Here is a 54,397-nt window from a genome sequence, read left to right as displayed (position 1 = left end):
CCGCCTGACTCGGCGGCGGCGCTGTCGCAGGCGTCGTTCTACGGCATCGGCGTCGCTGTTCACCGGGACGGACGGCCTGAGGTGGTGTTAGCGCCAGAGTCGGTGGCCGACCGTCAGCCGACGCCGGCCTGGTGGTGGTTCACAGAGGTTGTGCATCGAGCTGCTGGGCTGTCAGGGTCCTGATCGCGGACTGGTCACCGGTCGCCGCCTGGTGCCGTGGTGCGCTCACCCACCGGCCAGGCTGGCAGCGTCGCCCACTGCATGAGGGGCTTTTGTGCCGGCAGCGGGTCGATCAACTGCAGTCTCGTGGCGATCATCGCGTGTTCTGCGACGGAGCTTGTGCAGACGTTTTTCCAGTACGCGCCGCGGTCTCGCATGGTGGGTTGGTCGAGCAGGTCGCCGGCCATCCGGGACCACACGGCCACGGCGTGTGCCATCGCCTCGTTCTGGTGCTCCCGGCGCAGGAAACGGGTCAGCCGCTGCCCGTTACAGATTGGGCAGTCGCAGCGGGGCCCGCGGCCTGTTGCCGCACGCCGGCCTGAAGGTGCAGGTCAGCGCGTTGTGTCCTGGTGGAAACCGCGAAATCCCCTAGTGACACGCCTGCCTGTGGATAACTTCGCTGAGCTGCGGACCTTTGTCTTGGTTCCTAGTCGGTGTACGGTCGTGCCTCGTGTACGTGAAGGCGTCGACACGTAAGACCCGTGATGGGCAGACGATCCGCTACCTGCAGCTGGCCCACAACGAGTGGGATCCGGTGGCGAAGGCGTCCAAGACGCGGGTGCTGTACTCGTTCGGCCGCGAGGACCAACTCGACGTCGCCGGGGTCCGCCGCCTGGTCGATGCGCTGTCACGGCTGCTGGACCCGGCCGAAGCCCTGGCCGCGGCCGCACCGGCGGGGTTGTCGTTCGTCGAGTCACGGCCGCTGGGCGGGGCGTGGCTGCTCGACGGCCTGTGGCGGTGGCTGCGCATCGACAAGATCCTGCAGCCGCTGGTGGGTTCCGCCCGCCGCGAGGTCGACGTGGAACGGGTGCTGTTCGCGCTGGTCGCGAACCGGGCCCTGGCGCCGTCGTCGAAGCTGGCCGCGTCCGAGTGGGTCTGCCAGGACGTGCACCTGCCCGGCCTGCCGCACGTCACCGACGATGCCTGCTACCGGGCGATGGACCAGCTCATCGAGGTCGAGCCCGCCTTGACCCGGGCCGTCTACGATCAGATCGCCGACCTGCTCAACCTGGAAGTCGACCTGCTGTTTTTCGACACGACCAGCACCTACTTCGAACTCGACGAGGCCGACGAGCCGCTGTGGCGCGACGACAAGGGCACCGTTGTCGATGCCGACGATCCGACAGCGGTCAAGCAGGCCGGGTTTCGCACTCACGGCAAGAGCAAAGACTCCCGCGACGACCTACCCCAGGTCGTGGTCGGCATGGCCGTCACCCGCACCGGCATCCCGGTGCGGGTGTGGTGCTGGCCGGGCAACACCAGCGATTCGGCGCTGATCCGCCAGGTCAAGACCGACATGCGGGAGTGGAGCCTCGCCCGCATCGTCTGGGTCGCCGACCGCGGCTTCGCCTCCGCGGAGAACAGAAGGTTCCTGCAGCTGGGCGCGGGCGGCTACATCCTCGGTGAGAAGCTGCGCGCCGGCACCGCCGAGGCCGAGGCCGCCCTGGCCCGGCAGGGCCGCTACGCCACCGTCGCCGACAACCTGCAGGTCAAGGAAGTCAACATCGGCGCCGATGACCGGTTCGTGATCTGCTTCAACCCCGAAGCCGCCGAGCGTGACACCGCCGTGCGTGAACGGCTGATCGCCCAGCTCACCGCCAAGATCGACGGTTCGGACACGCTGAGCGCCACGAAACGCGCCGAGCTACGCGGGGTGATCTCCACCAAGCCCGGCCTCAACCGCTACCTGCGCGTCACCCCCGGCGGCCTGCCGCGCATCGATCAAGCGGCGGTCAAGGCCGAACAGCGGCTGGACGGCAAGTACCTGCTGCGCTGCTCCGACCCGAAACTGTCCGCCGAGGACATCGCGCTGGGCTACAAGCAACTCCTCGAGGTCGAACGCGGCTGGCGCGACATGAAGACCACCCTGGACCTGCGGCCGGTGTTCCACCGCCGCGAGGACCGCATCCGCGCCCACATCCTGCTCTGCTGGCTCGCGCTGCTACTCATCCGCGTCGCCGAGACCACCACCGGCCACACCTGGACCAAGATCCGCGCAGACGTCGAGCGGCTGCACGTCGGCGTGTTCACCGGCGCCGCCGGCACCTTCTGCCAGCGCACCGAGCTGTCCCAGCCCCAGAAGGCCCTGTTCGCCAAGCTGAAGATCACCGAACCTCCCCGCGTCATCCACGCGACACCCGCACCCGCCTGACCAGCACGAACACCACGGCCTAGTGACACGCCTTGTCACCGGGCCAACCCGTGTTTGCCCAGCTCAAGCACTGCAGGTCAAGGACAGGATGGATGGCTCAGGATGAATGAGAAGTGACAGCCTCCTCCTCGAGAAGAGCCGGCCGGCACTCACCACAGCCGGCCAGGAAAGCGTTTGGTGACCTCCTGGAGGTACCAGCCATTGCCGTCCGGGTCGTTGAACGAGGCGAACGAGAAATAACTCGCTCGGTCCGGAGCCAGCCCAGGGACCCGTCCCTGAGCGTTCGCATGCGGCATTCCACCGCCGGCGTCGTGGAACACCTCGCTCACCTCGACGCCGCGGCCAACCAGCTCGGCCCGGGCCGCCTCGATGTCGTTCACCACCAGGCACAGGCCCTGGAAGGAGCCGGGCGCGGCCGAGGTGAGGCTGCGGCCCAACATGATCGAGCACTCCGACCTGGGCGGTGTCAGCTGCGCCACCCGGGCATCCCCCTCGCCGATGTCGATGTCCTCCCGCCAACCCAGCGCCTTGTAGAAGTTCTTGGCCCGTTCCACGTCGGCGACCGGCAGCACGATGAACTCAAGCTTCATGTCCACGACTTCGGCTCCTCTCCCTGCGACGGCATGCGAATTCCTTCGGTTCGTGCGCCCCTGGCTCTCCCCCTGCGCTCATCCTCGACCAACCGTCGCCCAAAGAACGCGAAAAAGTACAAACCGCGCAAGTTTCTTGGATGTGATAGCGCCGATGGAGCCTGCGGCTCGGCGAACAACCTGGCAGCGATCAGGGATGCTCCACGTCCGAACCGTTGATCAGGGCGGCCTTCCCCGCGAGGCGTCCAGTCATGAGCGTGCTCCTTCCGTCCGTTCCGTACCGGCCGGCACGGGGTGTCGCGGCTGGCCCGCGGCGTCGCGCCGTCGGGCGGCCTCGGTGAGCCGGCCGGCGGCATTGATCAGCCCGATGTGCGAGAAGGCCTGCGGGAAGTTGCCGAGCTGCTCCCCGGTGAGCGGGTCGATCTGCTCGGCGAAGAGCCCCAGGTCGTTGACCCGGGCGGCGAGCCGCCTGAACATGTGGTGGGCCCGGTCCACCTCACCGGCCAGCGCCAGGCAGCTGACCAGCCAGAACGAGCAGATGACGAAGCCGGCCGGGTCGCCGTCCCAGCGGCGCAGCAGCCCTTCGTGGGACAGTTCGCGCTCGATCACGCGCACTGTGGAGCGCATCCGCGGGTCGTCGGCCGGCAGGAAGCCGACCAGCGGCATGAGCAGCACCGAGGCATCCAGGTTGTCGGATCCGAAGGCCCCGGTGTACGCGCCGAGCCGCTCGTGCCAGCCCCGGGACAGTACGGCCTCGCGGATCTCGTCCCGGGCGGCGGCCCAGCGGGCCACGTCGGTCTGGTCGCCGAGCCGCGGGCCGAAGCGGACGGCCCGGTCCAGCGCCGTCCAGCACTGCACCTTGGACGAGACGTAGTGCCGTTCGGCGTCGCGGGCCTCCCACATGCCGGAGTCCGGCCGCTGCCAGTTGCGCACGGCCTGGTCGGCGAGGTCCCGCAGCAGTTGGCGCACGTCGGGCATCATCGGGTCGAGGTAGTGGCGCATCAGCCAGGCCGCGTCGAGGATCTCGCCGAGCACGTCGGACTGCCGCTGCCTCCAGGCGTCGTTGCCGACGAAGACCGGCCGGCTGTCGGCGTACCCGGAGAGGTGGTCGAGGGGGTGCTCGGTGAGGTCCCGCTCCCCCTGCACCCCGTACATGATGGGCACCGGTTCGTCACCGATGCGCCCCATGGCCCGAGCCACCCAGGTGAACTGCCGGTTGGCCTCGTCGGGGCAGGCGGCCCGCCAGAGGGCCTGGAGGGTGAGGCTGAAGTCGCGCACCCAGACGTAGCGGTAGTCGTAGTTGCGGTTCCCACCCGGTTCCTCGGGCAGCGAGGTGGTGGCCGCCGCGACGATCGCGCTGCTGGGTCGGTAGGTCATTCCCTGGAGGATGAGGGCGCTGTGCCGCACCTCGTCGCGGAACAGGCCGCGGTACTGGTCCGCGTGCAGGTCGGCCCAGGAGCGCCAGCCGGCGACGGCGTCGGCCACCACCCGGTCGGCGTCGGGCAACGCGGGCGGGTCGGCATCGTAGGTCGGCGCGTGGCCGAGGGTGAAGCGGTAGGTTTGGCCGGCCCGGACGGTGAAGGTCGCGGTGGCGTCACCGTGCCCGCACTCCAGCGGGACGTCGGCGCGCAGGCTCAGCTGGCAGCCGCCGGCGGTCGCGTGGACGACGCCGTCGTGCCCCGTCAGGTAGGCGGTGACCCGCCCGTACTCGAATCGTGGCCGGTAGTTCACGCGCACCGGCACCTCGCCGGAGAGCCCCTGGACCACGCGGCCCAGCACCTGTGGTGAGCGCAGGCCGATGTCGTGGCCTCGTGCGCCGGGCTCCAGCGCGAGGGCGTCGGTCACCGCCACGCTGCCCTGCCGGGTGGTGAAGGTGGTACGCAGCACGAGCGTGTGGTCCAGGTAGGACCGTTCGGAGGTGAAGTGGTCCTCCGGCTGGATCGACCAGTGCCCGGCGTCGTCGTCGAGCAACCGCCCGAAGACGGAGGGCCCGTCGAAGCGTAGTGGGCACCACCAGTTTACCGATCCGGCCCGGTCCACCAGGACCGCGGTGCGACCGTCCGCGAGGAAACCGTGGTCACCGATCGGTCCGCTGTCCACGCGGGTGTCTACCCGGCCGGACGGGGTGGCATTCCGCAGCCGGCTCCTGGCTCTCGGCCGCGCCGCCGGTAATGCTCGTCCTGTGGCTGCCTGGCGGTGACCCAGCGTTGTCTGGCTTGCGGTGTCTCCTTCGGTGACGGCGCCACGCCTCCGCCACGATCAGAGCACGAACAGCGCGATGGCCCACGATAGTGAGAAGCCCCAGCCTTCGGCTCTTTTCGCTGTCGTGGGCCATCTCAGGTCAGACCCGTCCAGGTGGGCCAGGATGGATGGGACGGGACAGTCAGGTGCCGACGTAGGCCGCGAGGTGTTCACCGGTGAGGGTGGAGCGGGCGGCGACGAGGTCGGCGGGTGTGCCCTCGAAGACGATTCGGCCGCCGTCGTGGCCGGCGCCGGGGCCGAGGTCGATGATCCAGTCGGCGTGCGCCATGACCGCCTGGTGGTGCTCGATGACGATGACCGATTTGCCGGCGTCGACGAGCCGGTCGAGCAGGCCGAGCAGCTGCTCGACGTCGGCGAGGTGGAGGCCGGTGGTCGGCTCGTCGAGGACGTAGATGCCGCCCTTCTCCCCCAGGTGGGTGGCGAGCTTGAGCCGCTGCCGCTCGCCGCCGGAGAGGGTGGTGAGCGGCTGGCCCAGGCTGAGGTAGCCCAGCCCGACGTCCGCCAGGCGGGTGAGGATCTTGTGAGCCGCCGGCGTCTTCGCGTCGCCGTCGCCGAAGAACTCCTCGGCCTCGGTGACGGACATCGCGAGCACCTCGCTGATGTCCTTGCCGCCGAAGGTGTACTCGAGCACCGCGGCCTGGAAGCGCTTCCCTTCGCACTCCTCGCAGGTGGTGGCGACACCGGCCATCATCGCGAGGTCGGTGTAGATGACGCCGGCGCCGTTGCAGGTGGGACAGGCGCCCTCGGAGTTGGCGCTGAACAGCGCCGGCTTCACGCCGTTGGCCTTCGCGAACGCCTTGCGGATGGGGTCGAGCAGTCCGGTGTACGTCGCCGGGTTGCTGCGCCGTGAGCCCCTGATCGCTGCCTGGTCGACGGAGACCACTTGGTCCCGGCCCGACACCGAGCCGTGGATCAGCGAGCTCTTTCCCGACCCGGCCACGCCGGTCACCACGACGAGCACGCCGAGCGGGATGTCGACGTCGACGTCGCGCAGGTTGTGGGTACTGGCGCGGCGTACCTCGAGCGCTCCTGACGGGGTGCGCACCGACGGCTTCAGGGAGGCCCGGTCGTCGAGGTGCCGCCCGGTGAGCGTGCCGCTGCCCCGGAGCCCGTCGACGGTGCCCTCGAACACCACCTCGCCGCCGGCGGTGCCGGCACCGGGGCCGAGGTCGACGACGTGGTCGGCGATCGCGATCGCCTCCGGCTTGTGCTCCACGACCAGCACGGTGTTGCCCTTGTCGCGCAGTTGCAGCAGCAGGTCGTTCATCCGCTGGATGTCGTGCGGGTGCAGCCCGATCGTCGGCTCGTCGAACACGTAGGTGACGTCGGTGAGAGACGACCCGAGGTGGCTGATCATCTTGGTGCGCTGTGCCTCTCCCCCGGACAGGGTGCCCGTCGGGCGGTCGAGTGAGAGGTACCCCAACCCGATTTCCGCGAACGAGTCGAGGAGGTGTTGCAGCCCGGTGAGCAGCGGGGCCACCGACGGCTCGTCGAGTCCCCGGACCCAGTCGGCCAGGTCGCTGATCTGCATCGCGCAGACGTCGGCGATGCTCTTGCCCTTGATCTTCGACGACCGGGCCTCCGGGCTGAGTCGGGTGCCGTCGCACTCGGGACAGGTCGTGAACGTCACCGCCCGCTGCACGAAGGCGCGGAGGTGGGGCTGCAGCGCCTCGACGTCCTTGGCCAGCATCGACTTCTGGATCTTCGGAATCAGCCCCTCGTACGTCAGGTTGATCCCATCGACCTTGATCTTGGTCGGCTCCTTGTAGAGCAGGTCGTGCAGTTCCCTCTTGGTGTACTTGCCGATCGGCTTGTCGGGGTCGAAGAAGCCGCAGCCGCGGAAGATGCGGCCGTACCAGCCGTCCATGCTGTAGCCGGGGATCGCGAGCGCGCCCTCGTTGAGCGACAAGCTGTCGTCGTACAGCGCGGACAGGTCGAAGTCGGTGACCGAGCCCATGCCCTCGCAGCGCGGACACATGCCGCCGAGACGCGTGAACGTCGCCTTCTCGGTCTTCGTCTTGCCGGCGCCGCGCTCGACGGTGATGGCACCGCTCGCGCGGACGGAGGGAACGTTGAACGAGTACGCGTTCGGCGAGCCGATGTGGGGCTGTCCGAGCCGGCTGAAGAGGATGCGCAGCATGGCGTTGGCGTCGGTGGCGGTGCCGACGGTGGAACGGGGGTTCGAGCCCATCCGCTCCTGGTCGACGATGATCGCCGTGGTCAGCCCTTCCAGCAGGTCGACTTCCGGCCGCGCCAGTGTCGGCATGAAGCCCTGCACGAAGGCGCTGTAGGTTTCGTTGATCAGCCGCTGCGACTCCGCGGCGATCGTGCCGAACACCAGCGAGCTCTTGCCCGAGCCGGAGACGCCGGTGAACACCGTCAGCCGGCGTTTGGGCAGTTCGACGGTGACGTCCTTGAGGTTGTTCACCCGTGCGCCGCGCACCCGGATCAGATCGTGCCTGTCGGCAGCGGGGAGCGCGGGCGGCTGCGTGTCCGTCCGCGTGGCCATGCTCATCGTGTCTCCATCTGTGAGGCGGGGCCGCCCTCGCGGTCTCCGTCGGCGTCGCCTGGCTGTCTCGCTACGGGTCAGGAGCAGGGCGAGTCGGAAGCCACCTGGACCAGCCAGGTGCCGTCACGCATGAGCGTGCGGCCGGCGATCTCGTTGGCCTCGCGCCACACCTGCACCCGCACGGGCCGCAGCACCAGGAAAACGTATCCCGGGCTGGGGCGCGGATCCCAGTCGGCCTGCGCGGCGTAGGCCGCACCCAGCGCATCGTCGGCGGCGACGTCGACCGCCTTCTCAAGGACGGCGTCGATCATCACTACGTCGCGGGTCGGTCCGACGGCGAGGCGGGCCTCGCCGGACGCGGTCAGGTTGCGGGCGGTGACCGAGGACCCCTCGATCGCGATCACCACCCGCTCGTCCACCCAGGCCAGCGACACGGGCACAAGGTACGGCGCGCCTGCGGCCGACGCGGTGGCGACCCAGACGTCGATCGCCGGGGTCGCCAGCATCGCCAGCGTGTCGGCCTTGCGGGTCTCGCGGTCGCGGACCTTGGCGTTCACCACGGCTCAGCGCAGCTCGTTGATGCGGATCAGGTTGCCCGTGGGATCGCGGAAGGCGCAGTCGCGAACGCCGTACGGCTGCTCGGTCGGCTCCTGGACGACGTCGGCGCCGCTGGCCTGCAGCCGGTGGAAGACGCCGTCGAGGTCCTTGGTGGCCAGGGTGATGGCGGTGTAGCTGCCCTTGGCGATCAGCTCGAGGATGGTGCGGCGCTCGTCGTCGGTGATGCCGGGGTCGGCGGCCGGCGGGTGCAGGACGATGGACGTGCCCGGCTGATTGGGGGGACCGACCGTGATCCACCGCATCCCGTCGTATCCGACATCGTTGCGGATCTCGAAGCCGAGGGTGTCGCGATAGAAGGTCAGGGCGGCGTCCGGGTCGGTGTGCGGGAGGAAGGCGTAGTGAATGGTGATGTCCATGGCGGTCAGGCTAGTTGCGGCTTCCTGACCTGCGCTTCTCGATTCCTGATCGGTCTGGTGACCTGTTTCGCCAGGCACGGCGGCATCTCCGCCGTCGCGGGAGCTGTCCGGGCCCGATAGGTGCTCGGCGGCACACCGACCAGCTCGGTGAAGCGGGTGCTGAAGGTGCCCAGCGACGCGCAGCCGACCGCGAAACAGACGTCGGTGACGCTGAGGTCGCCACGACGCAGCAGCGCCATGGCGCGCTCGATGCGCCGGGTCATCAGATAGGCGTACGGCGACTCACCGTAGGCGAGCCGGAACTGGCGGCTGAGGTGCCCGGCCGACATGTTCACGCCGCGGGCGAGCGCCTCGACGTCCAGCGGCCGCGCGTACTCCCGGTCGATCCGGTCGCGGACGCGGCGCAGCCGCGCGAGGTCGCGCAGGTGCTGGGCCGCGGCGGGACTGCTGGTCACCTGCCTGATCGTGCCACGTCGCACCGGAGGTTGCCCAGCGCCGCCGGCGGGCACCGGTCCGGTCGGACGGATCCACCAATCCTTGTCGTGGTGGTCCCGGTTCAGGGGGTGGCCGGTGTGGGTGCGCCCGGCCGGTGGGCGGGTTGGAACAGTTCGATGAGGTTGCCGGCGGGGTCGGTGAGCAGGATCTGGCGTCCGCCGGGGCCGGTGACCACGTCGCTGCGGAACGACACTCCCGTGCTGCGGAGTCGGTTGATCTCGGCATCCAGGTCGTCGACGACCAGATGGATGCGGTTACGCCCGGCGGTGGTGGCGTCGTCGGGGGTGGCGCGGGCGCCGGAGCTGGCTGGCCCGGACAGCAGCAGCCGCAGCGGGCCGCGCACCACATCGGCGAAGGCGGGCGCGGCGCTGGTGCTCAGGGTGAAGCCGAGATGGTTGGTGTAGAAGTCGACGGCCGTCTGGACGTCGTCAACGAGGTAGCGGACACTGGCGTACTTCTCGGGTGCTGTCACGGTGGAATCTCCTTCAAGGACGGCTGGCCGTGAGAACGGGCAGCAGGTGCCTGATGCGGGTGTCGATGTCGGCCGCGGTGTGCTGGAAGGCGCGGTAGTCGGCCTCGCCGGCCGCGGCGGGGTCGGGGACGCTCCAGTGCATTCGCCGGGGATGGTCCGGGAAGTCGGGGCAGGCCTCGCGGGCCTTGTCGCACAAGCTGATCACGTAGTCGAACCGTCGGCCGGTCACCGTGTCCACGTGCCGGGGGTGCTGGTCGGTGATGTCGATGCCGAACTCGTCGCGCAGCACCCGTACGGCGTGGGGATGAAGGTGAGGCTTGGGCCGGTTGCCGGCACTGGCCACGTCGACCTGGCCGCCGGTGTGGTGGCGTAGCAGCGCCGCGCCGATTGGTGAGCGGGCGCTGTTGCCGGTGCACACGAACAGCACGCCGACGCGGGGCGAGCGTCGCGGGTCCACCGGGTGTTCGCGCAGTGCGGGCTCCCGGCGCAGCGCCGGGTGCAGTGCGGCGCCGGCATCGGCCAGCGCAGCGGCGCAGTGCTCCAGATCCAGGTGGTAGTAGCTGTCGCGGCCGTCGAAGCTGCTGCGCGTGGCGGTGACCAGTCCGCCGTCACGCAGCAGCCGCAGATGGTAGGAGACCAGGCTCTGCGGCTCCCCCACCAGCGTCACCAGTTCCCGGACCCGGTAGTCGCTGTCGGCGAGTGCGGTCAGCAGCCGCCACCGCAGCGGATGGGCGGCCAAGCGCACGAACGCCGGGGGAACCTGAGTCGTTGACGCCACGATCAGCAGGATATATCAAATGGGTTTGATGGAATAGTGGTGCGGCGTCCATTGGGTGCCGGGGTCACGCACGCCAAGGTTGATGGTTTCCTCGACCTGAGCGTGCGTGACGGGGCCGAGACCGCAACTCGCCGGCCCAGGGCGTACCCCGCAGCGGCTCGTGCGGTTACCCGCGGGTTGCCGGTTGGCGGCCGAGGAAGGCGATGAGGCGGTCGTTCGGGGTCGCGCCGGCCGGGACGGACACGGGCGGGCCGAACCGCGGAGCGCGCGTGTCGTCGCTGATCAGGGACCGGGACAGGGCGAGGAGTTCGCCGGCGTGGCCGGCCCGGATCTGGCGGTCCACGCCGCAGGTGGTGCTGATGTCCCAGCCGTGTGCCGCGAACTCGATCGCGGCGCCGTGCGCGGCGCTGGTCGCCCATCGGACGTGCTCGGCGGCCGCCGGGCCGAGCGTGTCGCGCTGCACCGCCGATTTCAGCGCGTCGCGCAGGTGGTGGGTCCGGTCGCGCGCGACGGCCACGGCGTCGGCGTCCGGTCGTGGTGTCGCGGTGAGGGTCATGGTGCCGGTGGTGATGACGTTGGCGAGGGCGTCGGCGGAGCCGGCGAGGTGCAGCAGCAACGTCCGCAGGTCCCAGCCGGGGCAGGGCGTCGGCAGGTCGAGGTCGGCGGCGGTGATGCCGGCCATGGCGTCGAGCGCGTAGCTGGCGGACTGGTCGAACAGTGCGACGCCGTCGGCGAGGCGGGTGGTGGTGGATCCCGTCATGACTGTTCCTTCGGGTAGCGGTGGCGTGCGCGGTTGAGGGCTGGGGACGACCCGCACCGTTGGCCGGGTCAGCTTCGAGATGAGGCCGCGCCCCACTGGCTGGCGGTCGACTGGGGCATCTCCCAGGGTGCGTGCGGGAGGACCTCGCCGGTCTCGAGCAGCGACTTGAGGTTCGCGAGGACGGCGGGCCAGCCCTGTGAGATGCCGTTGAGCATCGCCGGGTCGGTGAGGTTCTCGTGGGTGACGGTGAGGCGGACGATGTCGTGGTGCGGTTCGACGAGGAACGTGACGACCGACGGTCCGTCCGCTGCTTCTTCACCGGGAGCCTCGAAGGTGATGACGAGGCGGGTCGGGGGCTCGGTGTGGAGCACTCGTCCGACGACGTCGGGGCCTGATCCGTCGAGGCGTTGGTGTTCCCAGGTCGAGTCGGGCTGCCAGTCGGAGACGTTGGCGTGTCCCCAGTAGCGCGCGGTCAGGTCGGCGTCGGTCAGGGCCTGCCACACCTGTTCGGCGCTGGCGCGGATGTAGGTGACGTAGACGTAGCTCGGGGCGGACGCGGTCGTGTTGATCATGGCTTGCTCCTCTGCCTGGTTCTTGATGGCACTGATCGCGTGCAGGCGGGGCTTGTCGAACCCGGAGATCCAGCGCTGCTCGATCTCGTGGATCGGCGCCGGGTTGAGGTAGTGGAGGCGTTCCCGGCCGCGCCGCACGACGGTGACGAGGTTGGCCTGCTGGAGGAGGTCGAGGTGCTGGGTGGCCGACTGGCGCGCCATCTCGAGGTGTTCGCAGAGTTGTCGCAGGGTCTGGCCGTTCTGTTGCCGTAGCCGGTCGAGCAGGAGTCGCCGGGTGGGGTCGGCCAGTGCCTTGAAGACGGCGTCCATCCCGCTGGCGTCTGCGCTCACCCGACGATTATGCAGGTAGCTACCTGCATAAGTCAACGAGATGCCGCGACGCCGATTTGCGGTGGCGGAATGTCTTGCCCGTCCCGCTTCGGGTGCCGGGAGTGGGCGTCGGTGCACCGAGGGTGATTGCGCCCGTCCACTGTGGTGGGCATCATCGATCTCACGGCGTCAGTGGGGAGGACGCGTGGGCACACGGATCGCGGGGTTCCTCCGTCGGCGTCTGCGCTGGCGTGGCCGCCGGTTGGCCGGGTTCCTGGGCCTGCTGGCATTGTCGGCGGCGCTGCTGACCTGGGGCCGCGGGGTGACCGGGTACAACCAGGAGCTGCTGCTCAACATCGGCGCGAGCATCGTGATCGTGGCGTTCTCGTACGCGATCGTGGATCCGTTGTTCGAGGAGTTGCGCCGGTCACGGGTGGAGGAGCATCCGCGCTTCGACGACGAGGAGTTCAGCGCGCACGTGGCGGGCGCCGCCTCGCTGGTCTCGATCATGGACACGGGCAGTCACCTGCTCGAGGGCTCCGGACGGGACCGGTTCCTGCGGGCCCTGCGCACCGCGCTGGGCAACGGCGTGCTGGTGCGGGTGCTGCTGCTGGATCCGGACTCGGCGGCGGCGTCGCAGCGGGCCGAGGAGATCCGACCGGTGAACGTCCGCGAGGTGATCGTGGACAACCTGCGCCGGCTCAACGAGTTCGCCGAGTCCCTCGACGCCGAGACCCGGGGGCGGTTCCAGGTGCGGATCTACGACGCGTCGCCGACGGCGCACATGTTCCGGTGGGACGACAAGGCGTTGATCTCCTTCTTCCCCATCGGGGTGCGGGCGTCGGCGGCACCGCACCTGGAGGTCTTCATGGGCAGCCCGCTCGGCGAGTTCGTGGAGAGCCGCTTCGACGAGCTGTGACGGCATCCGAGCACCCGGCGGTTGGCCGAGTACGTCTGCCTGCCGATGGCGTTGCGGTACGACGGTGTGGTGCTGCGGTCCTGCGAGGTGCACTACGTGGCGTTGGTCGACGGGTGGTGCATCGACGGCTCGCCGATCGTCGACCAGTTGACCGATCACGGCACGGGGCCGCTGGAGGTGCAGTTGTCCCGGCCGTTGGCCGTGGACGGCTGGGCGGGTACCCGGTTCCGGTTGGCGCGGGTCGACGGGGACGCGCAGCGGGCGCGGGTGTTCGCGTTGTTCGACGCGAAGTACGGGCCCCGCCGCCTGGCCGGTCCGGGCCGGGCGCGGCTGGCGTTGCGGCTGATCCCCTGGCGGGACGTCGGCGGGGACGGTACGGCGCTGGCGGGTTCCGGCGAGGTGAGCCCGGGGGCTTCCGTGGCGTGACGGCGCCGCCGGGTTGACCGCTCGGCTCAGGAATTCGACCGCCGGGCGCGGGAGGGGTTTCGGCGCGGCCTGCGGCAGGGGCATGAATCGGGAACGGTTCTCGCCATCTTCCGGAGAGGAAGCAGCATGCTTTCCGCACTCGATCGTCGGCACACCGTCGCGCCGCCCGGGTACAGCCGTTGGCTGATTCCGCCGGCGGCGCTCGCGATTCATCTCTGCATCGGGCAGGTCTACGCGACCAGCGTGTACAAGAACTCCCTCATCGCGCACTTCGACACCAGCCAGACGGCGATCGGGGTGATCTTCAGTATCGCCATCGTGATGCTGGGGTTGTCCGCGGCGGTGGCGGGAACCTGGGTCGAGGCGAACGGGCCGCGTAAGGCGATGTTCGTCTCGGCGTGCTTCTGGGCGGCCGGCTTCGCGGTGGGCGCGCTGGGCATCGCGACGCGGCAGTTGTGGCTGCTGTACCTGGGGTACGGGCTGCTCGGCGGCATCGGTCTGGGGATCGGGTACATCTCCCCCGTCTCCACGTTGATCAAGTGGTTCCCGGACCGGCCGGGGCTGGCCACCGGGTTGGCGATCATGGGGTTCGGTGGTGGGGCCATGGTGGCCTCTCCCCTGTCCCGGCAGCTGCTGTCGTTCTACGACCCGGGCTACGACCCGTCCAACGCCGGTTCGACCGCGTCGGGCGGCGCGCTGGTGTGGTTGTTCGTGACGTTGGGCGTCGGCTACTTCCTGATCATGATGTTCGGGGTGTTCAACGTGCGGGTGCCGGCGGCGGACTGGCGGCCGGCCGGCTTCGACCCGGCCCGGGTGGCGGCGAAGCCGCTGGTGACCACGGCGAACGTGTCGGCGGCGAACGCGGTCAAGACGCGGTCGTTCTGGCTGCTGTGGGTGGTGCTGTTCTGCAACGTGACCGCCGGGATCGGGATCCTGGAGCAGGCCAGCCCGATGATCCAGGACTTCTTCCGCGACAACGGCACGTCGGCGGTGTCGGTGGCGGCGGCGGGCGGCTTCGTGGGGCTGCTGTCGCTGTTCAACATGGCCGGCCGGTTCGTCTGGTCGTCGACCTCGGACGTGATCGGCCGCAAGCCCATCTACCTGGTCTATCTCGGCGTCGGCATGGTGCTGTACGCGCTGCTGGCGCTGGTCGGGCAGACGGCCACGGCGCTGTTCGTGCTGCTGGCGTGCGTGATCCTGTCGTTCTACGGCGGCGGGTTCGCCACCGTGCCGGCGTACCTGCGGGACCTGTTCGGCACGTTCCAGGTGGGGGCGATCCACGGCCGGCTGTTGACGGCGTGGTCGGCGGCGGGGATCGCCGGCCCGCTGATCGTCAACGGCTTTCTGGACGCCCAGGGCAAGCCCGGCACGTTGACGGCGGCGGCGTACCGGCCGGCGCTGTTCACGATGATCGGGTTGCTGGCGGTGGGGTTCCTCGCGAACCTGCTAATCCGGCCGGTGCCCGAGCGGTTCCAGGAGCCGCCGGCGGACGGTGGCGGGGATGAGGGTACGGAGCCGGTGACGGCGGAGAGGAGCGGCACGCGATGAACGAGGCAGGCCCCCGCGGGCAGCAGGCCCGGTTGTGGATCTCGTGGTTGGTGGTGTCGGTGCTGCTGGGTTACGGGGTGGTGCAGACGCTGATCACCGCCGCGAAGTTGTTCACCCACTAGCAATGGACGGAGACGGCCCGGGGCGAGGCGCCCCGGGCCGTCGTCGTCACAGGCCGCCGGCGACCCGCAGCACCGCGCCGGTGGTGTAGGAGGCGTCGGGGCCCAGCAGGAAGGCGATCGTGCCGGCGACCTCATCCGGTTCGCCGGCGCGGCCCAGCGGGATGCGACCGGCGGCGCTGTCGGGGCGGTCGGGTACGCCGGACAGGGCGTGGATGTCGGTGCGGACGATGCCGGGGGCGACGGCGTTGACCCGGATGCCGCGCGGGGCGAGTTCCTTGGCCAGGCCCACGGTGAGGGTGTCGGTGGCCGCCTTGACCGCGGCGTAGTGGATGTACTCGCCGGGGCTGCCCAGGGTGGCCGCGGCGGAGGAGACGTTGACGATGGCGCCGCCGCGGGTCATCCGGCGGGCGGCTTCCTGGGCGCACAGGACGTACCCGATGAGGTTGACGTCGACGACCTGGCGCAGGTCGTCGAGGCACAACTCGGTGAACGGGCCGATCGGGCTGGTGACGCCGGCGTTGTTGACCAGGCCGGTGAGCTCGCCCAGGTCGGCCGCGGCGTCGAAGAGCCGCCGTACCTGATCGGGGTCGGTCGTGTCGGCCGCAACGGCGAGGCCGCGGGCGCCGGCGGCGTGGACGTCGTCGAGCACCGCCCGGGCGGCGGCGTGGTCACGGCGGTAGCCGATGGCGATGTGGTGACCGGCCGCGGCGAGGCGGCGGGCGGTGGCGGCGCCGATGCCGCGTCCGCCGCCGGTGACGATGGTGACGCAAGTCAATGGACCGCTCCCCTGCCGTGGTGGTGCCGGTGACGTTACCGTGGCCGGCACGGCCGGCGGTGGAGAGGACGATCACACGTGACACGCGCACTGGTGCTCGGTGGTGGCGGGGTGACCGGGGTGGCCTGGGAGTTGGGGCTGCTGGCCGGGTTGGCGGCTCGGGGGGTGGAGCTGGCCGGGGCGGACCTGGTGGTGGGCACGTCGGCGGGGTCGGTGGTGGGTGCGCAGGTGTGCTCCGGGGTGCCGGTGGAGCAGTTGTACGCGGCGCAGCTGCGACCGGCGACCGGTGAGGTGGCGGCCCGGTTCGGGATGGGCGCGGTGGCGCGGCTGTTGTGGGCCGGGGGGCGGACCCGCGACGAGGTGCGGTCGCGGGCGCTGATCGGGGCGATGGCCCTGGCCGCGCGGACGCCGTCGGAGGCGTCGCGGCGGGCGGTGATCGAGGGGCGGCTGCCGTCGTCGCGGTGGCCGACGCGGCGGCTGCTGGTCACGGCGGTGGACGCCGCCTCGGGCGAGTTCGTGGCGTTCGACGCCGCCAGCGGGGTGTCCCTGGTGGACGCGGTGGGAGCCAGTTGCGCGGTGCCGGGGGTGTGGCCGCCGGTGACGATCGGCGACCGCCGGTACGTCGACGGTGGGGTGCGCTCGGCGGTGAACGCGGACCTGGCCGCCGGCGCGGAGGCGGTGGTGGTGCTGGCCCCGGTGTCGTCGGCGTTCGGGCCGATGCCGCGGCTGTCGGCCCAGCTGGCGGCGTTGCGCCGGGGTGCGCGGGTGGCGGTGGTGGCGCCGGACGCGGCGGCGCGGCGGGCGATCGGGCGCAACGTGCTCGATCCGGCGCGGCGGGCCGGTGCGGCGCGGGCCGGTCGGGCGCAGGCGGCCGCGGTGGCCGACGAGGTGGCGGCGGTGTGGGGATGATCGCCTAGGCTCCGCGCGTCGGGTCGATCAGCGGAGGTGCGCGGTGGGTGTGGGTGTCGGGGATCTGGTGGACGATTTCGCGTTGCCGGACGAGACGGGGAGGGTCCGGCGGCTGTCGGAGCTGCTGGCGGCGGGGCCGGTGGTGCTGTTCTTCTATCCGGCGGCGATGACGCGCGGCTGCACGGCGGAGAGCTGCCACTTCCGCGATCTGGCGGCGGAGTTCGCGGCGGTGGGTGCCCAGCGGGTGGGGATCAGCCGCGATCCGGTCGAGAAGCAGGCGGAGTTCTCCCGGCGGCACGGGTTCGACTATCCGCTGCTGTCGGACGCCGACGGGGCGGTGGCGCAGGCGTTCGGGGTGCGGCGGCGGCTGCCGTTGGGGGCGTTGAGCATGCGGCGGATGACGTTCGTGATCGGCCAGGACCGGCGGGTGCTGGCGGTGGTGCACAGCGAGTTGAGCATGAACGAGCACGCCGACGCGGCGTTGCGCGCGTTGGGGGCCTGATCGTCGCGGTGTCGCAGCCGGCTGATATCAAGGCGGCAATCAAACAGGTGTACGGAAGAGGGCTGTGATGGCGGGCCAGGGTTTGTCCACTGACGAGGTGCAGGGCATCCGCGAGGCGTTGGCGGCCGGGCGGAAGCCGAAGGTGGTGTTCACCGCCGCGGCAGGCCAGGTGGCCGGTCAGCTCGGGCAGGTGGTGGAGCTGACCGATCCGGCGGTGTCCGAGGAGTTCGTGGTGGTGCGGTTCGGCCGCGACGAGCTGCCCTTCTCCCCCGCCGACGTGGCGGTCGCGCCGCGGGGCGCGGGGCGGAAGGTGGCGGAGCCGAAGCCGGAGCCGGCCGTCGAGGAGCCGGCGAGGCCGGCGGAGCCGGAGTTCGTGCTGGACACCCCGCGGGTGCCGGCGCCACGGGGAGAGGAGCCGAAGGTGGAGCAGCAGGTGGAGGCGAAGCCGGCGCGCCGGCCGGTGAAGGCGGCGAAGCCGAAGGGCCCGGCGGGTCTGACGGTGACGCTGGCGTACGCCGACGGCGAGTGGACGGTGGCGGCGCAGCAGGGCGCGAAGGCCCTCGCCAAGCCGTACGTGGTGAAGCCGGCGGAGGCGCTGCGGATGGTGGCGCTGGTCGACGTGCCGGGGGTGCAGGAGGCGGTGGAGCAGATCCTCGCCGCCGAGCGGGCCGAGGCGGAACAGCAGGCCGAGAAGCTGCGCGCGGAGCTGGCGGAGATCGAGGCCCGGCTGGCGGACCTGCGCGACGCCCGCTGACGGGTCTCCCGGGCGGCGGCTCGTCGCGGGCCGCCGCCCGGGCGTCAGCACCGGTCAGAAGTAGTCGTGCAGGTGGGCCGCTCCCCCGGCGGCGAGCAGGTCCAACGGGCCCGGGTCCGCGCCGGTGGCGGCGTGCAGCAGACCCGCCTCGGCGGCGGCGCGGGCGTCGGTGGCGCCGCAGTAGAGCAGGGCGAAGCCGCGCACGGTCAGCCGCAGGTCGGGGTCGGTGGTGACCCGGCTGAGCCGGGCGCCGCCGTCGGCGACGTCGAGGCGCCAGGCGCCGCTGTTCCACTCGGCGAGGTCGTCGTGGAGGGTGAACTCGACGCTGCCGCGCAGGTGGGCGGGCCAGCCGCGGTCGGCGACGGCGCGGGTCACGTCGACGGGGCGGTGCATCCACAGGTCCCGCTCGTGTTCCCGGCCGGCTTCCAGGGGCAGGTGGGCGCTGACGGCGTCGCCGGGCAGCGGGCAGATCCGCAGGGTGGGGGCGACGCTGTGCCAGCTGGCGAGGCTGCCGATCAGCGCGCGGGCGGCGTCGCCGGTGCTGGCGGCGATGTCCTCGACGGTGAGCACGGCGTCGTGGCCGTAGCCGCGGCCGCGGTTCCAGCCGGCGTAGCCGACCAGGTCACCGTCGTGTTCGACGAGGGTGAGGCCATCGTACGGGAGGCTGTCGGGCTGGGCGAACAGGTCACCGCGGCGGGTGAGCAGGCCGCGGCGGTGGCGGGCCACCCGTTCGTACAGGGCGGTCACGGCGGGCAGGTCGGCCGGTTGGCCGGCGCGCAGCCGCAGCTGCGGTGCGGGCCGGTGCCGGGGCAGCGTCGCGGTGGGCAGGGCGACGGTGCGCAGGACGCCGGCGACCTCCCAGCCGCAGGCCCGGTAGGGGGCGGTGAGGGTGGGGAACAGGGCGCTGACCGCCGCGCCGCGGTCGTGGGCGCCGCGCAGCAGTGCGGCGAGCAGGGCGCGGGCCACGCCCCGGTCGCGCGCCTCGGGGGCGACGGCGACCCCGCCGACATCGGCGGCGCGCACTGTCCGGTCGTGCCACCACTGCTCGTGGTGCAGGTCCACGGCCTTGCCGACGAGCCGGCCGCGCTCGTCGAACGCCCCGTAGCGGGTCAGGCCGGATGCGGGTGCGGTGGCGGGCGGCGGCGGCTGCGGGTCGGAGCCGAACGCGAGCCGGCCGAGCTGCCAGGCGGTCGGTGAGGTCGTCGGGGGTGAGTTCGCGGACGGTGACGGGCATCGGGCCACCCTAGCGACGGGGTTGCCGGCGGTGCGGCGATTTACCGGCCGCTGTGGTGGTCGAGCACGGCGGTGAGCAGCCTGTTCAGCTCGTCGCGTTCGCTCGGGGACAGCGGGGCGAGCAGGGTGTCCTGGACCCGGTCGAGGGTGTCCCCCATCCGGTGCAGCTCGCGGCGGCCGGCGGTGGTGAGGGTGATCACGTTGCGCCGCCGGTCGGCGGGGTCGGGTGAGCGGCGGACCAGGTTCTTGGCGGCGAGTTCGTTGAGGACGGCCACCACGTCGCTGCGGTCGACGCCGCAGCGACGGCCCAGGTCGGCCTGGCTGGCCGGGCCGAACTCGTCGAGGGCGGCGAGCAGCCGGTAGTGGTAGCCGCGGGCGTCGAGCGCGCCGAGCCCCTCGGCGACCAGGCGGGCGGCGTGCGCCGCGGTCTGGGTGAGCAGCCAGCTCGGGGTGGTCCGCAGCCGGGCGGGGGTCGCGGCGCCGGGGGTGGGCTCCATGGTGCAGACCATACCAGCAGTCGTTGGCTTCACCCACGATTTCTGATATGTTGGCCCTACCAACATTGGATCAGCCAACGAAGGAGCAACCATGCCCCGCACACCCGTCCTCACCGGCCAGGTCATCGGCCAGGCCCACTACGCCACCCGGGCGGTGCTCGAACGCGAGCTGGCCGCCATGGGGCTCACCTTCTTCCAGTCCCTCGCGCTCAACGCCGTCGCCGCCGAGGGCGGGGCCGTCGAGCACGCCCCGCTTGTCGACCGGATGACCGGCGCGCTCAAGGTCGACGAATCGGCGGTCCAGGCGACGATCGACGAGCTGAGCGCCGCCGGGCTGCTCCGCACGCTGCCGTCCGGAGGATCCGGTCTCGCGCTGACCGACGCCGGCCGGGCGCGCCAGCGGCAGGTCGCCGACGGGGTCGCCGGCATCGTCGCCCGGCTGTACGCGGACATCCCCGCCGCCGAGCTGGAGGTCGCCGGACGCGTCCTCACCCTGCTCAAGCAGCGGGCGGACGCCGAGCTGGCGACGGCCTGAACGCCGCGCGGGGCCGGTGCGACCCCCTCGCACCAGCCCCGCGTCCCGCGCCCGCAGGCTGATCAGTGCCGCGGAATGTGCACTACCCCGATCCGCTTGCGGAACACCCAGTACGTCCAACCCTGGTAGGCCAGCACGATCGGGGTGAAGACCACCGCCACCCAGGTCATGATCTTCAAGGTGTACGGGGTCGAGGCGGCGTTGGTCGCGGTGAGCGTCCCGGCGGCGTCCAGCGTCGACGGCAGCACGTTCGGGAACAGCGCCGCGAACAGGGTCGCCACGGCCAGGGCGATCGCCACCGCGGTGCCGGTGAACGCCCAGCCCTCCCGGCGTACCCGGGCGGCGGCGAGACCACCGAGCAGGGCGAGGGCGGCGCCGACCGCGAGCACGACGGCGGCGGCGCTGGAGCGGATGGTCAGCGTCCAGGTCAGGAACGCCACCGCGACCACGGCGGTACCGACGCCGAGCTTGACGGCCAGCGCGCCGGCCCGCTCGCGGATCTCGCCGGTGGTCTTCAGCGCGACGAACACCGCGCCGTGGGTGAGGAACAGCGCCAGCGTGGTCAGGCCGCCGAGCAGGGCGTACGGGTTGAGCAGGTCGACCAGGCCGCCGACGTACTCGTGGTCGCCGTCCAGCGGGACCCCGCGCAGGATGTTGGCGAACGCGACGCCCCACAGGATCGCCGGCAGCAGCGAGCCGAAGAAGATCGCCCGGTCCCAGCGGGCCTTCCACCACGCCTCGGGGCGCTTGTGCCGGTACTCGAAGGCCACCCCGCGGGCGATCAGCGCCAGCAGGATCAGCAGCAGCGGCAGGTAGAAGCCGGAGAAGAGGGTGGCGTACCACTCGGGGAAGGCGGCGAACATCGCGCCGCCGGCGGTGATCAGCCAGACCTCGTTGCCGTCCCATACCGGGCCGATGGTGTTGATCAGGACGCGGCGTTCCCGGTCGTCGCGGCCGAGCACGGGCAGCAGCATGCCGACGCCGAAGTCGAAGCCTTCGAGGATGAAGTAGCCGGTGAACAGCACGGCGACGAGGAGAAACCAGACGGTCGTCAGTTCCACGATGGGCTCCGGGATCAGTAGGCGAACGCCAGCGGGCGCTCGGCGTCGTCGGTGGCGTCGTCAGCGGGCTCCGGGGTGAGGTCGGGCACGCCGGCCCGGGCGTAGCGGACCAGCAGCTTGAACTCGACCACCGCGAGGCTGGCGTAGATCAGCGTGAAGGCGGTGAACGAGGTGAGCACCTCGGTCAGCGAGACGCTGCGCGACACCCCGTTGCGGGTGAGCATCTCGCCGAAGACGATCCACGGCTGACGGCCCATCTCGGTGAAGATCCAGCCGAACGAGTTGGCCAACAGCGGCAGCACCGGCATCACCAGGCCGGCGCGCAGCAGCCACCTGCTGGTCGGGGTGCGACCCTTGCGGTGGCTCCAGAGCACCAGCAGCGCGATCGCCGCGGCGGCCATCCCGAAGGCGATCATGAAGCGGAAGCTCCAGTAGGTGACCGGGATGATCGGGGTGTAGCTGCCCGCGCCGTACTGGCTGGCGTACTGGGCCTGCAGGTCGTTGATGCCGTGGACGGTGCCGTTGGGGTCGCCGGTGCCGAGGTACGACAGCAGGTACGGGATCTTGATGGCGAACAGCTCGCGGCTGCCGTCGAGGCTGCCGACGGTGAGCACGGAGAACGAGGCGGGGCTCTCGGTGGTGTAGAGGCCCTCGGCGGCGGCCATCTTCATCGGCTGCACGTCGGTCATGATCTTGCCCTGGATGTCGCCGGTGAACAGCACCGCGGCGGAGGCGACCAGGACCACCCACGAGCCGAACTTGGTGGCGAAGCGGTAGGCGCCGGTGTCGGCGGAGTCGCGGTTGCGGATCACGTGCCACAGGCCGACTGCCACGATCAGCGACCCGGCGACCAGGAACGAGCCGGCCAGGGTGTGCGGGAAGGTGATCAGGGCGACCTTGTTGGTCAGCACGGCCGGGAAGTCGGTCAGCTCCGCACGACCGGTGTCCGGGTTGATCCGGTAGCCGACCGGGTTCTGCATGAACGAGTTCGCGGCCAGGATGAAGTACGCGCTCAGGTTGGTGCCGATCGCCGCGGCCCAGATGCTGGCCAGATGCGCCCGCTTGGGCAGCCGGTCCCAACCGAAGATCCACAGGCCGATGAAGGTCGACTCCAGGAAGAACGCGACCAGCGCCTCGATCGCCAGTGGGGCGCCGAAGATGTCGCCGACGAAGCGCGAGTAGTCGCTCCAGTTCATGCCGAACTGGAACTCCTGCACGATGCCGGTGACCACACCCATCGCGAAGTTGATCAGGAACAGCTTGCCGTAGAACTTGGTCAGCTTGAGGTACCGCTCGTTGCCGGTGCGGTGCCACATGGTCTGCAGGATGGCCACCAGCACGGAGAGTCCGATGGTCAAGGGCACGAAGAGAAAGTGGTAGACGGTGGTGACACCGAACTGCCAGCGGGCGACGTCCAACGCGTCCACCTGAAACCCCCAGCTGTGCGTACTACGGGACGTAGTAAATACTACTGCGCGTCGTAGAAGGGCCGACAGGGCCGGGGGTCCCGATCCGGCCCGGGACCAATGACCCTGATCACCTCTGCCGCTCACCCGGGATCGGGTCCCCCGCTCACCCCGACGCGTGCGACCATCTCGCTCTGATGGACAACCCGACCCCGTGGCGACCGCCGCTGCTGTGGCGCGCCGCCCAACTGCTCGCCCGCGCCATCGTCGCCGCGCTCGGCCGATTTGAGGTCACCGGCGACGTGCCGGCCGAGCTGCGCCGCGGACCGTTGATCCTGGCCGCCAACCACATCAGCCCGTTCGACCCCGTGGTGCTGGCCGCCGCGTGCCGCGCCCGCGGCGTCGCCCCGCGGATCATGGCCACCGGTGGACTGTTCCGCACCGCCGTGCTCGGCCCGCTGATGCGCCGCGCCGGGCACATCCGCGTGGACCGGGGCACCGCCTCCGTGCACCAGGCGCTCGACATGGCCGCGTCGGCCGTCGCCGGTGGCTCGGTGATCCTGGTCTACCCCGAGGGGCGGATCGGGCTGGCCCCGGGCATGTGGCCCGAGCGCGGCAAGACCGGCGCCGCGCGGCTCGCGCTCGCCTGCGGCGCACCGGTGATCCCGGTCGCCCAGTGGGGCTCCCACGAGGTGCTGCCGTACCGGACCCCCCAGGGCATGCTGCGCGGCCTGGCCCGGGCACTGCGGCGCCGCCCGACCATCCGGGTGCACTTCGGGGCCCCGGTGACGCTGCGCGACCTGCCCCCCGGCACCCCGGGGGCGGCCCGCCGGGCCACCGACCGGATCATCGACGCGATCACCGACGACCTGGTCCCGTTGCGACCGGATGAACCCGACGAACCCCGCCACGTCGACCCGGGCCGCCCGGTCGACACCAGCCGCGTCCACCGCCGGCACCGGCCGGCCTGATTTGCCTTCGAGTGCGCTCGAAGGATGAGACTCTTCGGCCGGGACAGGGCGTCCCGGCGAGGAGGCAGCAGCGATGAACTCACCGACCGTGCTGATCACCGGCACGTCCACCGGCATCGGGCTGGAGATCGCCGTGGGCGCGGCCCGCGCCGGGTGGCGGGCCGTGGCCACCATGCGCGACGTGTCGCGCGCCGACGCGCTGCGCCGCACCGCCGACGCCGCCGGGGTCGCCGACCTCGTCGAGGTACGCCGGCTCGACGTCACCGACCCGGCCTCGGTGACCACCTGCGTCGCCGACGTGATCGCCGCCCACGGTCGCCTCGACGCGGTGGTCAACAACGCGGGCGCCGGGCACGTGGGCACCCTGGAGCAGGAGACCGTCGACGACGTACGGGCCGTCATGGAGGTCAACTTCTTCGGCGTCCTGCACGTCAGCCGGGCCGCCCTGCCGCACCTGCGGGACAGCGGCGGCCGGCTGGTCACCGTCACCAGCGTCGGCGGAGTGGTCGGGCAGCCGTTCAACGAGGCGTACTGCGCGGCGAAGTTCGCCGTCGAGGGCTTCATGGAGTCCCTTGCCCCGGTCGCCGCGACCGTCGGGGTGATCGTCACCGTGGTCGAGCCGGGCGCGGTGGCCAGCGAGTTCGTCGCCAACGTCGGCATCGACCGGGACGCCGCCGTCGGGCAGGCCGGGGCCTACGGGCCGGCGCTGCGGGCGTACCTGGAGCGCACGGCCGGCGCGTTCGCCGCGGCCCAGTCCTCGGCCGACGCGGCCGCGGCCGTGGTCGCGACCCTGACCGACCCGGAGCCGGCACCGCGGGTGCAGACCTCGCTCACGGCCCGGCAGTTCGTCGGCGCGAAGCTCGCCGACCTCGACGGACGCGCGGTCACCGCGCTCACCGCCGGCTGGGTGGCCTGATCAACGTCGCCGCGGCGCGGCCCCGGCCAGGCGGGCGTCGAGCGCGTCCAGGTCGGGGACGAACCACACGTGGTCGGCGCGGTTGGACTCGTGGACCAGCGCGCGCAGGGCCGCGCTGGCCGCGAGGTGCCGGGAGATGTCGCCGACGACGGCCAGGCGCAGCCGGTAGTTGACGAACTTCTGCATCACCTCGCCGGCGAAGCGGGTGCCCACGGCGAAGAAGCCCGGGTCCAGCCGGCCGGCGGGCACGGCGACCACCTCGGCGCCGAGGAAGGCCGCGCCGATCAGGTCCAGCGCGTCCGCCACGGTGGCCACCGGCGGGCCGGCCGGGTCGCAGAGCAGCACCGGCACGCCCATCCGCTCCTGCAGCGTGTCAGGCATCGTCGGCCGCCCCGGTGAGCAGGCCGTTGCCGCCGGCGAGCACGGCGTCGAGCAGGTGCAGCAGGTCGGCGGTGGCGGCGGCGCCACCGAGAATGACGATCTTCATACGCTGTCGCTCCTCGTCGTGCACGGTCTGGACGCGCAGCGGGTGCGCGGGGTCGTGGCTGGTGTTCGCCCCGGCCAGGACGAGGGTGCCCAGTCGGTCGGCCGCGGCCCGGTCGACGCCGTCGACCTGCACGATGCTGGACACCTCCACGCTCGGCCCGGCGGCGCGCGGGGGCGACGCGGGCCGCGGCCCGCCGGTCAGCGCGTCGAGGTCGGCGCGGGCGATGCGGTACTGCTTGCCGATCCGCACCGCCCGCAGCCGGCCGGACCGGATGTAGCCGCGCACGGTGCGCGGGTGCAGCCCCAACCGGTCGGCCACCTGCTCGACCGAGTACACATCATCACTCATCGCGCCCCATCCTAGGCGCGACAGGGACCTATAGGGAAGCTTGAAGCCGGCAACCTGCCGGAGTTCTCATCCTCCGGTCACCCGACGGACATCCGGGGCGGGCATACTGCCGGGCGTGCAACCCCGTTGCGGCTACCTCGACGCCCCCGCACCGCTGGCCTTCGCCCACCGCGGCGGCGCGGCCCACGGCGACGAGAACACCGCCGCCGCGTTCGCCCGCGCCATCGCGCTGGGCTACCGGTACGTCGAGACCGACGTGCACGCCACCGCCGACGGCGTCGCGGTGATCTTCCACGACGCCACCCTGCGCCGGGTCACCGGCGAGTCCGGCCGCATCGCCGACCTGCGCTGGGCCGACCTGGCCTCGGTCCGCGTCGGCGGCGCCGCCGTGGTCCCCCGCCTCGACGAGATCCTCGGCGCCTGGCCGGAGGTTCGCTTCAACATCGACGTCAAGGCCGACGGCGGGGTGGAACCCACCATCGCCACGGTCGCCCGGGCCGGCGCGGTCGACCGGGTGCTGCTGGCCTCCTTCAGCGACGCCCGACTGACCCGGCTGCGCGCCATGGCCGGGCCGAAGGTCGCCACCAGCCTCGGCATGCGCGGCGTGGCCCGGCTGCGGATGGCCTCCCTGCACGGACGGTCGCTGCGGCTACCGCCGTCGGTGGTCGCCGCCCAGGTCCCGGTCCGCTACGGGAGCATCCCCGTGGTCGACCGCCGGTTCCTCGCCTACTGCCACCGGATCGGCCTGCAGGTGCACGTCTGGACGATCGACGATCCTGCCGACATGCACGACTTACTTGATCTCGGCGTGGATGGCATCATGACCGATCACGTCGGCGTGCTGCGCGACGTCTACCGCAGCCGCGGCCACTGGGCCGCCTGAACACCTGGCGGAGGAACCGATGGCCGAGACGGTCAGCCCGACCCTGCACGAGCCCCCGTCGAGCACCCGCCGCGAGCGGCGGGGCTGGTACCTCTACGACTGGGCCAACTCGGCCTTCCAGACCACCGTCATCACGGTCTTCCTCGGCCCGTTCCTCACCACCGTCACCGAACTGGCCGCCGGCTGCGAGCTCGGCGCGGACAGCTGCGAGGGGTACGTGCACCCGCTCGGCATCCGGGTCGCCGCCGGCTCCTACTACCCGTACCTGATCTCGCTGTCGGTCTTCCTCACCGTATTCGTGCTGCCGGTGATGGGCGCGATCGCCGACCGGTCGATGCACAAGAAGCGGCTGCTGGCCACCGCCGCGTTCACCGGCGCCGCCGCCACCACCGCCTTCGCCTTCGTCACCGGCGAGCGCTACCTGCTCGGCGGGGCGCTGTTCCTGATCGCGAACATCTCCTTCGGCGCGGCCATGGTCGTCTACAACTCGTTCCTGCCACAGCTCGGCGGCCCCGACGAACGCGACGGCATCTCCAGCCGCGGCTGGGCCATCGGTTACCTCGGCGGCGGCCTGCTGCTCGCGCTGAACCTGGTCGCGGTGACGATGCTCAGCGAGGAGGGCAACCCGCAGCGCACCCTCGACCTGGCCCGCTGGTCGATCGTGTCCGCGGGCGTGTGGTGGGCGGCGTTCACCCTGGTGCCGCTGCGCTGGCTGCGCGAACACCCCGCCGCCGCCGCGGCGGCCCGGGTCGGCGGCGGCAACGTGCTCACCGACGGGTTCCGGCAGCTCGGCCACACCCTGCGGAACATCAAGGCGTACCCGCTGACGCTGTTCTTCCTGCTCGCCTTCCTGGTCTACAACGACGGCATCCAGACCGTCATCACTCTGGCCAGCCAGTACGGCACCAAGGAGCTGCGGCTGGGGCAGAGCACGCTGATCACGACGATCCTGCTGGTGCAGTTCCTCGCCTTCGGCGGTGCGCTGGCGCTCGGCGCGCTCGCCGGGCGCATCGGCGCGTGGAAGACCCTGCTGATCAGCCTGGTGCTCTGGACCGGTGTGATCATCGCCGCGTTCCGGCTGCCCGCCGAGGCGCCGCTGCCGTTCATGATCCTCGGCGGGGCGATCGGCCTGGTCCTCGGCGGCAGCCAGGCGCTGAGCCGGTCGCTGTTCAGCCAGCTCATCCCCGCCGGCAAGGAGGGCGAGTACTACGGCTTCTACGAGATCAGCGACAAGGGCACCAGCTGGCTCGGGCCGCTCGCCTTCGGCCTGGTGTTCCAGCTCACCGCCTCCTACCGGGTGGGCCTGGTCTCACTGCTGATCTTCTTCGTGGTCGGGTTCGCGCTGCTGGCCGCCGTGCCGATCCGGCGCGCCATCGTGGCCGCGGGCAACACCCCGCCCCGGGTGCTCTAGGCGCGGCCACGCACGGCCCGGATCGGGGCCGATCGATGGACTAGGCTGCCCCGACGTGACCGACCACGCCGCTGCCGCCCCGATCTGCCTGGCCCGGCCCCTCCCGGGACCGGACGACACCCGCGTCGGCGGCTGCGCCGCCGCCCGCGGCGTCGACGGGCGTCCGCTGCACGCCGCCGCCCTGAAGTTCTTCTGGGGCCCGATGGACTGCGGCAAGTCGACCATGGCCCTGCAGATGAACTACAACCACGCCCGGCAGGGCCGCCGCGGCCTGGTCACCACCCGCATCGACCGGTCGCTGGGCCCGCAGGTCACCACCCGCATCGGCCTGGCCCACTCCGCCATCGAGGTCACCGACGCCCTCGACCTGCGCGACCTGGTCCGCGACGCCTGGGCCGAGGGGGTACGCGTGGACTACCTGATCTGCGACGAGGCGTCCTTCTACGACCTGGATCACATCGAGCAGATGGCCGAGCTGGTCGACAACTACGACGTCGACGTGTACGCCTTCGGCCTGGCCACCGACTTCCGCTCCTGCCTGTTCCCGGCCGCACAGCGGCTGTTCGAACTCGCCGACGAGGTGGCCCGGATCCAGGTGGAGGTGCTCTGCTGGTGCGGCCGGGAGGGGCTGCTCAACGCCCGGGTCGTCGACGGACGGGTGGCCCGCGAGGGCGCGCAGGTCGTCATCGGCGACACCGTGGCCAGCGCCGACGTGCGCTACCAGGTGCTCTGCCGCCGCCACTACCGCTCGGGCGACCTCGGCCCGCGCGGCTGAGCCTCAGAACGGGTCCCCGCAGACCCGCCACCTGCCGTTCTCCTGGATCACGGGGAGTTTGCGCTCCTCGCTGGCCCCGCCGTCGCGGGTCACCCGCACGGTCACCGTGGCACGCGGGCGGCCGCGCAGGGTGGAGATCGCCACGTCGGTGATCTCGTAGCCGCTGACCTGCGGCGGGGTGCGCACCCAGCTGCCGAAGCCGACCGCGCTCCACCGGCCCCGCGCCTCCTTGCACAGCCTCTCGTACGCCTGGTCGGTGTCGCCGGCCGCCACCTCCCGGAAGAACCCGTCGGCGGTGTCCCGCACCGGTCCGTTGGCCTGCATCACCACCTGCACGTTCCACACGGCGAGGCCGGCCACGCCGATCAGGCAGAAGCCCACGCCGAGCCCGCCCAGCAGCAGGCCGGTGCGCATCGGCCGGCGCCGCCGGGCGGGTCTGCTCCATCCCTGCTCGCTGCCCATCAGCATCGACCGTAAGCGCCCGGTACGTCCCCGCGCAGCCACATTGCCCCTGTCGCGCTGGCGGCGGCATCGTCTACCGTCGGCGCACACCCTCCAAGGAGCGACGGATGAGCCGCTACGTGCAGCCGGTACCGACCCCCGACGACCCGTACAGCGGCGACCCGCTGCTGCGATCCTGGCTGGAGCGGCAGCTCGGCCCGGCCGGGCACGCCGCCGCCAAGGGCCGGCTGGCCGACCTGGCCGCCGACGTGGCCGGGCCGCTGCGCGCCGCGCACGCCGACGCCGAGGCGCACCCGCCCACCCTGGTCCGCTACGACCCGTGGGGTGCCCGCGTCGACCGGGTCGACACCTCCGCCGGCTGGCAGGCCCAGCGGGCCGCCGCCGCCCGGCACGCGGTGGTCGCGCTGCCCTACCTGGAGTCCGCGCGCGGCACCTGGGGGGCCGCCGCCCGCGTCGTCCAGCACGCCCTGCTGCACCTGTACGGCCCCGAGTCGGCCACCTTCTCCTGCCCGGTGGCGATGGCCGACGGCGCCGCCGCGCTGCTGAGCCTGCCGGAGGTCGACGCCGAGGTGCGGGACGCCTGGTTGCCGCGGCTGATCGCCACCGACCCGGACACCGCGATCGTCAGCGGCCAGTGGATGACCGAGTCGCAGGGCGGCTCCGACCTGTCCCGATCCAGCACCATCGGCCGGCCCGCCGCCGACGGCTCCTGGCGGCTGACCGGGGAGAAGTGGTTCTGCTCCGCTGCCGACGCGCCGATGGCGGTGGCGCTGGCGCGCCCGGAGGACGCCGGCCGGGGCAGCCGGGTGCTGGCGCCGTTCCTGGTGCCCCGCTACGCCGCCGACTCGCCCCTGGCCGGGGCCACCATCGCCCCCGACGCGCCCGCCCCCGGGGTCATCGTGCACCGGCTCAAGTACAAGCTCGGCACCCGGGCGCTGCCCACCGCCGAGATCGGGCTGCGCGACGCGTACGCGCTGCCGCTCGGCGACCCGGCCGTGCCGGGCCTGGTCCGGGCGATGACCCTGGTGGTGGTGACCCGGGTGCACAACGCCTCCGCCGCCGCCGCCGGCATGCGCCGCGGCCTGGCCTACGCCCGCGCGTACGCCGAGGCCCGGCAGGTCGCCGGCGGCCGGCTCGGCGAGTCCCCCCTGCACCGGGGCACCCTGGGCGCCTTGGCGGTCGACGCGGCCGGCGCGTTCGCGCTGGCCGGGCACGCCTTCGCCCTGCTGGGCCGGGTGGAGGTGGGCGCCGACCCGGAGGCCGCCGCCGAACTGCGCGTGGTGGCGCCGCTGGCCAAGCTCGCCACCGGCCGGCTCGCCGTCTCCTCCGCAAGCGAGTACGTGGAGGCCTTCGGTGGGGCCGGTTACATCGAGGACACCGGGGTGCCCCGGCTGCTGCGCGACGCCCAGGTGCTGCCCATCTGGGAGGGCACCACCAACGTGCTCGCCCTGGACGTGCTGCGCGCGGTCACCCGGGAGGACGCCGGCGGGCCGCTGCTGCGCCGGCTCGCCGCCGCCGTCGACCTGGCCCGCCCGATCTCCCCCGCCCTGGCCGACACCCTCGCCGCGGTCACCGACGAGTTGCGCGGCACCCTCGCCGAGGTGACCGTCGACCCGACCGCCGTCGAGGTGGTGGCGGGGGCGCGCGGGCTGGCGCTGCGGATGGCGTACGCCCTGACCACCGCGCTGCTGGTGGAGCACGCCGCGTGGGGCGACGAGCAGGCCGAGGCGGCCGCCCGGCTGTGGGCGCGGCGCTGGCTGCGGCACGAGGACATCGCGGCCGACGCCCACCGGCACCTGGAGCTGCTCGGCTGAAAACCCGCCGGCATACCTGCCACAAGATGTCAGGATCGGGGGCGAGACTGGCCGCATGACAGTGAACGCCGACCTCGCCATGGTCAACCTCGACAGCTCCGACCCGGTCGCCCACGCCGGGTTCTACCACCGGGTCCTGGGCTGGGAAGTCACCCACAGCCAGGCCGAGTACGCCATGATAAGCGCCGACGGGGTCTCGATCGGGTTCGGGCTGGTGCCCGGCTACACGCCGCCCGCCTGGCCCGACGAGACCGCCGGCAAGCGCTACCACCTCGACCTCTACGTCGACGACCTCGCCGCCGCGGAGAAGGAGTTCGTGGCGGCCGGTGCCGCGAAGCCGGAGTTCCAGCCCGGCGGCGAGCGCTGGGTGGTGCTGATCGACCCGATCGGCCAACCGTTCTGCATCTGCCCCCGCCCGCAGGGCTGAGGTGCACTCGCCGGGCGGCCGGGTGGCCGCCCGGCGAGCCGGTCAGCGGAAGGCGTCGACGGTATGCCGCGCCCACTCGGCGAAGGGGCGCGGCGGGCGGCCGAGAACGCGCGCGACGTCGGGGCTGACCCGCTGCTCGGCCGCCGTGGGCGTACCCAGGATGGCGAGGGTGGCCTCGACGACCGGCTCCGGCATGAACCGCAGCAGGGCCTGCTCGGCGGTCTGCTCGACGAAGCGCACCGGCTCGCCCAGCGCCTGCCCGATCGCCGCCGCCTGCCGCCGGGGCGAGACCGGCTCCGGCCCGGTCAGCTCGTACGTCCGGCCGGCGTGCCCGGGGGCGCGCAGCGCGACGGCCGCGACCTCGGCGATGTCGGCCGGGTCGACCGTCGGCAGCGCCACATCGCCGAAGGGGGCGGCCACCAGCCGCTGCTGCCGGACCGTGCCGGCCCACTGCAGGGTGTTGGAATGGAATCCGCCGGGACGCAGCACCGTCCAGTCCAGCCCGGACGCCGTGACGGCCTGCTCCAGTCCGGCGGGGTGCCGCCCGGTGGCGACCCCCTGCGAGGACAGGAAGACCACCCGCCGCACGCCGGCGTCCCGCGCCGCGTCGAGGATCCCGCCCGGGTCGGCACCGCCGGCCAGCAGGTCGCCGGTCAGCAGCAGGAACAACGCCTCCGCCCCGTCGAGCGCCGTCTTCAGGCCCGCCGGTTCGGCCAGGTCGGCCGCCATCGGCCGTACGCCCGGCGGCAGGTCCGCCGCGGACACCTGCCGCGACACCGCGGTCACCGGCTCTCCCGCCGCTGCCAGCGCCCGCACCAGCGGCCGCCCGACGTTCCCCGTCGCTCCCGTCACCACGATCATGACAATTCCTCCCGTTCGCTCTGGACGGAGAGGACGTTACCTTCCTGCGTATAGTAGGTACCTAGAGGAAAGTAATGGCGCAAGGGAGTGATTGTGAGCAGCACCACCGCCTGGACGTCCCGAGTGGACGTCGACCCCGAGCAGGCCTGCCCGATCGCCCCGGTGGTCGACATCGTGTTCAGCCGCTGGACCACGCCGATCCTCTGGGCGCTGCACGAGTACGGCCGGCAGCGCTTCGTCGAGCTGGAACGCCGCCTGGTCACCATCACCCCGAAGGTGCTCACCCAACGGCTGCGGCAACTGGAACGCGACGGCCTCGTCGTGCGCACCTACCACCCGGAGGTCCCACCCCGGGTGGAGTACGAGATCAGCGACCTGGGCCGCAGCCTCGCGCCGCTGTTCGCCACGCTCGCCGAGTGGTCCACCGCCAACCTGGGCAAGGTCGACGAAGCCCGGCTGGACTACGACGCCCGCGAGGGCAGCCGCACCCGCCGACGCTGACCGGCAGCCGGCGGCGGGGGCCAACACGGCGTCGGCCAGGCCGGGCTCGCGCAGCCCCGCGCCGCCGGTCAGCGCAGCGGGCCGCGGGCGACCGCCGCCCGCATGGCGACCGGGTCGCCGGCCTTGACGAACTCCAGCCACCAGGTCGCGCCGGCGGCGGCCAGCTCCGCCAGGTACGCCCGTTCGGCGCGTTCGTCGGGGCGCCGCCGCCGACCGCCGATCGCCACGTCGAACGGCTGACCGTCGGCGCGGGTGGCCGGCAGCGCGGCCACCAGGTCGTGCACCTCGTCCGCGGTGAGGTCGGACCAGCCGTCGGTGTCGGTCAGCTTGTACGGCACGATCCCGTCGGCGCGGGCGGCGCGACGCAGCACCGCCTTCGCCTGGATGCTGCCGCCCACCCAGACCGGCACCCTGGGCCGCTGCACCGGCGCCGGGCGCAGCGCCACCCCGTCGGCCCGGTAGTGGACGCCCCGATGGACGACCCGGTCACCGCCGAGCAGCCCGACCAGCACGTCCAGTCCCTCGTCGAGCATCGCCGCCCGCGTCTTCAGGTCCGTCTGCTCGCCGAACGCGGCGAGACCCCGGTCCTTCGGGTCGCCGACGCCCACCGCGACGGTGGCCCGGCCGGCGGAGAGGTGGTCGAGGGTGAGCACCTCCCGGGCCAGCTTCGCCGGACGCCGGCGCGGCAACGAGGTCACCGTGGTGCCCAGCCGGACGTGACCGGTACGCGCGGCGATCGCGGTGAGCAGCAGCCAGGGGTCGTACGTGGGCGGATCGTCGCCGTCGTAGTAGACCAGGTAGTCCTCGAAGAACACCCCGTCCCAGCCGGCCCGCTCGGCCAGCTCCCCCAACTCGACGAGGAGGGACGCGGTCACCGACGGTCCACCGCAGGAGATCTCCAGTCCGTGTCGCATCATCGGACCGTATGACGGCCCTACGACCCTTCCGGGACGGATGTGCCGTCAGCGCGTGGGTGCGGAGCCTCAACCTCGCCGGCGGGCCCGGGCGGCCCAGAGGACGTACGCCGGGTCGCGGTCGAGGTTGTGCCGGTCCCGGTCGTACCGGCGGGTGGTGCGCGGGTCCGCGTGGCCCATCGCGTCCTGCACGTCCTCCAGCGGCACGCCTTCGGCGCGGGCGGTGGTGGCGAACGCGTGCCGCAGCGAGTGCGGTGACAGCTTCGCCCAGGCCGGGATGCCCGCCGACTGGGCCAGCCGGCGCACCAGCCGGAACACCGAGTGCCGGTCCAGCCGGGCACCGGTCGCGGTGACCAGCAGCGGGCCGGTCAGCTCCGGCACCGTCACCCCCTGCGCGGCGGCCCGCGCCGACAGGTAGGCGTCCACCGCGTAGGCGGTGCCGGGGGTCAGCGCGCGGCGGCGGACCTTGCCGCCCTTGCCGACGAACCGGACGCTGCGGTGTCCCCGCTCGGCCCCCAGGTCGGTCAGGTCCAGCGAGATCAGTTCACCGACGCGCAGCCCGAGGTCGGCCAGGAGGGCGATGGTGGCGCGGTTGCGGGCGGCGGTCGGGCCGGTGTCCGCCTCGGCGGCGGTGAGCAGGGCGTCGACCTCCTCCGGGGTGAGCCCGACGGTGGCGGAGTGGTCCCGGTCGATGCGCGGCCGGTCCGCCCCGGAGACCGGGTTGGCGTCGACCGCGCGCAGCTTGACCAGGAAGTCGTACCAGCTGGACAGGGCGGACAGCCGGCGCGCCACGGTGGCCGGGGTGAGGGGGCGGCCACTGCGGGCGCCGAGCGTGGACTCCAACTGGCGGCCGTAGTCGTTGACGTCGAGGAAGCTCGCCCGCAGCGGGTCGAGGCCCCGCCCGGCGCACCAGGCGAGCCAGCCGGCGATGTCCCGCCGGTACGCGTCGCGGGTGTGCTCCGACAGCCGCCGGTTGCGCAGCCACGCCTCGGTGAAGTCGGTCGGCCCGCCCCGCAGGGCGGGCCGGGCCGCCGCTCGCGGCAGGACGTCGGGACGCAGCATGTGAGAAAGGCTCTCAGCCATCGGGGCGAATGGCGACGAGGCGCGCCCGACGGGAATCGGGCAGTGGCCGCTGTCACGTCTCGTCCTCCGCCCCGGCGTCGAGGCCGACCGGGGGCGGCGTTACGGTCGGCCGGTGCGCGCCAGCCGGCTGGTCTCCCTGCTGCTGCTCCTGCAGACCCGGGGGCGGATGACCGCCCAGCAGCTCGCCGACGCCCTCGAGGTGTCGGTGCGGACCGTCTACCGCGACGTCGAGTCGCTGGGCGCCGCCGGGGTGCCGGTGTACGCCGACCGGGGACCGACCGGCGGGTACCAGCTGCTGGAGGGGTACCGCACCCGGCTGACCGGGATGACCGCCCCGGAGGCGGAGGCGCTGTTCCTGGCCGGCATGCCCGGCCCGGCGGCCGACCTCGGGCTGGGCCCGGTGCTCGCGGCGGCGGAGCTGAAGCTGCTCGCCGCGCTCCCCGACGAGCTGGCCGACCGGGGTGGCCGGGCGCGGCAGCGGTTCCACCTGGACGCGCCGGGCTGGTTCCGGAATACGGAGCCCACGCCGCACCTGACCGCACTGGCCCGCGCGGTGTGGGAGGACCGGCTGGTGGAGATCCGCTACCAGCGGTGGAAGACCCCCCGGGAGGTGACCCGGGTGCTCGCCCCGCTGGGCGTGGTGCTCAAGGCCGGCCGCTGGTATCTGGTGGCCCGCTCCGGCGAGCAGGTGCGCACCTACCGGGTCGGCGCGGTCCTCGACGTGGTGCTGCTGGACGAGTGGTTCGACCGGCCGGCCGACTTCGACCTGGCCGGGTTCTGGCGGGAGTGGACCGAGCGGTACGAGCGCGGCGTCTACCGCGGCGAGGCGCGGGTGCGGATGACGGTGGCCGCGCTGGAGTTCCTGCCGTACGTCTTCCCGCCGGCGATGAGCCGGGCGGCCCGGGCCGCCGCCGGTGAGCCCGACGAGCACGGCTGGCTGGAGACCGCCGTGCCGATCGAGTCGGTCAAGCACGCCCAGGTGGAGCTGCTGAAGCTCGGCGCCGAGGTGGAGGTGCTGGCCCCGGCCGAGCTGCGGGACCGGCTGGCCGCCACCGCCCACGCGCTGGCCGGCCTCTATCCGGCGCCGGGGGCCGAATCGGTGGGGGCGCCCGACGCGGGCGCCCCCACCGGTGCGGCCGTCAGGCGTTGATCTCCTTGCGCCCGTTGCCGTTGGCCGGGGCGGCAATGCTGATCCGCCGCGGCTTGGCCCGCTCGGCGATCGGGATGCGCAGGGTGAGCACGCCGTTGTCGTAGCCGGCCTCGAGCTTGTCGGTGTCGAGGGTGTCGCCGAGGAAGAGCTGCCGGGTGAAGGTGCCCATCGGTCGCTCGGCGGCGACCAGCTCGACGTTGTCCCCGGTGGGGCGGCGCCGCTCGGCGCGGACGGTCAGCACGTTGCGCTGGACGGTGCAGTCGATGCTGTCCGGGTCGACGCCGGGCAGGTCGAAGGCGGCGTAGAACCAGTCGCCGTCGCGGTAGGCGTCGAGGTGCATGACCGCCGGCCGGGCGGTGGTGCCGAAGAACTGCTCGGCGAGCCGGTCGATCTCACGGAACGGGTCGGTACGCATCAGCATGGTCGTGCCTCCTCGGTTCTCCTGGCCGAAGGTGTCAAGTTGAGCCGTGGTGACTCAAGTCCTCAGTTCTTTATGTAGCGCGCCGGCTCGCCGTCGTCAACCCGGGACGGCAGCAGCTTTTCGAACCAGTGCGCCGCGTACCGGCCGGCGTTGTAGGCCGGGATCTCGACGTAGCCGTGCCGGGCGTACAGGGCGCGGGCCTCGACCAGGTCGACGCGGGTGTCCGGCCGGATGCGGTCGGCCCCGGCGGCGCGGGCCGTCTCCTCGATCGCGGCCAGCAGGGCCGCGCCGCCGCCCCAGGCAGTCCTTCGACCAGGTGCCGCTCAGTCGGTGGGCCGCTCGGCGACCAGCATGACGCGGCGCAGCAGGTCCGACAGCAGCCGGCGCTCGTCGGGGTCGAGCGCCGTCAGCAGGCGGTGCTCCTCGCGCCCGATCACGTCCATCGCGCCGCGCCAGGCGGCCCGGCCGGCCTCGGTCAGCTCGACGTCCACCCGGCGCCGGTCCACCGTCGAGGGAACCCGGTGGACGAAACCCCGGCGCAGCAGGGCGTCGACCCGGGCGGTGATCGAGGCGGGAGCCATGTCGAGGTCGCCGGCGAGCGCCGAGGGTGCCGCCCGGCCCCGCCGGCCCGCCAGGGCGTGCAGGGTGTCGAACTCGTGCGCCTGGAGGTCGAGGTCCGCGAGCGTGCGGTCCTTGACCGCCCGCAGGTGCCGGGTGAGGAACGACATCCGGGTCACCGCGCCCTCGACGTCGGGGTCGAGGTCTGCCAGGACGGGCAGCCAGCGCTCGACGTGCCGGTCGGTGCGGTCGCGGTCGGTCACGGAAGCCACGATACGCCAACACCGAAATATTCATTGCAGAAATATTCGATGTCGAAGTAACGTGTCCGGGTGACCCACCCACTCCGCCTCCCCGCCTTCCGGCTGCTCTTCCTCGGCCGTACCGTCTCCGCCGTCGGTGACGCCGTCGTGCCCACCGCGCTGGCCCTTGCCGTGCTCCGCGCCACCGGCTCGACCGCGGCCCTCGCCGTGGTGCTCGCCTGCGCGATGCTGCCCAAGCTGCTCCTGCTCCCCCTCGGCGGAGTGGTCGCCGACCGCTTCAACGCCCGCCGGGTGGCCATCGCCACCGACCTGGTGCGCTGCGCCGCCCAACTGGTCGTCGGCGCCGAACTGCTCGGCGGCGCCCCGGCGCTGACCCACCTCGCGGCGGCCGCCGCCGTCGGCGGGGTCGCCTCGGCCTTCGCCATGCCCACCTCCTCGCCGCTGGTCGCCGGCACCGTCGACGCCGAGGGACGGCAGCGCGCCAACGCGCTGATGGGCGTCACCGGCAACGCCAGCCGGCTGCTCGGGCCGGCGCTGGCCGGGCTGCTGGTCTGGACCGTCGGCCCCGGCTGGGCGTTCGTCCTCGACGCGCTGTCGTTCGCGCTGAGCGCCGCGCTGCTGTCGGTCATCCGGGTCCGGCACGTCCCGGTGCCCCGCCGGTCGCTGCGCAGCGACCTGGCGCTCGGCTGGCGGGAGGTGCGCTCCCGCGACTGGTTCTGGAGCAGCCTGCTCGCGCACGGCGTGTGGAACGGCGCCGCCGCGGTGCTGCTCACCCTCGGACCGGTGATCGCCGTGCAGCGCCTGGGCGGGGAGGGCGTCTGGGTGCTGCTGCAGCAGGCCGGCGCGGTCGGCATGCTCGCCGGGTCGCTGCTCGCCGCGCGGGCCCGGCCACGCCGGCCGGTGCTGGTCGCCAACCTCGGCCTGGCCGCGTACGCGGCGCCGCTGCTCCTGCTCGCCGTCACCGCCCCCGCCGCCGCCGTCATCGCCGCCTACTGCCTCGCGCTGAGCGCGCTGGGGTTCCTCAACCCGGTCTGGGAGACCGTGGTGCAGGGCCAGTTCCCGCCGCAGGTGCTCGCCCGGGTCACCTCGTACGACTGGCTGATGTCCCTGGGCGCCATGCCGATCGGGTACGCCCTCGCGCCGGTGGCGGCGGATGCGTGGGGGCCGTCGGCGCCGCTCGCCGTCGCCGGCACGCTGGTCGCCCTCGCCTGCGCCGGCACCGCCGCCGTTCCCGCCGTACGCCGGCTGGGCTGGCCGGTCAGCGCGCCGGCGGCACCCGCCGAGCCGGTGCCCGCCGCGCGCTGACCGGGCCGCTCACAGTCGGTGGCCGGTGGTGGCGTCCACGTGGTCGGGGACCGGGTCGTGCCGGTCCCCGACGCTGGACGTGCCGGACGGCTCGAACATCAGGATCGACGCGCCGCCCGGCGCGGACGGCCGGTGCTCGACCCCGCGCGGCACCACGAACACCGCGCCGCGCGGCAGCACCACCTCCCGCTCGGCGCCCCCGTCGCGCAGCGCGATCCGCAGCTCCCCGTCGAGCACCAGGAAGAACTCGTCGGTGTCGTCGTGAGCGTGCCAGACGTGCTCGCCGGCCACCTTGGCCACCCGCACGTCGTAGTCGTTGACCCGGGTGACGATGCGCGGGCTCCACAACTGGTCGAAACGGGCCAGCGCGGCGGACAGGTCGATCGGCGCTTCGCTCATGCCACCATCCTGGTCGATGGCGCGCCACCGGGACAGGCCGGTGGGGGGCGGTCTAGAGGGGACGGTGCATCACGTGCAGCCCCACCCGGCCCAGGGTGGGGTGGGCGAACGCCTCCGGCACCGTGCCGATGACGGTGAACCCGAGCCGCCGGTACAGCTCCACCGCCGCCTCGTTGACCTCCACCACGGCGTTGAACTGCATCGCCGCGTACCCCTGCCGCCGGGCCCAGTCCAGGGCGTACTCGCACAGCGCCCGGCCGACGCCGCGTCCCCGGGCGGCGCTGGCCACCATGAAGCTCGCGGTGGCCACGTGCGAGCCGGGGCCGGGCCGGTTCGGCCCCATCTTGGCCGTGCCGAGGATCGTCCCGTCCGCCTCGGCCACCACCGTGTGCCCGGGTGCCCGTTCCACCCACACGTCGTGACAGAACTCCGACGTCCAGGACGGGTCGTACGGGAAGGTGTCCCCGGCGGTGATGACGTCCTCGACGATCGGCCAGACCTGGTCCCAGTCGGCCGCGGCGAACTCTCGGATGCGCATTGCCGGCACGCTATCGCCACGCTCCGGCCGGCGCGACCCGGAATCCGGGCGCGCCGAACCGTGACCGACCAGGGGGCCGACCGCACCGGCGAGGCGGCTGCGCTCGCCCGGGAGGTGCGGCTCACACCGGTGCGGTCCGCGCCGGGCGACGATTCATACTTGGCGCCATGCTCTGGGGCGTCAGCGGTCCACTCTTCCTCCTCGACTATCTGGCGGCGGTTGCCGGGACGCTCGCCCTCGCCCTGGCGATCAGGGCGCTGACCGGCTGGCGTACCCGGGGCGAGCCACCGAGCACCGTCGAGCTGGCGTACCTCACCGACCGGGCCGGGCTGGCCTGCCAGGTGGGCATGGCGGCGCTGCGCCGGGGCGGCGTGGTACGGCTGGGTGAGCTGTCGACCCTGTCGGTCGACGGGCCGCCGCCCGGCGGTTCTGCCCCGCTGGTCCGGGCGCTGCACGCCGCACTGCGCCGGCCGCAGACCTGGGCGGCGGTGCTCGCCGACCCGGCCGTGGGCCGGGCCCTGCGGCGGATGGTCGGCCGGCTGGTCCGCGACGGTTGGCTGCTCACCCCGCGGCAGCGGCGGCGGATGGTCGTCGGCACGCTGCCGCTGTTCGGCGTGGCCGCCGTCGGGGTGACCCGGCTGATCGACAGTGCGGTCGAGGGGCGTACCGCCGGGGGCCCGGCGTCCGTGGCCGGCCTGCTGCTGTGCTGCCTGGCCACGGCGCTGGCCGGCTGGTGGCTGTGCGAGGTCCCGGAGACCGGGACGGCCGCCCGCCGGCTGCTGCGCCGGCAGCGCCGCGCGCACGCCGAGTTGGCGCCGGAGCGCCGCCCGGCGTGGAGCGAGCGGAGCACGGACGAGCTGCTGAACGCGATGGCGCTGTTCGGGCCGCGCCCGCTGCTGGCGGTCGACCCCCGGTTCGCCGAGCTGGTCGGCGTCGACCTGGAGCGCACCCGGCCGGCGACCCCGGCCGGCGCCCGGCGCCGCTGACCAGCGCCGGCCGGCGGGTGTCGCCTAGAGTCGCCCCGTGCCCCTGCTCATGGGACCCGCGGTGCCGCCCGGATCACTGGCCGCGCTGCCCCAACCCCGGATCACCGCCGACGGGCTGCAACTGCGGCCCTGGCAGCCGGCCGACCGGGCCAGCGTGTTGGCCGGCTACGCCGACCCCGCCATCCGGCGCTGGCACTGCCGCTCGATGACCGACGGCGAGGCGGCGGAGTGGATCGCCGGCTGGCCGCACCGGTGGCGCGCTGAGACCGGCGCCGGCTGGGCGGTCACCGACGCCGGCCGGGTGGTCGGGCAGATCAGCCTGCGCCGGATCGTCCTGGCCGAGGGCCTGGCGGAGGTGTCGTACTGGGTGCTGCCGGCCGCACGCGGCCGGCGCGTCGCCCCCCGGGCGCTGAGCGGGCTCGCCGCCTGGTGCTTCCGGGCGCTGCGGCTGCACCGCGTCGAGCTGTGCCACTCGACGGTCAACGTCGCCTCCTGCCGGGTCGCGCAGCGCGCCGGCTTCGCCGCCGAGGGCACGAAACGCGGCGAGGGCCACCACGCCGACGGCTGGCACGACATGCACCTGCACGCCCGCCTCGACAGCGACGAGGCGGGCGGCCCGACCGGGCCGGCCGGGTGACCGGTCAGCCGGCGGGCAACTCCCGGCCGCGCTGCCGCACGCCCGGCCCGCCGTACGGGTAGTCCGCCACCGGTGGGGCGCTCGCCTCGTCCAGCAGCCGGGTCTCCTCGGCGGTGAGGCTCAGGTCGGCGGCGGTGAGGTTGTCGTCTAGCTGCTCGGTGGTGCGCGCCCCGAGGATCACCGAGGTCACCGCCGGCCGGTCGGCCAGCCAGGCCAGCGACACCGCCGACATCGACACGCCCCGCTGCTCCGCCACCCGACGCACCGCGTCGAGCACCCGCCAGGTGCGCTCCTGCGCGTTGCGCCCGGCGTACGCCTCGACCCCTCGCTCCGGGTCCTCGCCCAGCCGGGTGGCGCCGGTGGGCGGGCGGTCCCGCTGGTACTTGCCTGTCAGCCAGCCGCCGCCCAGCGGCGACCAGGGCAGGATGCCGATGCCCTCGTTCTCGCACACCGGCACGAGCTCGAACTCGATCTCCCGGACCAGCAGGTTGTACTGCGGTTGCAGGGTCACGATCGGGGTGAGGTGCAGGTGCTGGGTGAGCAGGGCGGCCTTCTGCAACTGCCAGCCGGTGAAGTTGCTGACCCCGGCATAGTGGATCTTGCCGGCCCGGACCGCGTCGTCGAAGAAGCGCAGCGTCTCCGGCAGCGGGGTCAGCGGATCCCAGGCGTGCGCCTGGTACAGGTCGACCGCCTCGACGCCGAGCCGGCGCAGGCTGGCGTCGAGCGCGCGGGTCAGGTGCACCCGGGACAGCCCGGCGTCGTTCGCTCCGGGGCCCATCGGGAACCGGCCCTTGGTGGCGATCACCACCCGGTCGCGCACGCCCGGGCGGTCGCGCAGCCAGCGACCGACGATCTCCTCCGACACGCCGGTGGAGTAGACGTCGGCGGTGTCGATGAAGGTGCCGCCGGCGTCGACGAACCGGTCGAGCTGGGCGAAGCTGCCCGCCTCGTCGGTTTCCGCGCCGAAGGTCATCGTGCCCAGACAGAGGTTCGACACCACCGTTCCGGTGCCGCCGAGGGTGCGGTAACGCATGACTTCCTTCCGGTCGTGAACGCCGACCCGCCGATCCTGCCACCGCCGCATCCGGCCCGCAGCGGGGGACGGGACGCTGCGGGGCCGGACCGGATGCGGCAGAGTGGCAGCCGGCGTCCGCGGACCGGCGCCGGACGAGGAGGGCAGTCGCGGTGGAACGCACGAGCGGGGTGGTGTTCCCCATGGTGGACGGCACGCGCAGCACGAGCGCGCTCGGCCGCGCGGTCGTCGCCGACGCCCTGCGCGCCGTCGACCCGGTCGGCGCACGCGCGGCCGAGCACGAGACCAACTGGCGGCACGGCTACCTCGGGCACTTCCGCCGGCTCGTCGAGGCCGGGCTGTTCTCCCGCGAGGCGGCGCTGACCATCGCCCGCGACGGCCTCGCCGCCCTGCACGCGCGGATGCGGGTCGTGCCCGAGGAGGGTCCGGAACTCCCCCTGGACGAGGTCTTCACCACCGCCGTCGGGCAACCGCTGGACACCGCCACCGTCGTCGGCACCGGCCCGGCCGAGCGGGAACTGTCCGTGCCGTACCGGGGGCAGCGGCTGCGCGGCGACGACCTGCGCCGCCGGCTCGACGCCTGGGTCGACGCCGGCGTGATCGAACCGTCCTGTGCCGAGGCGGTCCGCACGGTGCTGGCCAACCCCGACTGGCTCGACCTGCGCGACCAGCGCATCGTGGTGCTCGGCGCGGGCGCCGAGATGGGCCCGCTGCCGTCCGTGCTGCGCTGGGGCGGCGACGTGGTGGCGGTCGACCTGCCCCGCCCGGACATCTGGCGGCGGCTGCTGCGCACCACCCACCGGTACGCCGGGCGCCTGCACCTACCGGTGCCGCCCGGCACGGCCGACGACGACCCGGCGCTCGCCGCCGGGGCCGGCGCGGACCTGCTGCACCGCCTCCCGCAGGCCGCCGAATGGCTGCGCGGCCTGGACGGCCGGCTCGTGCTCGGCAACTACGTCTACGCCGACGGGGCGACCAACGTGCGGGTGGCGATGGCCGTGGACGCGCTCACCCGGCATCTCCAGCAGCACCGCGAGGACGTGGCGTTGGCGTTCCTCGCCACCCCCACGGACGTGTTCGCCGTCCCCGGGGACGCGGTCCGCCACGCCGAGCGGGGCTACGCGCAGCGTGGTCTCGCCCGCCGGTCGCTGCGGGTGCTCTCCGGCGGGCGGCTGCTGCACCGCAACTACCCGCCGGGCGCCGACCCGGGGATCAACGACAGCCTGGTGCCGCAGCAGGGCCCGAACTACGCCCTCGCCAAGCGACTGCAGCGGTGGCGCGCCACCGTGGCCCGCGACGCCGGCAGCACCGTGTCGTTCACGGTCGCCCCGCCGACGCGTACCCGGTCGGTGCTGCGCAACCGGGCCCTCGCGGCCGCGTACGCGGGCGCGCACCGGTTCGGCATCGAGGTGTTCGAGCCGGCCACCAGCAACACCCTGATGGCGGCGCTGCTCGTGCACGCCCTGCGTACCGGTGGCGGCCCGGCCCAGGAACACCCGTGGCAGGACGAGGCGTACCGCGCCGCGCACGGCGGGCTGTGGCGGGTGCCGTACGCCCCGCGCAGCGCCCTCGGGCTGGCCGTGCTGCTCGGCGTCGGCGCCCGCGGCTAGTCCGCTGCCGCCCAAGGCAAAGGTTCCGGCACCGCGGCGGCGTCGGTGGTGGCGCCGCCGCGGCTGACGGCCGCTACGCTGCGGGCGTGCTCTCCGCGGTCACCGGCCTGTCCCGGCACTTCACCGAGGACAGCCTGCGGGCCCACCTGCTCGCCCGCGCGGCACGCCGCGACGACGGCTGCCTGATCGTCCGGGGCTACGGATCCCGGCGCGATGTCCACCAGAAGGTCGCCGGGCGGGCGTGGGCGCACATCGCGGCCTTCGCGGTGTTCGTCGGCGGCTACGACCCCGACCTGGACGTCGACCAGAGCTGTGGTGTGTCGGACTGCATCGAGCCGACCCATCTGCGCCAGGTGAGCCGGGCGGAGAACTGCCGCGACCGACGCCGCGACCACCGGTGCCGCAACGGCCACGAGCGGGAGGTGGACGAGGCGACCGGGCGGTACCGCCGGGTGTGCCGGGTCTGCAACGCCGAGGCGCAGCGGCGGTGGCGGCAGCGACGGTCGGCCGAGGTGGCCGCGGCGCGGGCCGGGTACGGGCGCGGGGACGGCTGAGTGCGGGAGCAAAGAGCCCGGCGCCGCGTCGTTCATCCTTTTTCGCCACTCGACGCACGTCTGTCCGGTCTGATGCCCTTATCAGCGGTATTTCCGGATATTCGAATGGCGAAACATCCGTGGAAGTACCTGACTCCCAAACTAGGACATACGCTGACAAGCTCCTCATAGCCTCGACCGGTGGCCGTTGACATGTCTTTCGATGGGTTGCCCGGACACCCCCCGCACACCCTCCCCGCCGTCCTGTCTCGACCGGCCCAACCGGTGTTCGTCGATGCCACCGGCATCCGTCGCCGCCGGATCCGGCGCGCGGGGGTGCTGTTCGCAGTCGCCTCGCTGGGCTATCTGCCGATGGCGGCGGGCGCCCTGCTCCCCGGCCCCGCCGCGCCGACGCAGCCCGGTCCGCTCTCGGTCGGCGGCACCCAGGGGGACGGGACCGGGGGCCCGCCCGGCGCCGCACCGTCACCACTGGAGGATCCGTATCCGACCCGGGCTCCGGAGCCGGAGGACACCGTGGACCCGGCACCGGATCCGGCCGCCCCGGAAGCCGAGTTGCCGCAGGTGCGGACGGCCCGGCCGTCGCGGGCGCCGGCCGGTCCCCTGCCACGCCGCTCGCCCAGCCGGCCCCCGCTCAGCCGGCCGTCCCCCGAGCCACCGCCCCGGACCACCTCGCCGACTCAGCTGCCGGAGACCTCGACACCACCAGCCGCCGCGTCGCCGACCGGGTCCGCCCCCGCCGGACCCATCGTCGGCCCCGTACCCAGCATGCCTGACCTCGGCCCGGGGGCGACGGGATGATCGTGGCGAACCGCCACCGTCGCGCCGCCGACCCCGCCGACGACCGCCGTGCGGGCCGCCTCGGCCTGCGGGCCGGCCGGTTCGTGTGCGCGTCCCTGGTCATGGTCGTGGTGTGCGTCCTACTGGTGGAGGCGTACGCCAACGCGCGGTTCCGGCCCGACCACGTCCGTGAGGCCGAGGCCCAGGGCACCGTACCGAGCAGCATCCTCGACGGCGGGCCGGTGCTCGACGTCCGGGGCGACCAGGCCCGGTCGTACCGGCTGCCCGCGCGGACCATCGCCCTCACGTTCGACGACGGGCCGGACCCGACCTGGACCCCCCGGGTGCTCGACGTGCTGCGCCGGCACCGGGCCCGGGCCACCTTCTTCGTGATCGGTTCCGAGGTGGCCCGGCACCGTGACGTGGCCCGACGGACCGTCGCGGAGGGACACGAACTCGGCGTGCACACCTTCACCCACCCCGACGTCAGCGTGCTGCCGGGATGGCGGCAGCGGATGGAGTACGCGCAGACCCAGATGGCGATCGTGGACGCGGCCGGTGTCCGGACGAGCCTGCTGCGGTTCCCCTACTCGTCGGTGCCCGGCGCCGTCGACGACGCGAACTGGCCGGTGATCCGGCAGGCCGCCGGCCTCGGCTACCTGACCGTGGTGAACGACCTCGACGGTCGGGACTGGGCCCGGCCCGGGGTGGACGCCATCGTGCGCAGCATGACCCCGGCCGAGGGAGCGGGGGCCGTGGTCCTGCTGCACGACTCCGGTGGGGACCGGTCGCAGACCATCGCGGCGCTGGACCGGTTCATCCCCCTGATGCAGGCGCGCGGCTACACGTTCACCACGATCAGCGACGGGGTGAACCGGGCGCGGCCGGGCACGGCCGGCGTCGTCGGCAACGTCCCCGCGTCGACCGCCGACCGCTGGCAGGCGGCCCCCGTGGTCTGGGCGATCCGGCTGGCGGACCTGATCCTGCGCGGCCTCGCTCTGATCTTCGTGGTGGTCGGGGCCCTCGTGCTGGCCCGCACGCTGCTGCTGCTGGCGCTCGCCCACCGGCTCGCGCGGCGGCGGCGGGCGCACCGGTGGCCCTGGGGCGTGGTGAGCGCACCGGTGTCGGTGATCGTGCCCGCGTACAACGAACAGGCCGGCATCGTCGCCACGGTCCGCTCGTTGGTCGCCAACGACCACCGGGACATCGAGGTGATCGTGGTCGACGACGGCTCGACCGACGGCACCGCCGACCTGGTCGACTCCCTGGGCCTCGACGGCGTCCGGGTCATCCGCAAGCCCAACGGCGGCAAGGCGGCCGCCCTCAACACCGGGCTCCTGTACGCCTCGCACGACATCATCGTGACCGTCGACGCGGACACGGTCTTCGAACCGGACGCGATCCGGCGGCTGATCGAGCCGTTCACCGATCCGCGGATCGGCGCGGTGGCCGGCAACGTCAAGGTCGCCAACCGGCGGCGGCTGCTCGGCCAGTGGCAGCACATCGAGTACGTCATCGGCTTCAACCTGGACCGTCGGTTCTACGAGATGCTGGGCTGCATTCCCACGGTGCCCGGAGCGATCGGGGCCTTCCGCCGCCGCGCCCTGGTCAGCGCCGGCGGGATGAGCGGCGACACGCTGGCCGAGGACACCGACATCACGATGGCGATCCTGCGTGCCGGCTGGCGGGTGGTGTACCAGGACCGGGCCCGGTCCTGGACGGAGGCACCCGCGTCGGTCGGGGACCTGTGGCGGCAGCGCTACCGGTGGAGCTACGGCACCATGCAGGCGATGTGGAAGCACCGCCGCGCGGTGTTCGACCGGGGCGCCTCGGGCCGGTTCGGTCGGTTCGGCCTGCCCATGCTCGCCCTGTTCGGTGTGGCGCTGCCCCTGCTCGGTCCGGTGCTGGATCTGCTCGCCCTCTACGGCCTGTTCTTCCTGGACACGACGAAGACCGCCGTGGCGTGGGTCGCGATGCTGGCCATGCAGGTGGTGACCGCCGCGGTGGCCTTCCGGCTCGACCGGGAGCGGCTGCGCCCGCTGCTGACCCTGCCGTTGCAGCAGTTCGCCTACCGGCAGCTGATGTACCTGGTCCTGGCCCGGTCGGTGGTAACCGCGCTGACCGGCTCCGGGCTGGGCTGGCGCAAACTCAAGCGAGCCGGTGACGTGGCGGACGACGAGGCCGGCGCCGCGTCGCCGACGTCGGGTGGCGCCCCGGACGGGCGCGCGGGCCGGGACCGCTGGTTCGACACGCTGCGGGCGCTCGCGCTCGGCCGGGTCATCACCTACCACATGTTCGGCGCGGCCTGGCTGAGCTTGGCCTTCCCCGCCATGGGCGTGATGTTCGCGCTGGGCGGGTCGCTGATGGCCAGTTCGCTCGACCGGTCGCCGCAGCGTGCGGTCAGCAGCCGGCTCCGGCGCCTGCTACCGGGGCTGTGGGCCCTGGGCGTCGTGCTGCTGCCCCTGATGGTCTGGCACGGCTGGTCCAACCGGCCGGCCTGGCTGGCGCTGCTGACCTGGCTCGTCCCGGTGGTGCAGCCCCCGGGCAGCGAGTGGGCGGCGGACGTCACGGGCGTGCTGTGGTACCTGGTGACGTACCTGTGGTTCGTGCTGCTGTCCCCCGCGGCGCTGGCGCTGTACCGGCGCTGGCCGGTGTGGTCCCTGGCCGCCCCGCTGGCCGGCGTGATTCTGCTGCAGACCGCGGCACCGGAACTGAACGGGCCGGTGGGGTCGGTGCTGACCGACCTGGCCACGTTCGGCGCCTGCTGGCTGCTGGGCTTCGCGCACCGCGACGGTCAGCTGCGGCGGCTGACGCTGCCGTCCCTGTTGGCCCTGGCTTCCCTGTGCCTGGCGATCGCTCTCGGCTGGCTCGTCACCCACCCCGGGGCCGGGCTCGACCTCAACGACATCCCGGTGGCGCAGGCGTTCTGGTCTCTCGGGTTCGTGTTGCTGCTGCTGCGGGTGCGCCCGCCGATGACCTGGCTGGCCCGCATCCGGCCCCTCGACCGGCTGGTGGCGGCGCTGAACAGCCGCGCGCTGACCATCTATCTGTGGCACAACGCCGCGATCGTGGTCTGCTTCGCCGTCGCCGACCTGACGGGCGTGTGGCGGCTCGGTCAGCTGGGCGACCTGATGGTGGCCCTGGTGATCCTGGCCGGCCTGGTGCTGGCCCTCGGTTGGATCGAGGACCTCAGTGCCCGGCGTCCGGCCCGTCTCCTGCCCTGGTCCCACCAGCCGCGGCCGATCGGGCGGGAGCGGGCCCACCCGTCGCCGCGTCATGCCACCGTCGGAGCCCCGGCGGATGTGCGGCAGCAGGAGGTGACGGCGGTTCGCTGAGAATGCATTTCCGATCTTCCCATATAGGCCATAACTTGTTCAATCTGTCATATAATTGACTCACGATAGCGAACGCGCCCTGACTCGACGTACCAGGGGCGTCCGCCCGGACACCGCCCACGACGCGGGCACCGTCCGGTGAAAACAAGCCGCCGCCGCGGCCCGGTCGGACACCGACACGATCCGGCCGAGCCGCCGCCGGCTAAAGACGGTGATTGGGGTGATCACCGCGGCCGGCACGGGCCTCGCCCTCCTACGGGCCCGTGCCGGCCACCCCCGGCAAGGGACAGCGACCGTGACGTCACGGCGGTGCCGAGCGTCTTGGCGCCTGACCCCCTACCAGCTCAGGAAACGAGAGGACATGGTGATGTGGCACCCGCCAACACCGGCGGAGCAGGAACTGTGGAACGCCGTGGTTGCCGCGGTCCGCGCGGCCAATCAGACGGATCACGCCGGTTTCGAGGCGGCGGTCGGCCGCCTGTCGCGGCTGCCCCAACCCTGGGCTCACCAGGTCCTCAAGGACACCGCCGGGCTGCTGGTCGACGAGCTCGATCCCGACGGGCGCGACCCCGGGCCGCTGTTGGCGGCGCAACTCGACCAGCGCCCGGTCTGGCTGTCGAAGCTGGACAGGAAGTTCCTGCCGGGGAGTCGCCACGCGTCGCCGGGCGACCTGCCGGGCGAAGCCGAGAACATCCGGTGTCGCCTGCTCCTGATCGCTCGCCTGGCGGACGCGGCGCAGGTCGGCGTCGGAGCGTTCCTCGACGTGGCGCTGGCCAGCAACGGCAGCCGGACCGGCAGGCCGCCCGCCGGCTCGGTCCCGCACTGCCGCACCGGACGATGACGACGTCGCCGCAGCCGGTCAGGGTGGGACGGAGTGGCGCCTGGGTGGCGCGGCAGCAACGACTGTCCTCATGCCGGCCAGAATACCGACAACAGAGTAGTAACGGGGCCTAAACGGGACATAGCACGCGGGCCTCTCGTCGCTGGGTAGCCGGATGCGCTCGCCGCCCTGCCGTCGTCCTGGGCCCGACCCGTGCCGGCACGATGGTCACCGCCCGCCGGCGCGCATCTGGCCCTTCCACCGGACGCTGGCCAGCGCATGTCGCTGATTGCGGGAGGTCAGGGTCGTCCTGAAGGGCCCTGCGGTAAGGCAGGGAACTCGGGTTCGGCTCGGGCATGACCTGCTGGCGGCGACTGGCGGAGTGGCACGCCGCAGGCGTGTGGCAGCGTCTGCACGAGGTCCTGCTTGCCGAGTTGCACGCCGCGGGCAAGCTCGACTGGTCCAAGGCGGTGATCAACATCCCTCGCACCGCCCCTGGAGCCGCAGGCCATTCCATCTACACCAGACTGCATCCTTATGCACAAGAACTGTCATTATGGTGCACTACCCTTATGGACCGTTTGTCCGCTTCTTTTGCCGTATTGCTATTACCGGTAATCTGCTAATGAGCCAACGGTTCGACAAGGCGACGTGGCGCCCCCGCGGCGACTACCGGGTCGGTGTCGCTTCCCAACTGAGTTGGCGAGTTGGCCCGCCGCGGTGGAGAGAGGTTGGCGAGTTCTCAGTCGACCTTGGCGGGAGCGGCACGACGGCCTGGCGGCGGCCCGCGGGCATGGTGTTCACCGATCCGCCGCCGTTGATGGACGGCGCCGAGCGGTTGGGTGATCCGCTGGCCACCCTGCCGCAGCGCCTACCGAGATCCGGTCCGCATCGGGGCCGCCAGGATCAGACCGTCGACCGTGACCGGGACCAGCCGGGCCGCCACGCCGGATTCGCCCCGCAACCGCACGGGCCAGTCCGGAGTCGTGATCACGTGGCGGGGAAAGGACTGGACGGGATGATGCTCAGGCTTGTAACTTGCAGTTGCCCGTGACACCGCCCGAGGAGGTGAGACCCATGAACGCTGTATCGATGTGGGTGCTCCCCCTTCCTGTCACGGTCGGGCGATTGATGTAGGTGTCGCCGGGAGCGCCTCGCCAACAAGGCACTCCCGAAAGGCAACACCTGTGCACTCTCTGCAGTTCACCGCCGAGCCGTCGTCGACCGATACGGTCGAGCGCGACTCCACCGTGGGCGACGTCCCCGGACTCCCATCGCCGGCCTCCGGCACCGATCGCGCGCCCCTGATGTTCGACGTGATCATTGCCGGGTGCGGGCCGACTGGTGCGATGCTGGCCGCCGAACTGCGGCTGCACGATGTGCGGGTACTCGTCCTGGAGAAGGAAACCGAGCCCGTGTCGTTCGTCCGCATAGTCGGTCTGCATATTCGCAGTATCGAGCTGATGGCAATGCGCGGGCTGCTGGAGCGCATTCTCGAACGCGGAAGACAGCGTCCGGCCGGCGGCTTCTTCGCCGCCATCAACAAACCCGCGCCCGAGGGCCTGGATTCCGCGTACGCCTATCTGCTGGGCATCCCGCAGCCGGTCATCGTTCACCTGCTCGAAGAACATGCGATCGAACTGGGTGTGCAGGTCCGGCGCGGTTGTGCGGTGGCCGGTTTCGAGCAGGACGACGAGGGTGTGACCGTCGAGCTGGCCGACGGGGAACAGCTGCGTTCGCGCTATCTCGTCGGCTGTGACGGCGGGCGCAGTACAGTGCGCAAACTGCTCGGCGTCGGCTTCCCCGGCGAGCCCTCGCGGACCGAGACGCTGATGGGCGAGATGGAAGTGGGGGTGCCGCAGGAGGAGATCGCCGCCAAGGTGACCGAAATCGGTGAGACCAACAAGCGATTCTGGCTCCGGCCCGCAGGCGTTGGGGCATATAGCGTCGTAGTCCCCGCCCCGAGAGTCAGCGATCGTGCGGAACCGCCCACTCTCGAGGATTTCAAACAACAGTTGCGCACCATCGCCGGAACCGATTTCGGCGTGCACTCCCCGCGCTGGTTGTCTCGCTTCGGGGATGCCACCCGGCTAGCCGAACGTTATCGGGTCGGGCGGGTGCTGCTGGCCGGCGATGCGGCACACATCCATCCACCCATCGGCGGACAGGGCCTCAACCTGGGCGTTCAGGACGCATTCAACCTCGGCTGGAAACTGGCCGCACAGATCCGCGGCTGGGCGCCGGAAACCCTGCTGGACACCTACCAGGCCGAACGTCATCCGGTCGCCGAGGACGTGCTGGACAACACCCGCGCCCAGATGGAACTGTCGTCCGCCGAACCGGGCCCGCAGGCCGTGCGCAGGCTGCTCACCGAACTGATGGACTTCGACGAGGTGAACCGCTATCTGATCGAGAAGATCACCGCGATCGGCATCCGCTACGACTTCGGCGCAGGCCCCGACCTGCTCGGCCGCCGCCTGCGCGACATCAACGTGAAACAGGGTCACCTCTACGGTCTGCTGCATCGCGGCCGCGGCCTGCTGCTGGACCGCACCGAACGCCTGACCGTCGGCGGCTGGTCAGACCGGGTCGATTACCTCGCGGATCCCACTGCGGTACTGGATGTTCCGTGCGTCCTGCTACGCCCCGACGGCCACGTCGCCTGGATCGGCGACGATCAGCACGGCCTGGACGACCACCTCTCCCGCTGGTTCGGCAAGCCCGCCAACTGATGTCGCCTGAGCAGTGGTCATCCCGCATATAGGGGCCGCCGTAGTACGCGCCGAAAAACCAACGGATATGGCTGACCAGCGCTGATACTCGCTTGGCGGGGTCGACGCTGGTCGTACTGATGATCTCCGCTACGTTCATGCCGTTTGCCGGTCTGGCGTAGGGGTGTGCGATGGCGACGCGGCTGTTCTCCGATGATCAGTCGGAGCGGTTGCGGTCGTTTCCGGACATCGGCAAGGACGAGCGATCCGGTTCTTCACGCTGACCTCAGCGGACGCGGCGTTCGTCGACCCAGGGCGTGGACGCGGGCCGGCCGACCGGCTGGGCCTGGCCGTGCAGCTGTGCACGTTGCCGTGGCTGGGGTTCGTGCCGGACGAGGTATGTACGGCGCCATCAATAGCGGTGGCACGGCTGGCCGGCCGGTTGGGGATCGACCCGGGCGTTGCCGGTTACGGCGAGCGGCCGCAGACCCGCACGGATCATCTGCGACTGGTCACCGACTACCTCGGGTGGAAGACCGCCCCGGCCGGAGGAGTTCCTTACCGGCCGGGCGATGGAGCACGACGCGCCGACGACGCTGTTCAGCTTGGCGTGTGAGTACCTGATCGCGACGCGCACCGTCCGCCCGGGTGTGGTGACCTTGATGCAGATGGTGGTGTCCCCGGCCGTCATGAAGTCCAGGCACGCGGCCAGCTCAGGCCGGTCGCTGTCGCGCCCGGACTTCTTCTCCGCGAAGATGCGCCGGCAGCCAGCGGCCTTAAGCGCGTCGATCTGACGCTCCAGCTTCTGCCCGCCGGTGGAGACCCGGGCGTAGCCGATCCGGATGTGGGTCAACACCGCCGGCTCGGCGGCGAGCAGCTCCGATGGTTCCACAGCAGGGGTCATCCCGCGATGCTCTCAGGAAGCGGCGTCATCGACGTTTTTGCACACACCGGTTTGAAGGAGTTTTTGAAGGGCTTCCGGCACTCTTTGATCTTGATGAAGGGATCTTCAAGAAACGTTCGTTATCTGAAGATCATTAGTCATGCCCCAGTTCCCGCTCAGCCCGGGTCAATCGTGTCCTTTGGTCGCTGAGGGTGCGTTTCTGCGGATGGACGGTCTCACCGCGGGCGAGCATGGCGACGAACTGGGCGATGCGGCTGGCGCGGGTCTCGCGACGTTTGGCGCTGGTGACCCGGTACAGGACGGAGTAGCGGTTCTGAGAGGTGAGGATGTCGAACATCGCCTTCGCCCGGGGTTCCGCAGCAAGCGCGGCGGCCAGATCATCGGGTACGTCGGCGCTTGCCTGCCCCGCGTAGGCCGCCTCCCAGCGACCGTCGGCCTTGGCGCGGTCGACCTCGGCCATGCCGGACGGATGCATCCTGCCCTCCGTGATCAGCCGGGTGACGATGGCAACGTTGCGAGCCGACCATGGACTGCGTGTCCGGCGGCGGGTGAAGCGTTGGCGATAGGTGATCTCGTCACGGCGTTGTACCTGGCCATCGATCCAGCCGTGGGCCAGGGCTTCGTCAAGCGCCTGATCATAGGTGAGGCTGGTGGGTTGGGTCGTACCCCGCTTGGCGAGCACCAACCACACCCCGATCGGGCTGTCGTGGTGCTCGCTGAGCCACTCCCGCCACGCGTCGGCGTCAACGACGGTCAGTTCCTGTTGTTCACCGCTCAAGGGTCGAATCCTCCGTCCGGCGCGGGTAGGACACGCGGCCGATCCGCCGCCGGTCGACGCGTGGTCACGCGGCACCGCCGAGCCCGACCCCGCCGAGCGGGACAAGGTCGACGCGGTGCGGTTTTTCGGTGAGCATGGCCAACACATCGGCGATGCCCACGGGGGCCGTGGCGGTGCGGGCAGCGTCGAGCGCGCTGCGGGCTGAGGCCTCGTCCGCCCACACCTCCACGATATGGATGGTGTCCGGATCCACACGATCCTGGCTGATCAGATACACCTCGCAGCCGGGGAAGTCGCGTAGACCCGCCGCGACGCTGAGCATGGCGGCGGCCAGTTCATCCCCTCGCCCGGGCTGGGCCTTCATGGTCATCAATCGGCCTGTCCTGGATCCGGCACTCATCGCCCACTCCTCGGCATGATCAGATGCTGGTGGAGATGCAGAATGGGTGACCGGCGGGGTCGATCAGCACGCGCCACCGGTCCGGCTGAGGCTGGGTCAGCGGCTCGGTCGCGCCAAGCGCGAGCAACTCGGCCTGCGCCGTGTCCAGATCATCAACGCCAAGATCGAGGTGGGCTTGCTTCGGCACCTCAGCCTGCGGCCAGGTGGGCCGCTGGTATCCCTCGACCCGGACGAAGGCGATGACCGGTTGGCCCGCGTGGCCGAGGGCGACGAAGTCATCGCTGGAAAAGAGTACGGGCAGGTCTAGTGCGGTGTCCACTAACGTTCACCGGGTGTGCGGTGGGTGTTGTGGATCCTCGCCGTGGGGGCGAGCGACTCCCCACTGGTTGGTGGGGCGGGCCTCCGCGGGCCAACTGATCCTCGCGCCGGCCGGGGTGGGCGGCGGGGGTCACGTCGGGACCGGCCGGCACCGGGTAGGTGTCGGCCGGCTCGACGGTGCATGACCACCTCCGGCAGCACAGCGGCTGTCGGGGTGGTGGATCCGCCGCCCGGAGTACGGGTGGCGATGCTGGCCGCCGCAACGAGA

The 54,397-nt window shown here is 72.3% G+C and carries 59 protein-coding genes and 2 pseudogenes (1 of these 61 cut by a window edge); 30 read left to right on the top strand and 31 right to left on the bottom strand.

Annotated elements, in window-relative coordinates; all coding sequences use genetic code 11:
• Positions 1–183 carry the 3' portion of a hypothetical protein gene (locus I8N68_RS23830; RefSeq protein WP_200214330.1) on the top strand. It extends 435 nt beyond the left edge of the window, so the window shows 183 of its 618 coding nt (coding positions 436–618); its start codon lies beyond the left edge, outside the window; the stop codon is at positions 181–183.
• Between the two features lie 11 nt (positions 184–194).
• Here the strand turns inward: I8N68_RS23830 and I8N68_RS23825 are convergent, their stop codons facing one another.
• Positions 195–437 (bottom strand): hypothetical protein, encoded by a 243-nt coding sequence (locus I8N68_RS23825; protein ID WP_200214327.1) that lies wholly within the window; start codon positions 435–437, stop codon positions 195–197.
• 233 nt (positions 438–670) lie between these two features.
• Here I8N68_RS23825 and I8N68_RS23820 point away from each other — a divergent pair, with 233 nt between their 5' ends.
• Positions 671–2,371 (top strand): IS1634 family transposase, encoded by a 1,701-nt coding sequence (locus I8N68_RS23820; RefSeq protein ID WP_200214324.1) that lies wholly within the window; start codon positions 671–673, stop codon positions 2,369–2,371.
• A 149-nt stretch (positions 2,372–2,520) separates the two neighbouring features.
• On the opposite strand, the gene I8N68_RS23815 is transcribed toward I8N68_RS23820, so the two are convergent.
• The 10 genes from I8N68_RS23815 to I8N68_RS23770 all read right to left on the bottom strand — a co-directional run bounded on the left by I8N68_RS23815 (position 2,521) and on the right by I8N68_RS23770 (position 12,113).
• Positions 2,521–2,961, bottom strand: a complete 441-nt coding sequence (locus I8N68_RS23815; protein WP_234040486.1) for a VOC family protein — start codon at positions 2,959–2,961, stop codon at positions 2,521–2,523.
• Between the two features lie 249 nt (positions 2,962–3,210).
• Positions 3,211–5,061 (bottom strand): glycoside hydrolase family 15 protein, encoded by a 1,851-nt coding sequence (locus I8N68_RS23810; RefSeq protein ID WP_200214318.1) that lies wholly within the window; start codon positions 5,059–5,061, stop codon positions 3,211–3,213.
• Between the two features lie 283 nt (positions 5,062–5,344).
• Positions 5,345–7,738, bottom strand: a complete 2,394-nt coding sequence (locus tag I8N68_RS23805) for an ATP-binding cassette domain-containing protein (RefSeq protein ID WP_200214316.1) — start codon at positions 7,736–7,738, stop codon at positions 5,345–5,347.
• 71 nt (positions 7,739–7,809) lie between these two features.
• Positions 7,810–8,289, bottom strand: a complete 480-nt coding sequence (locus tag I8N68_RS23800; RefSeq protein ID WP_307812949.1) for a pyridoxamine 5'-phosphate oxidase family protein — start codon at positions 8,287–8,289, stop codon at positions 7,810–7,812.
• Positions 8,290–8,295: 6 nt separating this feature from the next.
• The gene (locus I8N68_RS23795) at positions 8,296–8,706 is read right to left on the bottom strand and encodes a VOC family protein (RefSeq protein WP_200214314.1); all 411 of its coding nucleotides are present in this window, start codon (positions 8,704–8,706) and stop codon (positions 8,296–8,298) included.
• A 5-nt stretch (positions 8,707–8,711) separates the two neighbouring features.
• Entirely contained in the window at positions 8,712–9,161 is a 450-nt protein-coding gene (locus tag I8N68_RS23790) for a helix-turn-helix transcriptional regulator (RefSeq protein WP_200214311.1), read from the bottom strand.
• Between the two features lie 101 nt (positions 9,162–9,262).
• Positions 9,263–9,673 carry a VOC family protein gene (locus I8N68_RS23785; RefSeq protein ID WP_200214309.1) on the bottom strand — a complete coding sequence of 137 codons (411 nt, stop codon included), beginning with the start codon at positions 9,671–9,673 and terminating at the stop codon, positions 9,263–9,265.
• A gap of 13 nt (positions 9,674–9,686) precedes the next feature.
• The gene (locus I8N68_RS23780) at positions 9,687–10,451 is read right to left on the bottom strand and encodes an arsenate reductase/protein-tyrosine-phosphatase family protein (RefSeq protein WP_200214305.1); all 765 of its coding nucleotides are present in this window, start codon (positions 10,449–10,451) and stop codon (positions 9,687–9,689) included.
• 166 nt (positions 10,452–10,617) lie between these two features.
• Positions 10,618–11,211 (bottom strand): TIGR03086 family metal-binding protein, encoded by a 594-nt coding sequence (locus tag I8N68_RS23775; protein ID WP_200214302.1) that lies wholly within the window; start codon positions 11,209–11,211, stop codon positions 10,618–10,620.
• A 68-nt stretch (positions 11,212–11,279) separates the two neighbouring features.
• A complete protein-coding gene (locus I8N68_RS23770; RefSeq protein ID WP_307812948.1) occupies positions 11,280–12,113 on the bottom strand; it encodes an ArsR/SmtB family transcription factor in 834 nt (277 codons plus the stop codon).
• 184 nt (positions 12,114–12,297) lie between these two features.
• Here I8N68_RS23770 and I8N68_RS23765 point away from each other — a divergent pair, with 184 nt between their 5' ends.
• From I8N68_RS23765 to I8N68_RS33700, 4 genes are all read left to right on the top strand, one after another.
• Positions 12,298–13,011, top strand: coding sequence for a hypothetical protein (locus I8N68_RS23765; RefSeq protein ID WP_200214299.1), 714 nt, complete (start codon positions 12,298–12,300; stop codon positions 13,009–13,011).
• A 21-nt stretch (positions 13,012–13,032) separates the two neighbouring features.
• Complete coding sequence (locus I8N68_RS23760; RefSeq protein WP_200214296.1) at positions 13,033–13,437, top strand: hypothetical protein; 405 nt, start codon at positions 13,033–13,035, stop codon at positions 13,435–13,437.
• 126 nt (positions 13,438–13,563) lie between these two features.
• A complete protein-coding gene (locus tag I8N68_RS23755; protein WP_200214294.1) occupies positions 13,564–14,985 on the top strand; it encodes an OFA family MFS transporter in 1,422 nt (473 codons plus the stop codon).
• Positions 14,982–15,107, top strand: coding sequence for an MFS transporter small subunit (locus I8N68_RS33700; RefSeq protein WP_267909654.1), 126 nt, complete (start codon positions 14,982–14,984; stop codon positions 15,105–15,107). Before I8N68_RS23755 ends, I8N68_RS33700 begins: the two co-directional genes overlap by 4 nt.
• Positions 15,108–15,153: 46 nt before the next feature.
• Here the strand turns inward: I8N68_RS33700 and I8N68_RS23750 are convergent, their stop codons facing one another.
• Positions 15,154–15,882 (bottom strand): SDR family oxidoreductase, encoded by a 729-nt coding sequence (locus tag I8N68_RS23750; protein WP_200214292.1) that lies wholly within the window; start codon positions 15,880–15,882, stop codon positions 15,154–15,156.
• Positions 15,883–15,960: 78 nt separating this feature from the next.
• Between I8N68_RS23750 and I8N68_RS23745 the strand changes: the two genes are divergently transcribed.
• From I8N68_RS23745 to I8N68_RS23735, 3 genes are all read left to right on the top strand, one after another.
• Entirely contained in the window at positions 15,961–16,791 is an 831-nt protein-coding gene (locus I8N68_RS23745; protein WP_200214290.1) for a patatin-like phospholipase family protein, read from the top strand.
• Positions 16,792–16,834: 43 nt separating this feature from the next.
• Positions 16,835–17,293: a peroxiredoxin gene (locus tag I8N68_RS23740; protein WP_307812947.1), complete on the top strand. Its 459-nt coding sequence runs from the start codon at positions 16,835–16,837 to the stop codon at positions 17,291–17,293.
• A 67-nt stretch (positions 17,294–17,360) separates the two neighbouring features.
• The gene (locus tag I8N68_RS23735; protein WP_200214288.1) at positions 17,361–18,047 is read left to right on the top strand and encodes a hypothetical protein; all 687 of its coding nucleotides are present in this window, start codon (positions 17,361–17,363) and stop codon (positions 18,045–18,047) included.
• Between the two features lie 54 nt (positions 18,048–18,101).
• On the opposite strand, the gene I8N68_RS23730 is transcribed toward I8N68_RS23735, so the two are convergent.
• Together I8N68_RS23730 and I8N68_RS23725 are read right to left on the bottom strand one after the other, a co-directional pair.
• Positions 18,102–19,289 (bottom strand): GNAT family N-acetyltransferase, encoded by a 1,188-nt coding sequence (locus I8N68_RS23730; protein ID WP_307812946.1) that lies wholly within the window; start codon positions 19,287–19,289, stop codon positions 18,102–18,104.
• A 32-nt stretch (positions 19,290–19,321) separates the two neighbouring features.
• Complete coding sequence (locus I8N68_RS23725) at positions 19,322–19,777, bottom strand: MarR family winged helix-turn-helix transcriptional regulator (RefSeq protein ID WP_200214286.1); 456 nt, start codon at positions 19,775–19,777, stop codon at positions 19,322–19,324.
• A gap of 91 nt (positions 19,778–19,868) precedes the next feature.
• On the opposite strand from I8N68_RS23725, the gene I8N68_RS23720 reads away from it, so the two are divergent.
• Entirely contained in the window at positions 19,869–20,312 is a 444-nt protein-coding gene (locus I8N68_RS23720; protein WP_200214285.1) for a MarR family winged helix-turn-helix transcriptional regulator, read from the top strand.
• Between the two features lie 62 nt (positions 20,313–20,374).
• On the opposite strand, the gene cydB is transcribed toward I8N68_RS23720, so the two are convergent.
• Entirely contained in the window at positions 20,375–21,373 is a 999-nt protein-coding gene (gene cydB / locus I8N68_RS23715) for a cytochrome d ubiquinol oxidase subunit II (RefSeq protein ID WP_200214284.1), read from the bottom strand.
• A 14-nt stretch (positions 21,374–21,387) separates the two neighbouring features.
• The gene (locus tag I8N68_RS23710; protein ID WP_200214283.1) at positions 21,388–22,800 is read right to left on the bottom strand and encodes a cytochrome ubiquinol oxidase subunit I; all 1,413 of its coding nucleotides are present in this window, start codon (positions 22,798–22,800) and stop codon (positions 21,388–21,390) included.
• Positions 22,801–22,976: 176 nt separating this feature from the next.
• Here I8N68_RS23710 and I8N68_RS23705 point away from each other — a divergent pair, with 176 nt between their 5' ends.
• Complete coding sequence (locus I8N68_RS23705) at positions 22,977–23,750, top strand: lysophospholipid acyltransferase family protein (RefSeq protein ID WP_200214282.1); 774 nt, start codon at positions 22,977–22,979, stop codon at positions 23,748–23,750.
• 73 nt (positions 23,751–23,823) lie between these two features.
• On the top strand, positions 23,824–24,666 hold the full coding sequence (locus I8N68_RS23700; protein ID WP_200214280.1) for an SDR family NAD(P)-dependent oxidoreductase: 843 nt from the start codon (positions 23,824–23,826) through the stop codon (positions 24,664–24,666).
• Here the strand turns inward: I8N68_RS23700 and I8N68_RS23695 are convergent, their stop codons facing one another.
• Positions 24,667–25,047, bottom strand: coding sequence for a DUF4180 domain-containing protein (locus I8N68_RS23695; protein ID WP_200214277.1), 381 nt, complete (start codon positions 25,045–25,047; stop codon positions 24,667–24,669).
• Complete coding sequence (locus I8N68_RS23690; protein ID WP_200214275.1) at positions 25,040–25,501, bottom strand: helix-turn-helix domain-containing protein; 462 nt, start codon at positions 25,499–25,501, stop codon at positions 25,040–25,042. Before I8N68_RS23690 ends, I8N68_RS23695 begins: the two co-directional genes overlap by 8 nt.
• 115 nt (positions 25,502–25,616) lie before the next feature.
• On the opposite strand from I8N68_RS23690, the gene I8N68_RS23685 reads away from it, so the two are divergent.
• From I8N68_RS23685 to I8N68_RS23675, 3 genes are read left to right on the top strand one after another with little or no spacing between them, the layout of a single operon-like run.
• Entirely contained in the window at positions 25,617–26,384 is a 768-nt protein-coding gene (locus I8N68_RS23685) for a glycerophosphodiester phosphodiesterase family protein (protein ID WP_200214273.1), read from the top strand.
• Between the two features lie 19 nt (positions 26,385–26,403).
• Positions 26,404–27,795 carry an MFS transporter gene (locus tag I8N68_RS23680; RefSeq protein ID WP_200214271.1) on the top strand — a complete coding sequence of 464 codons (1,392 nt, stop codon included), beginning with the start codon at positions 26,404–26,406 and terminating at the stop codon, positions 27,793–27,795.
• 55 nt (positions 27,796–27,850) lie between these two features.
• Positions 27,851–28,570, top strand: a complete 720-nt coding sequence (locus tag I8N68_RS23675; protein WP_200214269.1) for a thymidine kinase — start codon at positions 27,851–27,853, stop codon at positions 28,568–28,570.
• A gap of 3 nt (positions 28,571–28,573) precedes the next feature.
• On the opposite strand, the gene I8N68_RS23670 is transcribed toward I8N68_RS23675, so the two are convergent.
• On the bottom strand, positions 28,574–29,032 hold the full coding sequence (locus tag I8N68_RS23670) for an Rv0361 family membrane protein (RefSeq protein WP_200214267.1): 459 nt from the start codon (positions 29,030–29,032) through the stop codon (positions 28,574–28,576).
• 107 nt (positions 29,033–29,139) lie between these two features.
• Here I8N68_RS23670 and I8N68_RS23665 point away from each other — a divergent pair, with 107 nt between their 5' ends.
• The gene (locus tag I8N68_RS23665) at positions 29,140–30,846 is read left to right on the top strand and encodes an acyl-CoA dehydrogenase family protein (protein ID WP_200214265.1); all 1,707 of its coding nucleotides are present in this window, start codon (positions 29,140–29,142) and stop codon (positions 30,844–30,846) included.
• Between the two features lie 55 nt (positions 30,847–30,901).
• Entirely contained in the window at positions 30,902–31,273 is a 372-nt protein-coding gene (locus I8N68_RS23660; protein ID WP_200214262.1) for a VOC family protein, read from the top strand.
• A gap of 42 nt (positions 31,274–31,315) precedes the next feature.
• On the opposite strand, the gene I8N68_RS23655 is transcribed toward I8N68_RS23660, so the two are convergent.
• Complete coding sequence (locus I8N68_RS23655; RefSeq protein ID WP_200214260.1) at positions 31,316–32,134, bottom strand: NAD(P)H-binding protein; 819 nt, start codon at positions 32,132–32,134, stop codon at positions 31,316–31,318.
• Between the two features lie 93 nt (positions 32,135–32,227).
• On the opposite strand from I8N68_RS23655, the gene I8N68_RS23650 reads away from it, so the two are divergent.
• Positions 32,228–32,635, top strand: coding sequence for a winged helix-turn-helix transcriptional regulator (locus tag I8N68_RS23650; protein ID WP_307812945.1), 408 nt, complete (start codon positions 32,228–32,230; stop codon positions 32,633–32,635).
• 68 nt (positions 32,636–32,703) lie between these two features.
• Here I8N68_RS23650 and I8N68_RS23645 read toward each other — a convergent pair whose 3' ends face one another.
• On the bottom strand, positions 32,704–33,549 hold the full coding sequence (locus I8N68_RS23645) for an LLM class flavin-dependent oxidoreductase (protein ID WP_200214258.1): 846 nt from the start codon (positions 33,547–33,549) through the stop codon (positions 32,704–32,706).
• Between the two features lie 69 nt (positions 33,550–33,618).
• On the bottom strand, positions 33,619–34,611 hold the full coding sequence (locus I8N68_RS23640; protein ID WP_200214256.1) for a tyrosine-type recombinase/integrase: 993 nt from the start codon (positions 34,609–34,611) through the stop codon (positions 33,619–33,621).
• Between the two features lie 133 nt (positions 34,612–34,744).
• On the opposite strand from I8N68_RS23640, the gene I8N68_RS23635 reads away from it, so the two are divergent.
• Complete coding sequence (locus I8N68_RS23635; protein WP_200214254.1) at positions 34,745–35,782, top strand: helix-turn-helix transcriptional regulator; 1,038 nt, start codon at positions 34,745–34,747, stop codon at positions 35,780–35,782.
• Here the strand turns inward: I8N68_RS23635 and I8N68_RS23630 are convergent.
• Both I8N68_RS23630 and I8N68_RS23620 read right to left on the bottom strand, forming a co-directional pair.
• Positions 35,772–36,203 carry an Hsp20/alpha crystallin family protein gene (locus I8N68_RS23630; protein WP_200214252.1) on the bottom strand — a complete coding sequence of 144 codons (432 nt, stop codon included), beginning with the start codon at positions 36,201–36,203 and terminating at the stop codon, positions 35,772–35,774. The genes I8N68_RS23635 and I8N68_RS23630 overlap by 11 nt on opposite strands.
• A gap of 323 nt (positions 36,204–36,526) precedes the next feature.
• The gene (locus I8N68_RS23620) at positions 36,527–37,024 is read right to left on the bottom strand and encodes a MarR family winged helix-turn-helix transcriptional regulator (protein WP_200214250.1); all 498 of its coding nucleotides are present in this window, start codon (positions 37,022–37,024) and stop codon (positions 36,527–36,529) included.
• A 69-nt stretch (positions 37,025–37,093) separates the two neighbouring features.
• Here I8N68_RS23620 and I8N68_RS23615 point away from each other — a divergent pair, with 69 nt between their 5' ends.
• Entirely contained in the window at positions 37,094–38,329 is a 1,236-nt protein-coding gene (locus I8N68_RS23615) for an MFS transporter (protein WP_200214248.1), read from the top strand.
• A gap of 9 nt (positions 38,330–38,338) precedes the next feature.
• Here I8N68_RS23615 and I8N68_RS23610 read toward each other — a convergent pair whose 3' ends face one another.
• Positions 38,339–38,728 (bottom strand): cupin domain-containing protein, encoded by a 390-nt coding sequence (locus I8N68_RS23610; protein WP_200214246.1) that lies wholly within the window; start codon positions 38,726–38,728, stop codon positions 38,339–38,341.
• A gap of 52 nt (positions 38,729–38,780) precedes the next feature.
• Positions 38,781–39,266 (bottom strand): GNAT family N-acetyltransferase, encoded by a 486-nt coding sequence (locus I8N68_RS23605; RefSeq protein ID WP_200214243.1) that lies wholly within the window; start codon positions 39,264–39,266, stop codon positions 38,781–38,783.
• 167 nt (positions 39,267–39,433) lie between these two features.
• Between I8N68_RS23605 and I8N68_RS23600 the strand changes: the two genes are divergently transcribed.
• Both I8N68_RS23600 and I8N68_RS23595 read left to right on the top strand, forming a co-directional pair.
• Positions 39,434–40,252 carry a TIGR04222 domain-containing membrane protein gene (locus I8N68_RS23600; RefSeq protein ID WP_200214240.1) on the top strand — a complete coding sequence of 273 codons (819 nt, stop codon included), beginning with the start codon at positions 39,434–39,436 and terminating at the stop codon, positions 40,250–40,252.
• 37 nt (positions 40,253–40,289) lie between these two features.
• Positions 40,290–40,889 (top strand): GNAT family N-acetyltransferase, encoded by a 600-nt coding sequence (locus tag I8N68_RS23595; RefSeq protein WP_307812944.1) that lies wholly within the window; start codon positions 40,290–40,292, stop codon positions 40,887–40,889.
• 4 nt (positions 40,890–40,893) lie between these two features.
• On the opposite strand, the gene I8N68_RS23590 is transcribed toward I8N68_RS23595, so the two are convergent.
• Positions 40,894–41,922 (bottom strand): aldo/keto reductase, encoded by a 1,029-nt coding sequence (locus I8N68_RS23590; RefSeq protein WP_200214236.1) that lies wholly within the window; start codon positions 41,920–41,922, stop codon positions 40,894–40,896.
• A 152-nt stretch (positions 41,923–42,074) separates the two neighbouring features.
• Between I8N68_RS23590 and I8N68_RS23585 the strand changes: the two genes are divergently transcribed.
• The 8 genes and pseudogenes from I8N68_RS23585 to I8N68_RS34515 all read left to right on the top strand — a co-directional run.
• Positions 42,075–43,532, top strand: a complete 1,458-nt coding sequence (locus tag I8N68_RS23585) for a hypothetical protein (protein ID WP_307812943.1) — start codon at positions 42,075–42,077, stop codon at positions 43,530–43,532.
• Between the two features lie 86 nt (positions 43,533–43,618).
• Entirely contained in the window at positions 43,619–44,086 is a 468-nt protein-coding gene (locus I8N68_RS23580) for an HNH endonuclease (RefSeq protein WP_200214233.1), read from the top strand.
• A 180-nt stretch (positions 44,087–44,266) separates the two neighbouring features.
• The gene (locus tag I8N68_RS23575) at positions 44,267–44,884 is read left to right on the top strand and encodes a hypothetical protein (RefSeq protein WP_200214229.1); all 618 of its coding nucleotides are present in this window, start codon (positions 44,267–44,269) and stop codon (positions 44,882–44,884) included.
• Positions 44,881–48,198 carry a glycosyltransferase gene (locus I8N68_RS33995; protein WP_307812942.1) on the top strand — a complete coding sequence of 1,106 codons (3,318 nt, stop codon included), beginning with the start codon at positions 44,881–44,883 and terminating at the stop codon, positions 48,196–48,198. The genes I8N68_RS23575 and I8N68_RS33995 overlap by 4 nt, the downstream gene beginning before the upstream one ends.
• A gap of 295 nt (positions 48,199–48,493) precedes the next feature.
• A complete protein-coding gene (locus tag I8N68_RS23565; RefSeq protein WP_200214226.1) occupies positions 48,494–49,039 on the top strand; it encodes a hypothetical protein in 546 nt (181 codons plus the stop codon).
• A 314-nt stretch (positions 49,040–49,353) separates the two neighbouring features.
• Positions 49,354–49,497: pseudogene (locus I8N68_RS33105) on the top strand (IS5/IS1182 family transposase); the annotation flags it as partial.
• 828 nt (positions 49,498–50,325) lie between these two features.
• Entirely contained in the window at positions 50,326–51,750 is a 1,425-nt protein-coding gene (rox, locus tag I8N68_RS23560; protein ID WP_200214475.1) for a rifampin monooxygenase, read from the top strand.
• A gap of 244 nt (positions 51,751–51,994) precedes the next feature.
• A pseudogene (locus tag I8N68_RS34515) lies at positions 51,995–52,210 on the top strand (DUF4158 domain-containing protein); the annotation flags it as partial.
• Here I8N68_RS34515 and I8N68_RS34510 read toward each other — a convergent pair.
• The 4 genes from I8N68_RS34510 to I8N68_RS23535 form a co-directional block, all read right to left on the bottom strand.
• Positions 52,142–52,633, bottom strand: coding sequence for a recombinase family protein (locus tag I8N68_RS34510; RefSeq protein ID WP_200214222.1), 492 nt, complete (start codon positions 52,631–52,633; stop codon positions 52,142–52,144). The pseudogene I8N68_RS34515 and the gene I8N68_RS34510 sit on opposite strands and share 69 nt — an antisense overlap.
• A gap of 133 nt (positions 52,634–52,766) precedes the next feature.
• Complete coding sequence (locus I8N68_RS23545) at positions 52,767–53,411, bottom strand: YdeI/OmpD-associated family protein (RefSeq protein ID WP_234040461.1); 645 nt, start codon at positions 53,409–53,411, stop codon at positions 52,767–52,769.
• A 64-nt stretch (positions 53,412–53,475) separates the two neighbouring features.
• Positions 53,476–53,811, bottom strand: coding sequence for a putative quinol monooxygenase (locus I8N68_RS23540; RefSeq protein ID WP_200214217.1), 336 nt, complete (start codon positions 53,809–53,811; stop codon positions 53,476–53,478).
• A 19-nt stretch (positions 53,812–53,830) separates the two neighbouring features.
• A complete protein-coding gene (locus I8N68_RS23535) occupies positions 53,831–54,130 on the bottom strand; it encodes a VOC family protein (protein ID WP_200214207.1) in 300 nt (99 codons plus the stop codon).
• Positions 54,131–54,397 lie beyond the last annotated feature (267 nt).

The organism is Micromonospora coerulea (genome assembly GCF_016598485.1).
Lineage (GTDB): Bacteria > Actinomycetota > Actinomycetes > Mycobacteriales > Micromonosporaceae > Micromonospora > Micromonospora coerulea.
The sequence above is the reverse complement of the archived record's forward strand: the minus strand, read 5'-3'. Positions and strand labels throughout refer to the sequence as shown.

What these genes read in the sequence shown, in the direction of transcription:
- I8N68_RS23660 (WP_200214262.1), top strand. Translation starts at nt 30,902, where the DNA reads ATGACAGTGAACGCCGACCTCGCCATGGTCAACCTCGACAGCTCCGAC.
- I8N68_RS23815 (WP_234040486.1), bottom strand. Translation starts at nt 2,961, where the DNA reads ATGAAGCTTGAGTTCATCGTGCTGCCGGTCGCCGACGTGGAACGGGCC.
- I8N68_RS23695 (WP_200214277.1), bottom strand. Translation starts at nt 25,047, where the DNA reads ATGCCTGACACGCTGCAGGAGCGGATGGGCGTGCCGGTGCTGCTCTGC.
- I8N68_RS23640 (WP_200214256.1), bottom strand. Translation starts at nt 34,611, where the DNA reads ATGCTGCGTCCCGACGTCCTGCCGCGAGCGGCGGCCCGGCCCGCCCTG.
- I8N68_RS23680 (WP_200214271.1), top strand. Translation starts at nt 26,404, where the DNA reads ATGGCCGAGACGGTCAGCCCGACCCTGCACGAGCCCCCGTCGAGCACC.
- I8N68_RS23645 (WP_200214258.1), bottom strand. Translation starts at nt 33,549, where the DNA reads ATGCGACACGGACTGGAGATCTCCTGCGGTGGACCGTCGGTGACCGCG.
- I8N68_RS23755 (WP_200214294.1), top strand. Translation starts at nt 13,564, where the DNA reads ATGCTTTCCGCACTCGATCGTCGGCACACCGTCGCGCCGCCCGGGTAC.
- I8N68_RS23590 (WP_200214236.1), bottom strand. Translation starts at nt 41,922, where the DNA reads ATGCGTTACCGCACCCTCGGCGGCACCGGAACGGTGGTGTCGAACCTC.
- I8N68_RS23540 (WP_200214217.1), bottom strand. Translation starts at nt 53,811, where the DNA reads ATGAGTGCCGGATCCAGGACAGGCCGATTGATGACCATGAAGGCCCAG.
- I8N68_RS23775 (WP_200214302.1), bottom strand. Translation starts at nt 11,211, where the DNA reads ATGACGGGATCCACCACCACCCGCCTCGCCGACGGCGTCGCACTGTTC.
- I8N68_RS33995 (WP_307812942.1), top strand. Translation starts at nt 44,881, where the DNA reads ATGATCGTGGCGAACCGCCACCGTCGCGCCGCCGACCCCGCCGACGAC.
- I8N68_RS23720 (WP_200214285.1), top strand. Translation starts at nt 19,869, where the DNA reads ATGCCCCGCACACCCGTCCTCACCGGCCAGGTCATCGGCCAGGCCCAC.
- I8N68_RS23735 (WP_200214288.1), top strand. Translation starts at nt 17,361, where the DNA reads ATGGCGGGCCAGGGTTTGTCCACTGACGAGGTGCAGGGCATCCGCGAG.
- I8N68_RS23655 (WP_200214260.1), bottom strand. Translation starts at nt 32,134, where the DNA reads ATGATCGTGGTGACGGGAGCGACGGGGAACGTCGGGCGGCCGCTGGTG.
- I8N68_RS23825 (WP_200214327.1), bottom strand. Translation starts at nt 437, where the DNA reads ATGGCACACGCCGTGGCCGTGTGGTCCCGGATGGCCGGCGACCTGCTC.
- I8N68_RS34510 (WP_200214222.1), bottom strand. Translation starts at nt 52,633, where the DNA reads ATGACCCCTGCTGTGGAACCATCGGAGCTGCTCGCCGCCGAGCCGGCG.
- I8N68_RS23610 (WP_200214246.1), bottom strand. Translation starts at nt 38,728, where the DNA reads ATGAGCGAAGCGCCGATCGACCTGTCCGCCGCGCTGGCCCGTTTCGAC.
- I8N68_RS23600 (WP_200214240.1), top strand. Translation starts at nt 39,434, where the DNA reads ATGCTCTGGGGCGTCAGCGGTCCACTCTTCCTCCTCGACTATCTGGCG.
- I8N68_RS23690 (WP_200214275.1), bottom strand. Translation starts at nt 25,501, where the DNA reads ATGAGTGATGATGTGTACTCGGTCGAGCAGGTGGCCGACCGGTTGGGG.
- I8N68_RS23665 (WP_200214265.1), top strand. Translation starts at nt 29,140, where the DNA reads ATGAGCCGCTACGTGCAGCCGGTACCGACCCCCGACGACCCGTACAGC.
- I8N68_RS23670 (WP_200214267.1), bottom strand. Translation starts at nt 29,032, where the DNA reads ATGGGCAGCGAGCAGGGATGGAGCAGACCCGCCCGGCGGCGCCGGCCG.
- I8N68_RS23805 (WP_200214316.1), bottom strand. Translation starts at nt 7,738, where the DNA reads ATGAGCATGGCCACGCGGACGGACACGCAGCCGCCCGCGCTCCCCGCT.
- I8N68_RS23630 (WP_200214252.1), bottom strand. Translation starts at nt 36,203, where the DNA reads ATGCTGATGCGTACCGACCCGTTCCGTGAGATCGACCGGCTCGCCGAG.
- I8N68_RS23795 (WP_200214314.1), bottom strand. Translation starts at nt 8,706, where the DNA reads ATGGACATCACCATTCACTACGCCTTCCTCCCGCACACCGACCCGGAC.
- I8N68_RS23725 (WP_200214286.1), bottom strand. Translation starts at nt 19,777, where the DNA reads ATGGAGCCCACCCCCGGCGCCGCGACCCCCGCCCGGCTGCGGACCACC.
- I8N68_RS33700 (WP_267909654.1), top strand. Translation starts at nt 14,982, where the DNA reads ATGAACGAGGCAGGCCCCCGCGGGCAGCAGGCCCGGTTGTGGATCTCG.
- I8N68_RS23605 (WP_200214243.1), bottom strand. Translation starts at nt 39,266, where the DNA reads ATGCGCATCCGAGAGTTCGCCGCGGCCGACTGGGACCAGGTCTGGCCG.
- I8N68_RS23705 (WP_200214282.1), top strand. Translation starts at nt 22,977, where the DNA reads ATGGACAACCCGACCCCGTGGCGACCGCCGCTGCTGTGGCGCGCCGCC.
- I8N68_RS23700 (WP_200214280.1), top strand. Translation starts at nt 23,824, where the DNA reads ATGAACTCACCGACCGTGCTGATCACCGGCACGTCCACCGGCATCGGG.
- rox (WP_200214475.1), top strand. Translation starts at nt 50,326, where the DNA reads ATGTTCGACGTGATCATTGCCGGGTGCGGGCCGACTGGTGCGATGCTG.